The following is a 57,671-nucleotide window of genomic DNA, read 5'->3' on the forward strand; positions in this document are numbered from 1 at the left end:
TATGGCCGTGGCTATCTGCAAGCATGTGGGTGCCCGTAACGTGGTTATCACCGACGTCAACGACTACCGACTGGATCTGGCTCGTAAGATGGGCGCTACCCGTGCCGTTAACGTAGCCAACGAAAACCTGAAAGAGGTGATGGAAGAGCTGGGCATGGTTGAAGGCTTTGATGTGGGCCTTGAAATGTCCGGTAATGGTCGTGCATTCCAGCAAATGCTCGAATGCATGAACTACGGTGGCAAGGTATCCCTGCTGGGTATTCCTTCCAGCGACACCACCATCGACTGGAACCAGGTTATCTTCAAAGGTCTGGTTATCAAGGGTATCTACGGCCGTGAAATGTATGAAACCTGGTACAAGATGACCAGCATGTTGCAGTCTGGCCTGGATATCTCTCCAGTCATTACCCACCGCATGTCAGTGGATGAGTTCCAGCAAGGTTTTGAAATCATGGGATCCGGTCAGTCCGGTAAAGTGATTCTCGACTGGAATTAATGGCGTTTCTGCCGGTGAGAAGAGTCTTTTGATTCTTTTCATCGGCCTGTCAATTCAATATACGACTTTGCTTCCTGCGACTATATTTAGTCGTGAAGCCGTTAATCTTTAAAAGTACCACCCAACCAATTCCCAACTGATAAATGTTGCCTACCTTTTTATGCCAGGGAGTGAGGAGCCGATGCCTGCGACTTTGAAAGCTGTATTGTTCGACATGGACGGAGTGATTGTGGATAACAATGATTACCATCGCAAAGCCTGGCAACTGTTCCTTAAGCGTCACGGCATGGATATTTCCGATGAAGAATACAATCGACGCATATCCGGCAGGGTTAACTCGGAACTGGTTGCCATGCTGTTTGGCAGCCACCTGAATGGGGCAGAGGTCAAAAGACTGGGTGAAGAAAAAGAGCAGATATTTCGAGACCTTTACGAGCACCATCTCAGACCCATCAGTGGTCTGCACAACTTTCTGAAACTGTTGAGAAAGGCCGGAATACGGTTAGCAGTAGGCACTTCAGCTCCGGTATCCAACCTGGATTTTATCGTGGATGGTCTGGGGATAAGAGACAGTTTTGATGTGCTGGTGCACCAGGGCATGATCGAAAGAGGGAAGCCTGACCCGCAAATTTATCAAACCTGTATGGAGTATCTGGGTGTTCAACCCAGCGAAAGCCTGGTCTTTGAAGATTCATTAGCTGGAATTCAGTCAGGTCTGGCAGCCGGTGCCAGAGTCGTTGGTGTAACCACAACACACTCTGCTGGTGAACTGAAAGGTACTCTCTGCAATATTGAGCATTATCGGGACAGTCAGCTCGAAAGCGTTTTTCCAGAAATTTCATCGGATAGCCAGCGATACTAATCGACACATTGAAGCTCAGCCCAGTTTTAAAGAAAGCTGGGCTAAGACTTATTTCTTGTCCCGAATATTTACACACGGATGCCGTTCACCCTGAGCTTGTCGAAGGGTAGTGGTGTTGGGCTTCGACGGGCTCAGCCCGAACGGGCTTTGAGAGGGTTTCAACAAGGAAGTTAATTTCAGACAATGCCCTTTTTACTTTGTCCTCATCCAACAACCCCTCATAAAAAATTCCAGTTGAACGACAAAATATATGTATTTGTACCTATCTCTGTCTCCTGAACACTGGCACAATAGCTGCAAATTGACAACGATGCAGCAGGGTGCTGTTGCAGCATAGGGAATATGGCTTGCTCGATGGACTTGTTTGGGCAGATCTCTGGGCGGTAGCGTGGGGGGATAGTTTACATTTTCTTTTCTTTCTATAGTTTCGAGTGTTTTTGTTGTCTCTTTTATACAAGTGCTTTAAGCCTGCTTGGTTATGAGAAAATCATATGCATTAAGAAATATGGAAGGGCTGATAAAGGATTAGTGGATAATAAAAATAAATTTAAGTTTCTATTGTTTGGGGTAGGGGTATTTCTAGTTAGTTCTTTTCTTGTTCTAGTTTCAAATTATATGTTGTTAATTTCATTTGCATTAGGGGTTTTTTTTCTACTTATATTGAGTTTGGAAAAAATAAAGAAAAAAACAACAAGAAGGCATCAGATTTTCAAAGTACTAGGAATTGCATTACTAATGTCACCTGCATTTGTTGTTTTAGTGCTTTTTTTTAGCTTGTTTATATCCATAGTAAATAAGTAAGTCTTCATATTTGTTATAAGTTTAAAAGGGATTTAAGTTGGTGTATGACATAGAGGTTAGTAAATTGGTGGTTTTATCAGTCATTATGGATACCCTATATGAAAAAATATGGTAATAATTAATTAAAAGGGTTAGGCTTCTTGCGTTTGTCTAATTCTTAGTCTTAATAGAGGGTTGACTACAGGTGGCAATACTAAATTTCGCATTCACTGAAGTTGAGAATAGTGAAAAAATGCAGCAGTATATAGACTCTGCAGCACCATTGATGGAGAAGTTTGGTGTTGAGGTGATTGTGCGTGGGAAGTACTTGAAGAGCCCATTGGGTGAGTCAAAAAATACTCATATTTCTGGTGTTTTTCGATTTCCTGATATAGAAACAGCAGAAAGGTTTTACAATTGTGAGGAATATACTTCGTTGATTCCTCTAAGAGATCAAGTAGGAAAGATGATCTTCGATTTCTATGAGGAATCGTAATTTGAAAAAATCTGATAATTGAGTAATGAAAAAGGATAGCCTGTGAATGAATTACTTTTGGCTATCCAGAGAGTGTTTGTAAAAAATAAAATGTCATCGAGTGTATTTTAAAATATAACCTTTAAAATCCTGATCAAGATAGTCAATGCTCTCAGGCTTTTGATGCGAAGAAGTAAAACCGTATTCTATCATTCGAGAGGTTAATTTATTCTTTCTACCCCTTCCCGGATCAACAATGATGACTTCACAATGTGGCTTTGAATGAGCTTGTAAAAAGTCAGCTAAAAGATCTATGTGAGCATCCTCGTAGAGTAAGTCACTGCCAATAATCAGGTCAAAAAGCCCAAGGTTATCGTTGTTGTTTGCCCAGTTAGTTTGTTCAAAAGCTATGGCTTTATCCTTGTTTAGAGAGACATTTCTCTGCAAAAAGCTTTTTACTTCCGGGTGGTAATCAGTTGCGGTGATATCAGCATTTTGTTTGTTCAGGAGTAAGCTGGAAAGCGCCATGCCGCAGCCCACTTCGAGTATTCTTTTTGAGTCGGTTTCGTAGTCTTTTATGAAGTGGGCCAGTACCAAACTGGAGGGCCAGACCACGCCAAAAATAGGCCAGGAGGCTGAGCAGATTCCCAGTTTTTCAGCTACGCCTTCCGGGTCGTGATATTCCTGCCTGTTGCGCAAAGTGCAAAGGTGAATATCCGTTTTTCCGAACTCGATGGTTTGGTAGCACAGTCTGGGAGTTGTCATTCTTTAGCCTTTTTTATTTTAATGCTAAGCCAGCTATCGAAAAGCAGATAAATGACAGAACGAGAGTATTCCATTAGGGTAAAGGATTTAAATATTAAGGCAAGGTATTTAACAGTAACACTCAGTATGACTAATTTTATATAAGCTTATAATCATGCTTGTTTTCAAGCATTAAAAGAGAAGAGGAGCTTTTAGTTTGATGACTAAAATTTCAAATAAAAATATGTGGCTTCTGATTAATTTTGCTCTTTTTACAATAGGTGCACTATTTAGTTCATATAGGGCATGTAGTGTTGATTTAATGTGTGTATTTAAAGGTGGTATAAGTCTTATGGAAATGCCGCTTTTTCTATTAACTCTTTTGATTATATGGATTTTTTCATGGGGTTTACTCTGCAAGATATTTTATCTGGAACCAAAAGAGAGTGATCGGATTAACAGTAAGAAAGCCTTTGTTTCTTATGCCCTATCCTTAATCACCAGCTTTGTTTACCCCTATATTATGTTTGGCGGATAGCTGCAAATAGCCTGTGAAATATCCCCTGACCTGAATGAATTGGAAGCTGAGCAGACGACTTGTCTTATTGGCCTGATATAACCATCAAAAAGAGGCAGCATGAAAAAATCTGAATTAGGTAAAGCCATTTATGAAACGTCGAATATCAAAGGAGAGTTCGCTCTTCGATCAGGTCAGGTAGCCACCGAATATTTCGATAAATATTTGTTTGAAGCAGACCCGAAGCTGCTTGCTGCTGTAGCAGAGCATATGGTTGGAAGCCTCCCTGAGCAGTATGACCAGCTGGCTGGTCTGGAAATGGGAGGGATTCCCATAGCCACAGCACTTTCACTAAAAACCGGCAGCAAGTCTCTTTTCGTCCGTAAAGAAGCTAAAGAGTACGGAACCTGCAAGATTGCTGAGGGTGGAGATATAGAAGGTTCCAGATTGGTGATCATAGAAGATGTAGTGACATCGGGTGGAGCCATTCTGGATGCTGTAAAAGAGTTACGTGCACGAGGAGCTTTGGTCAACCACGTTTACTGCGTGATCGACCGGGAAGGGAGTGGTAGAGCCAATCTTGAAGCTGCAGGATTAACATTTACTCCTCTGTTTACCAAGTCGGAGTTGGAATCCTACTGTGCTCCCTGACAGCTTTAAGATATATATTAAAGGTACCCAAATGATCGACCACTTCGAGATAAAAACAATCAATTTTGAACAGTGTAAAAAGTTCTATGAAATATCACTGCTGCCACTGGGTATTGAGCTGAAGTGGGCTGATGAAGCTGCTGCTGGCTTTGGTATGCTGGGCGCAGACAAGGTTATGTTTTTGATAGAAAAACACGGTACTTCTACACCTTCTCATATTGCTTTTTCTGCTTCTGATCAGGCTGCTGTTGAGGCTTTTCATCAAGCAGGTATCAGCTGTGGGTTTCAGTGTAATGGTGCACCGGGTATTCGGGAGCATTATTCACCCGATTATTTTGCTGCATTCTTGCTGGACCCGGATGGCAATAACATTGAGGCAGTCGTATATATCTAAACCTGATCTGAGTCGACTGCGTTTGCAGTGCGCCTGAGCATAGGCACTGATATAAGAATAAATCCTCTGGAGATGAATTTGCAGTTTATCCACGAAATTGATGTTGATAAAAAAACACACCACCAAATTAAAGAGCTGAGAAACAGTAGCTTTCCTGACCATACTTCTGAACATTCCTTTTTTAAACAATTACCCCATATTCGTTGCCTTGAGTATCGTGACTCCATTCTGGTGGGTTATATGGGGTTGGATTATCGTGTGATGGGTGTGGGTGACCATCACTTTAAAATCCTGGGGGTTATAGATTTCTGTGTTGCGGAGTCAGAGCGAGGTAAGGGGCTGGGAAGTTCTATGCTGGATAGCCTGGCTTCTTTCGCTGAGGTGAAAGATGTCGATTTTATCATTCTGGTTTCAGAGAACCGTTCCTTTTATAAGCGCAATGGTTTCAGGCCGCTCACAGTGCCATCATCCTGGCTTCGGTTGCATGAGTATAAAAATTACGGTGTAGCGTTTGAATATATAGATGACCTGTGGGTAAAGCCTGTGAGTGACAAGCACTGGCCAGAAGGACATGTGGACTGGCTTGGTTATATGTTTTAGATGTTAAGTCAAATGCAGTATAACTACGCAATTTGAATTCAGGGCACCATGATAAAATAGCCGTTTTCAGGTGCTCTTCTGCATGATTAAAACCTATCGCAAGTACCGGCTGACCGTTGATGTTTTGACCAGTCTGTTCCTTATTGGCGTTGCCATTGCCGTTGTCAGTATGAAGTACAGCCCGGAGAGCACTATTGAGTTTATCTCCATCGATTTCCTTGAGCCTGCGCTCCGTTTTTTTGCCACTGCGCCCACGATTGTAAACTGGGTGATTGCGGGTATTTTACTGATTCTGGGTTGTCTGAAATTTGTGCTTGCCTTCGCTAACTACAAAACGGCAACGATTCAGAATACAGCAGTACCGGTATCCGGCACTTAAGCCCTCAAAAAGCAGGCTGAATTTTCAGTCAGACTTTCATTTCATGACGCATGAGCTTTTCAATCTGTTTGAAAAGCTCATGTCTTTTCTCTCTCATCCTTCCTGTGGTTGCTCGGTCATTCTGGCAACGATCTGTCTCACCAAAGGTGCAACAATAGCTACGGTTGGGAAGGCTACTGGCCAGGTAGTCAGGCAGCTTTTCAGCCATTGAGCGGGTAATCCTGCATGAATACCCTGTGAAATGACCAGAACAAACCCTGAAACAATACAGACCATAATGGCTGACAGCAGGGCACTGAATAAAATGGGCGCAAAGCGAGCTGGGATACGCATAATCGTCTCCTGATGATTTTTATTTGAGTGTCGCCAGGTATTGGGTTTAAAGCTCAATAAGTTGTTTGGTTGCCAAGCCTGAAACATAGAGTCCCAGCCCAAATACCCCGTGATTGATCATGCTGTGCAGTCGGGCTGATCCCGGATTCGGTGTTTTGGAGGAAGCTATGCCTGCTCCCATGCCGGGTTGCATGATGAAGAAAGGAGCAGCAACTGTCACAAGTCCCACTAACATGGCTGGGCCCACAGTTGGATTCTGAAGCCATTGATCTCCCCACAGGCCTATCAAAACTGCTGCGAAAATGATTCCTGTCAAGTAATGGAAGAGCCAGCCAACAGTTTGTTCCCCCTTGATTACAGGGCTGTTTTTAATGGACTGGTGGTAGAATTGCCCGTGTTTCATATGAGCAATCCAGCGGCCAACCATTGTGTAATTGGGAGGGCTAAGACCCAGTAAATACTTTCGTTTCACTCCCCACACATCCATCACAATGGTAGCTCCGATACCTACGCAGACTATGGCAATTAAAGTGTCCATAAGCGTCTCCTCTTTTGTTTTCAACAAGGTCTAGGAGCCTGACCGAGAATAGCGTCCGAGCATAAAATTCAGTAGAACGAGGCTATTTTTTCGATGGGTTTGTGCGAATAGTTGACCTATTTAAGCAAATTCATCGGAAAAATAGACCGTTCTTTCTGGATTTTAGGCCGGACTGTCTATTCTCGGTCAGGCTCCTAGTGTTAGCCTACAACTTCAAGTCGACTTGAGGTCAAGGGCGCTATGGATATTTCTGAAGTGGTTAAACGTTCCGGGGTTCCGGCTTCCACATTGAGGTATTACGAAGAGAAGGGCCTGATACGCTCAGTAGGCCGACGAGGTTTGCATCGGGTTTTCAATGGTTCAGTACTTGAACGACTGGCGTTGATCGCTCTGGGTCGAACAGCGGGCTTCTCATTAGACGAGATTGCGCCGATGCTGGGGAAAGAAGGACAGCCAGAGATAGACCGCAAAATGTTGTCTGAGAAGGCGGATGAACTGGATAAATCCATTAAACAGTTGACGGCTATGCGGGATGGGCTTAGACACGCTGCAGAGTGTTCTGCCCCCAGTCATATGGAGTGCCCGAAGTTCCGTCGCTTAATGGGGCTTGCAGCCGTTGGGGCTATTGGTGAACCGTCCAGGAAGAAACCCGGGAAAAAGACTCAGGCTTTGAAAAAGAAATCCAGCCTGGAGTAATTTCCCCAAAATAACTTTCAGGGTTTACTCTGAATCATCGGATTTTATGATTTGTTGTCGGCTCATTGCTTTCAAAGTGTCTAACACCTTCAAATTGAAACCACCGCCAGGTGCCTTTTTAAGTACGACAAAGGAGTTGTAATTCATGTCATTGCTCCAGGTGCCGTTCATTTGATGCACGCTTACGCCTTTGTGATCATTGCCTTGAATACCAAACACTTCAATATCCGCATCTTTAAGGCTGTTGCGGATGGATCTTGCCATGGCAAAAGCTCTTATACGGTGAAGGCCCAGGTTGAGAATTTCCCGGTGCTGGTACTGATCCTGAATAAATTCCCTGAAGCTGATACAGCCTCCTGTAGCCAGAAGCTCATGGTAAAAGTCATGCAATACTTGAAAGTGTCGGTATCGGGTATAATCTTCCAGCGTGCGGATCGCATCAATCCCTTGAGATAAACTCTGATCGTCTCGTAATCCCAAGGTGGCTTTTAGTTCAGACTCGGATCTGGAGCCTTTAGCCAGAGCCTGTTCAATAGCTCTTGAGAATCCCCCGGTTAAAAGTGGGATATGGATACTATGGGGGCTACGCATCGTAAGGTGAAAATAACTTGTAGGGAACAGGTTCACCTTTTTGGAATACCATGGGTATTTATTCCATAGCCACAAGAGTTGGTCTCTCATGTCGGTATAGAGATCCTGATCAAACAGTTCACTCCACACATCAGCTTTTATCATTGCCAGTAACTGATCTTTGTCCATTACTCCGGCATTGAGAGTGGAAAGAACCTGAAGCTGATGGGTGTTCTTGCCATGAATCATATCCACTATCTGATCGCTGTCTAGAAATAACGAGTGTTGTACAACGGGGTCAGCAACGGTGTGAGGAACAAAACCCAAAAAAATCGGGCTGGGCACAGCAAAGCCGTATTTTGAAAGCTGATTATCCAACTCAGAGGTCAACAAATCCGGTAAATAGCTCTCGGGCATCCAACCTTCCTTCGGCAGTGGATAGGCGATATAGCCCGGTCTTTCTGTTCCGGTTCTGTCTTCATGTGCGTTGAAATTAAAATAGACAGACTCTGTAGTGTAGTCTGTTGCATATAAAGTGGCGTGCCATTGGGGATGTTTAGTCAGGTACTGCCCTGATTGCACCAGAGCGGGAAGGATATGGTTGAGCTTGGAAGCGTGCTGAATGACAGGGGCAGGAATTCTTTCTTCGGCAAAATCTCTCCAAAGATCGGCAAGGCGATTTATGAGAATTTCGAGGTGTTTGTTATCCGGGAAAAGGATTTGATCCAATGGCAGGTCATCCAGCAGGAGTTGATAGGTTTCACCAATATCCTTCCTATCCTCCAGGAACATGATTCTTTCTCTTGGAAGTCCCAGCTCAGTGGACAATTTCTTTTGGATGCAGCTTAGGGAGCGAAAGTGGCCAATCAAGCATTCAGGCTCTGCTGAAGCATCATTTCCAGAAGTGCTGAAAGCTGTTTCCAGAACTATTAAGGTGAAACAGAATAAAAGGGAGTTAAATATGAGTTTATTTTTAAACATTGAGACCTGCAGTATCTTGCTTTAGTTGAGTTCCCCCCTTGTGTTCCATTGTTATGAAATTATTGCTATCTATGGCACGGATAAATTTCAGCTTAAAAGCCTTTGACCTTCGGGCATTATAGAAGTTCCCTCTAGACCTGTGCTCGCCCTCTCTTTTAATCCACAGTTTACAAAATAAACTGACTCTGAGAGATTAGGATCTACAAATAAGGCGCCTATCTTAAAATAAGAATAATTGAGGTCATCCCATGGAATTTCATCTGGCGGATCTGTTTGAGCAGGTGGTGGACAGTGTACCTGGAAATGAGGCTCTGGTCGCTGGCAGTGAGCGTCGTACCTACGCTGAACTGGATGTGAGAGCGAATCGTCTGGCTCATCATTTGGTCAGCAGCGGTGTGGAAGCCGGTCAGCATGTAGCTATTTATGCCTATAACCGGGTGGAATGGATTGAAGCCCTGATTGCCTGTTTCAAAATCCGGGCTGTGCCGATTAATATCAACTTCCGCTACGTTGAAGATGAACTGATATATATTTTTGACGACGCTGACATTGTCGCTACCGTTTATGAGCGCAGTTTTACTCCTTTACTGGAAGCCATTCAATCCAGACTGCCACTGTTAAAAAGTTTTACCGTGATTGAAGATGGCAGTGATCATGATAGCTCAGCATTGAATGCTTTTGAGTATGAAAAGGCACTTGCTGAATCCAGTCCTGAGCGAGACTTTACCGGTCGTTCAAGCGACGATGTCTATATGATTTATACCGGTGGTACGACCGGTATGCCCAAAGGCACCATGTGGCGTCATGAAGATATCTTCTTTGCCGCTATGCAGGGCGGTAACCCCTCCGGTGATCCCATCAAGCAGCCTGAAGAGTTAGGTGAGGTCGTTAAGAACAGCTTTCCACTGACGACAGTCTGTCCTCCTCCCATGATGCACGGAGGCGGCACCTGGACCTGCATGATTACCTTTTTCACCGGTGGTAAATTCATTCTGTATACCGGCAAACATTTTGATGCCGATGAAGTCGTTAAACTCACCCAGGATGAGAAAGGTCTATCCCTGATGCTGGTAGGTGATGCCATGGCAAGACCCATTGCTGATGTCATCGAAACCGGAAAATACAAACTGGATGGACTTATGGTGGTCTCTTCTGGAGGCGCTATTCTCAGTCAGCCGGTGAAAAATAAACTGAAAGCACTGTTACCCAACCGTATGATTCTGGATAGTTTCGGCGCTTCAGAAACAGGCCACAACGGTGCCGTGATGGATATGGGAGACGAAGAAGCTGCGGGTCCTCGATTCACTCTGTCTGAACACACTCAGATTCTGGATGAAAATCTGGTACCTCTGAAGCCCGGAAGTCCCGAGATTGGCCGACTGGCTCGAAGCGGTCATATCCCTTTGGGCTACTACAAAGATCAGAAGAAAACCGATGCTACGTTTAAAACCGACAGTAACGGCGTGCGTTGGGTCATTCCCGGTGATTTTGCCCAAGTGTTGGAAGATGGCTCGGTTCAATTGATGGGAAGAGGTTCCGGCTGTATTAATACCGGCGGTGAGAAAGTCTTCCCTGAAGAAGTCGAAGCTGCCCTGAAAGCACACGACGATGTTTTTGATGCCGTTGTTGTGGGTGTTCCGGATGAACGGTTTGGTCAACGGGTAGCGGCTATTGTGCATCCCCGTCAGGGTAAACAGCCCTCCATGGAGGATCTGGCTGCCTTCTGCTCCAGTAAAATTGCCCGCTACAAAGCGCCCAGAGAGCTGATTCTGGTGGACGAAATTAAACGGACACCGGCGGCTAAGCCTGATTATCGGGCAGCCAAGGCATTGGCTCTCAAAACATTAGGTCTGGAAGAAAAGTCTGCGTGATAGTCTGTTCTTCGTAATTCTATTTATTAATGTGAGTGCTGCGGGGTTTCCCACAGCACTGCCTTCTGTACTCAATGTAATTTCTTATAGTCGTACAGTGCTTCCTGCATCAGTAATCTTAAATGTTGGCTGCTTATACGCTGTATTTCATTGCTCAGTGGTTCAAGATCTGGTGAGTGCTGGTCCTCAGTTTCAGGCTTTGCAGACTTATCTTTCAATCGAGAGAGTAACCACTTCATTCTGACAATGTCTGCTTGATGTTCATCTGCTTCGTAGTCGAGAAAACAGGGTGACTGATTCTCTGAATCTTTGGCACTGCTCACGGTGTATCTAGCTTTATTCAGGAAGTCCCGAACCTCTGCTGAGGGGGTTACGGCCGATTGCACAATGGCTTGTAGCAGCGGTTCAGCATTGTATTGCTCGACTACACTTGCTGCGAACTGACGGATGGTTTCTGGCTTTTCTTCCAGTTTTTTCCAGGCAGCTCCCACATCTTCTGGTGAAATCGTATCGTAGAAAGTTTTCAGATCTCCATTCGACGACAACAGGCCCAGCTGAGTACGGGTAAAAAGGTTATGGGGTATGGTTTCAGGGTAGGGAAGCTTGCCCAGCGCAAGAGCCTCACTCAATGTGTTATCACCAGAAACACCTACCACGGGCTTTGACAGAAGCATCAGAGCCATCATGGCTTGGTGCGGCAGGTGACCAGGGTCAACAAGCGTTAGAGTAATGCCATTCTCTAATTCCTGTAGGGTAAGGGTTCTGGGAGTAGCCTCTGTTGACCATAGATGAACAGTGTTGACTTGAGCATGTTTCAACGCACTTTTTGCATAGGTAAAACTGGTATTCAGCTCTTCTTCGGAAAGCGACATTATGATTGTCTGGTCTTGTTCAGGGTAGGCTTGAGCCAATGAAGCGATAAATCCCAACTTGCCATTGAGATGATGGAAGTAGGTAAAGTAATAACCTGCTCCTGCCTGAAAGGCTTTTAATTGCTTCTCTTTTCTCTCGTGGCCGGTTAGAACTTGTCGGGTTACCTGGGGAAGCGCTTCAAGAGCCTGAATAAATGGACTGCTTTCTGGCTCGTTGTTAAATGCTTTGAATTGTTCGGTTAGCTCTGTGTCTATCAGGATTCCGGCACTGTGGGGTTCCAGACCAAACCGTGGAACTCGATAGCAGGACATGAGTTTTGATACCGGTGTGCAATAACTGGTTGGATCTTCTGCAAAGGTTCTTCGTTCTCGATAGGCAGGCTCTTCCAGATAGCCTTGATACTTAAATCGATATTCCCTTATGTGCTTGCTGAAGGCATCGAAGGAGGATTCAGGATCGTTGAATCGAACATCCTGAATGTCCTGATACTCAATTTTGAAGTAGTCCTTATTTAAAATCTCCTCAACGTAATCATAGGCAGCCCCATTTATCGTGCGTTGCACCCATCCCAGTTGTTTTCGGCGACAGTCGCTGGTTTCACAATTATGAAGGCTCTCCAGCTCACTGACTGATGCACCGATAAATAAGCCATTTTGGGTTCTGAGAGGGTCAACCGCTTTCCCTGTAATGGCTCCCAGCATAAGAATAAATTGAGAGGCTTCCAGATTCGCAGCGGCATCTTCCGGATTTCCTCCTTCTCTGAGCCAATACCAGTCAAATGGATGATCAGGGAAGAGCCCGGGAAGTCGCAGTGCTTTTTCAGAAGTCGTATCAACAGCCAGCCCTAAATTTAGGAGGGGCATTGATTTAAGCAGGTTTCTGGCTGCTTTGGCTACATAAACGGCATCACCTATCGATTGATGAGACTGGGTGGTTAGCATCAGTTGATGTTGAAATAGCTCACTTTCAATCTCTTCAGTATCCAGTTGAGCAAGGAACAACTTGTAGATATCCAGCTGTCCCTGATTAAGAAAGTGGTGGCCAAACAGTTCTGTTGGGGCTGCTTGCTGGTATGACTCTTTTAGTCGCTTTAGATCTGGGTTGTCCTCTTCTGCAATTGCAAGATGGACATGAAAGAGCAACAGCGTATATGACAAAAGTAGGACAATTGTTCTAAGGATCATATTATTCTCTGATCGACTGATTGAGCTTGCCTCTGATCCCTGAGCGTTTTTCTGAACACTTAAATCTAACAGAGATTGATCGTTTTGCTCTTCAGTCTTTGTGAGTAGCCACTCACCGATCAGTAATGGCCCACTTTTTCTCCCATTCTGACCTTTTCACCCGCTTTTAGCTCAAGAGTTCCCTGATCTTCAGGAAACAGCAAAATAACCGTAGAGCCCAGGTTAAATAACCCCATCTCTTCTCCTTTTTCCTTCCTGACCGGTGGTTGATCCTTTTGGTAGTCAATGGTGACAGGCTTGTTACTCATACCCGGTTTTATGCACATCCAGCTGGTTTCTATTCGACCCACATTTTCAGCACCGACCAGCACCATGATGAATGGGCCGTGATCACCGTCGAACACTGCGATCATTCGCTCATTGACTGCATAGAGATTATTGATCGATTCCGCGTGTCGTGGATCAACTCTGTGCAAGGTTCCAGGAATGCTGGTAAGGGTTCTCAATGTGCCTGAAAAAGGCATATGCACTCTGTGGTAGTTGCTGGGTGATAGATAGAAAGTGACGTATGAGCCCTTGAAGAACGCTTCAGCCAATTGATCATTGCCGTGTAAAAGATCAACCAAAGAGTATAACTTTCCTTTTGCCTGAATCATTTGCAGGCCATCTATTCTTCCTGTTTCTGAAACCAGACCATCAACAGGGCTGGTTAGAGTGTTGATGTCAGGATCTATAGTTCGTGCACCTGGTTTCAAGGACCGGGTGAAAAAAGCATTGAAGTTTTTGTACCAGCCTATGTCGGGATGCAGTAATTCTGTGACATCAATGTCAAAGAGTTTGATAAAGACATCAATCATGGGGTCTTTGATCAATGGGCTGTCTGCGTAGGCAAGATCAGTAAGAATATTCAGGTTCAGCCGCTTCAGAGTGTCCTGACTGGTCTGATTCATTTCGGTGCCCAGCAGAAGATTACCCAGCAGCAGCTCATAGGGAATCTGTTCATCTTTTTGTAATGAACAGTCAACATCTGCCAGAGTGTTGCCACTGAGGAGGAATGAGAGCAAGGCAATAAGAGCAGATGCTCTGGCAGCAGAGAGCCCTTGATTATTCATGGGAAGAGACCTGAAGCTGAAGAAAGGTTAGATTCAGAAGAAGAGTAGAACAGGATGAGAGAATTACTCATCCTGCTTTGGTCTAGGAGCCTGTCCGAGAATAGCGCTCGAGAATAAAGTTCAGTAGATCGAGCCAGGTTTTTCGTTGGATTTGTGTGAATAGTTGACCTATTTAATCAAATTCAACGGAAAATATGGCCGATCTTTCTGGACTTTAGGCCGGGCTGTCTATTCTTGGTCAGGCTCCTAGCAGCCTGTCGGACTTGAACCCATAAACGCAGTTCAAGTAATTTCAGACTCTGACTATTCCGGAGAGAACTTATAAAACCCTCTCCGGCGCATTACATTTTCAACTTGTCCTTATGATTTTTCTCACTCTTGGCCTCAGATCAGCCCAATAGTGCCACAGATAAGTCGCCAACAAGACCAGTTCCAACCACTGCTCTTCATTCACTTGTTTCAGGCTGAACATCCGCCTCAAGTTATACGCAAGACAAMCCAGCGMCCACTCTTTTGTCACATTGTCCAACCCTCGCACCATGAAMCGCCGATMCCCCATGKCTTCTTTCTGTATCCCAAAGGKCGGTTCTATCKTATGTTTTCGCTGKCTKTAAATCGCCCGTCCTTCTCGTGTTTGCAGACGCCACTGCATCCACTCCACCGTACTGGCMCTMCCATCTGGTTCTGGATCATCCGGTTGAAAMCGCTTCAGCAATGGCAAGTTATGAGCTTCTCTGCTAATCGCAATGTAAGGCGTCAGKCCTGCTTTATCCACAGCATGAACMTTGGMTTTGCTGAAATAGCCTGAATCTCCCAGAAGMCCCGCCGCCTTACCCAGTACCGGCTCCAATATTTTCAGCTGAGCCAGTGTAGGAMCCACTTCTTTTTTGTCGTTAGCTGACTGAGTGACATGGCGGGDGAKGATCAAGCCGCTTTCGTTATCGACAGTGCCCTGWGCATTGKAAGCTTGTTCGAAGGCKCCGCCCGGTGCTGGCATGAKTCGGGAATCCGGATCAGTCAAACTCMCCTGATCTTTATCCCGTGCTCCCGGTTCTCGCGGGCGTGGTGCCTTGCCTGCATTGTTACGGGCTTTACGGCGCTCAACCTTTTCTTCGTACTCGGCCTTTTCCTGCTGGTATCGCTCTTCAGCCCGWCGTTCTATTTCTTCTTTTGCTTTACTGATAMCGGCCAGTCGGTCTTCTCTCCGCTTGAGTTCATCAGGTATCGACAGCCCTTCGGGCAGCTCATTTTTATCCGCTTGCTCTGACATGMCCAGAAGTTCTGCAACTTCCTGTTTCAACTGTTTCTCCAGCTTGCAAGCGTGTTTATAACTCAAAGCCTTACTCTTGTTGGCATTAGCTTTGATTTTGGTACCGTCCAGGCTCACATTGCCMAGCTTCAACCAACCCGCCTCTTGAGCAATCATTAAGATCTGGACAAACAACGCCTCAATGTGCTGACGGAAGCGCTGGCGAAACGCGTTGATACTGTCGTGATCCGGATGCTGGTTGGCACAGATATAACGGAAAGCAATGGAGTCATGAGTCGCCATCTCCAACTTGCGGCTGGAAAAGACACCGGTTGCATAGCCATAAAACAGTAGTGAAACCATCATGGCAGGATGCCAGCCTTTTGATCCTGKGCCTCGATAAGAATTGATCAGKGGAGACAGGKCGAGCTGGTCAACAACATCCACCACAAAGCGAGCCATATGACCTTCTGGAAGATAATCCTGGATGCTGGCMGGGAAAAGGTCGGGAGTGTTTCGGTCGACCGGTTTGAACTTCCACTTATTCATAGTGCTTTGAGTGTTACTGGTACTGGAATTAGGATTTTACCTGTTTTGCTGGTTAAGTCCGACAGGCTCCTAGGGAATGACTGGAAAAGAAGGGAAAAAGGACAAGAAAAAGGGAGTACGCAGGGCAGTTTTTCATGCTTTGCTCGCTTTATTTTTCTTATTATGTACCTCCATCCTACGGTCAGACGTTTTTGCCTGCTGAAGTATTTCGATTTCATTCAGCATTTATTCATCTATTGCCGTCTAAGTAGTCAGACGGCAATAGATGCTATTAACGATCACTTAGTCTTTATACAGTTCATCAACCGCAACCATCACTCTGGCCAACTTGTCAGAGTCCAGAGGTGGGCGAATAAAGCCATGGTAATCGCCTCTTGGGTTGATGATGGCCAGGTTTGCTCCGTGATCCACCAGGTAATACTCATCTTCCGGATCAGTCACCGGCGTGTAGGGAATATTCAGCTGCACCGTGAGATTGTGAATATCCTTCTGGCCACCCGTCACTCCCACAAAATCAGGGTTGAAGTGAGGAACATAACCATTGAGCTTTTCAACGGTATCCCGGCGTGGATCAACCGTTACCATGAAATAGTGCATCTTATTGGCCATTTCAGGGTTATCTTTTTTCAACAACTTGTCCATCTGATTCAACTGACCCAGAGTTGTTGGGCAGATATCCGGGCAGAAGGTGTAGCCAAAGTACACCAGAGACCATTTCCCTTCGAGGTTAGCCTTGGTAAAAGGCTGCCCTTTGTTGTCCACCATCCCTTTCATTTCAAAAGAACGTGGCTTGTCGAAAACCACCGTCCCCATTTGCTGCAACTGCTCGAGAGTCAGCGACGGTTTATTCATGTGCTTATAAAATGTCAGTCCAATGATGACCGCGACTATAGCCACCAGAACCAATACTGTTTTATTCACGCTGCCTTTCATCCTGGATGTCATGAAAAATCCTCTAGAGCCCTCAGCCTCAATACTAAATGCCTTCAGCTCCCTGAAATACCACTGAGTCATTCAGTCCATAAATAGAACGCGTAATGATCCACCAGCAACACCACAAAGAGCAACATCAAATAGGTGATGGAATACCTGAATGTCTTGATGGCGGCATGAGGTCTGCTTTCGCGAAGCAGGGCAATCGCCCAGTACAGGAAACGTCCACCCAGAGCCAGTGCTCCGGCCAGATAGATAATGCCACTCATACCTGTCAGGAAAGGCAGAACACTGGCAATAATCATGATCACTGTATAAAGAAGAATATGCAGCTTGGTATAAGCTTCGCCGTGAGTAACGGGCAGCATGGGAATATCAGCCTTGGCATATTCATCCTTGCGATGGATCGCCAGGGCCCAGAAATGGGGCGGCGTCCAGGCAAAAATAATCAGTACTAACAGCAGGGCGTGTCCTTCAAACTGTCCTGTCACTGCCGTCCATCCCAGCAGGGGAGGAGCAGCACCGGCAATACCACCAATGACAATGTTCTGAGGTGTGGCTCTCTTCAGAATCAGTGTATAGATCACCGCATAACCAATCAGGGAAGCCAGTGTCAGCCAGGCAGTCAGGGCATTGACCAGAAAGACCAGAATCCCCATGCCCAGTACACCGAGCGTGAAGGCAAACAGAAGAGCCTGAAGAGGTTCAACACGTCCTGTGGCTACGGGCCTTTTGTGAGTTCTGGCCATAACGGTATCAATTTGCCGATCAACGACATGATTGATGACAGCGGCGGAAGCTGCGGACAGGGCAATCCCCAGATTACCGAAGATCAGAATATCCAGTGGCACCAGCCCGGGTGTAGAAAGACACATGCCGATGACAACGGTTAACACCATCAGGGCAACAACCCTTGGCTTGGTCAACTCAAGATAGTCGCGCCAGTGAGCGGATTCCTGCAGAGATGCACTGCCGTTTTTTTGAATGACCTTACTCATGATTGAACCTCACCGAATCCTTCAGATACGTTCAGACGGAAGTTAAGAGCGACCAGAGTCAATAGCAAAACAGCTCCTCCCAGGTTATGGGCTACGGCTACTGAAAGTGGAAGACTGCCCAGGATATTGCTGATCCCTAACGCAACCTGCACTAGCAGCGCCAGCAACATCAAGGTTGCCAGTGTTCTCAAACTGCTTTGGCCGTTATTAGACGACTGAGCATTGCCATATCGGAACACTTGAAAAAACAGAATCAGCAGCAGTACTGTGGTCACCAGAGCGCCCAATCTGTGTAAAAGATGTATAGCAGTCCGGGCTTCAGAGTCCATTTTTCCCCCCAGATAATTCGGCCCGATGGACTGACTGAAATTCAGGCCATCGGCAAAATCAGCGTTCGGAAGCCACTGTCCCTGACACATGGGAAAATCAGGACAGGCCAGGGCAGCATAGTTAGAACTGGTCCAGCCTCCTAGTGAGATCTGTAAGATCACCACCAGAAGCCCGGCACCGGCCAACCCTCGTATTCGCTCTTTCTGTTCAGAGGAGGGGAGTTTCGTCCAATTCAAACCCGACAGACGAAGAGTCAGTAGAAACAACAAACTGAAAGTAGCGAAGCCTCCCAATAGGTGCGCCGTCACTACCTGGGGCCATAACTTCAATGTCACAGTCCACATCCCGAAAGCAGCCTGCAGAATAATCAGCGCCAGAATAAACATGGGCAGTTTCACAGGCAGCCCAGGCTCTGACCGGTTTTTGAATGCCTGAATGGCAATCATCAGAACCAGCAACAACAAAGAACCAGCAACATAACGATGAACCATTTCTGCCCAGCCTTTATCCACTTCGACGGGCGCATTGGGAAATAATGTTTCAGCGTGGGCAATTTCCTGAGCCGTTTCAGGTACCGTCAGAAAGCCATAACACCCGGGCCAGTCCGGACAACCCAGTCCAGCATGCACCAGTCGTGTATAAGCTCCCAATCCGACAACGACAGCAGCCAGCAAAGTCGCAAAGAGAGAGAGATAAAATCCTTTTCTTTGGGGTTTTGTACGGCTTATTGTTTTTGTAATCGATGCTGTTGTCATAGAACACCTTTCAACCGATGTTTGAAGCTTTTAATAACTTCCTTAAGTCCTTCAACAAGTCTCCACCGTACTGCCCAGGCTGGTACTTCATCATGATGTTGCCCAGAGGGTCGACGATGTAAAATCCATTAGAGGGCCACTTTTTTTCCTCTGAGTTTTCCCCTGAGTTTTTCCCTAAAGCGTTAAAGACCGACTCTTTTGTGCTGCCTAGCCGAATCAAGTCAGGATGCTCGTTCAACACGCTCTGGTTCACATCAGGGTTTGATATCGGTGTGATAAAAAGCCTGATAACCCGGTCACTGTCTCTTCCCAGAGCAAGATGTGCCTGCCGGGTTTGATAGAGGGCATCCTGACATGCCTGATCGGAGCAGGCGCCATCACCGAATACCAGAATGCCCCAGCGTCCCTCCAGTCCTTGCAGATCAAAAGCTTCCTGATTTTTCTTGAGCATCATGCTTTCAAAGCTGACGGGTGGTAAAAGCAGTTCCCCCTTATTGGTGCGACCTTCTGGCACAAACTGAGTACCAAAAAAATAAAAGTACCAGGCCAGTCCCATAGCCAGAGCAGGCATAAGAATCACCAGAGCCAGCTGCCAGCGACCTCTGGAACTTTTGCCATTGTGGGCATGTCTATCCGCCGTCTTTGCGGCAACGTCCTGTCCCATTATTTATCTCCTCTGCCGGTCGCTGATACCGGTTCATGTTGTTTTTGTTGGCTCAGGTCTGGTTTCTGACCCAAAACGGGTTGTTCTTTCAAACCCGCCGATCGCATCTGCCAGAGATACAGGCCAAGCAGTACCAGAGCCATTAAAAACCATTGAATAGCGTAGCCGAGATGTTTCTGAGAGGTAGTTTTCATCGTCAGCGGACGAATCAGATAAGCACCAGGCTGATTCCCTCCCAACCTGAGGATGTAGTGAGGCACAATACTTCCCAGCGCTTCGGACATGCGATCAAAGTTGATTGCCTGAATGCGCTTTGGCCACTCATCTCTCCAAATGTCTTCCCCGAGGGTAAAGGGTGTCCCCAGTAACCGGTATAACTTACCTGTTAACTGCAAATCTTCTGCTGGCGTTTGTATTTCTGGCAGTAATTCTCGGCCCTGGGCAGGCATCCAGCCCCTGTTGATCAGCAGCTGCTGACCCTCATCAGTCATAAATGGCATGATCAGGTCATAGCCTGCACGCCCTTCGTGAATCTGGTTATCAAGGAAAAAGGCCTGATCAGAAAGAAAACGACCACGGACACTGACTGGCAGATACATGGAATCAGCATACTGGCTGACATCAGACAGACTGATGGCAGGCATGGTTTGTCGCGCTGTCAGGGTTTGCTCAAGCTCGAGCTTTTCCTGATATCGGGACAACTGCCAGAACCCCAGCTTGACCAGAAGGGGCAAAAGCAGCACCACCAACAGCGACAACTTAGTGCGATAACTAAACTGGCTATACTTCAACATCTGGTGCTCTACCAAACTCCACTGTTATTCTGGTCTAAAAAGATCAGCAGGGAGCTTTATATGTGGTTAAAAATTATTATTGTTCTTCTTTTTCTTGCAGTGCTTTTCTGCCTGGGCAGAGGTCTGTATTTTCTACTTAAAGGGGGTGGCAACTCCGCCAAACTGGTGAATTCGCTCACCGCCCGGGTCGGCCTGACCGCCCTGATCATGTTGATCATTGTGGTAGCCTGGCTTTTCGGAGATGTTCACAGTAACGCTCCCTGGCTGTACCGCTAAACAACAGGAGTCGGTTACCGCCACTTCCCCCAGGAAGTGACGGACTCTCCTCATATCAGATAGACAAAAATAAACAAACCGATCCAGACCACATCCACAAAGTGCCAGTACCAGCTGGATGCCTCAAAGGCAAAATGGTTATCCGGCTCAAAATGCCCCTTATAGATGCGAATCAGCATGATCAGGAGCATAGTGGCTCCAAGGGTTACGTGCGCCCCGTGGAATCCGGTCAGAATAAAGAATGTTGATCCGTAGATACCTGCACTCAGTGTGAGCCCAAGCTCATTGTAGGCTTCAGCATATTCTTCAGCCTGGAAGTACAGAAAGGCAAAGCCCAGGATCAGAGTGAGAATCATCCAGACTTTAACTTTGGTTCTTTCTGCTTTTCTGAGCGCATGGTGAGCAATGGTCAGAGTGATACTGGAAGCCACCAGCAGCAGAGTATTTATCAAAGGCAGATGGAACGGATCAATTAAACCCTGAGCTCCCGGAAAGGTTTCATTATCCGGGTTGGTCAGAAGTGGCCAGTCCGCTTCGAATTCGGGCCACAGGTGTTCATGGGTAGAAACACCATCGCCTTCACCAGCCAGCCAGGGCACAGCAAAGTAACGAATATAAAAGAGCGTTCCGAAAAAGGCGGCAAAGAACATCACTTCGGAAAAAATAAACCAGCCCATACCCCAGCGAAAGCTGCGGTCCATCTGGTCACTGTAGAGCCCTTTTTGAGACTCTTCGATGACAGTACTGAACCAGCCAAACATCATGTAGGCCATGATCAGGGAGCCACCAAAAAACACATAATGTGCAAACGAATCTTTTACCCCGGCAGACATGTCATTCATCATCATGCCTGCACCTAACAGCATGGTAAAAAGACCTATCGAGGCAATGATCGGCCACTTGCTCTGGGCCGGAACATAATAGGTACCTTCACCTTCTTGAGCCATCAGAATCTCCTCAGGACGGCAGTGTCCTCTCTCCCATTGTCGTCACGTCAAACAGGGTGTACGACAGCGTTAGTTTGGTGATATGCCGGGGTAATGCCTGATCCACAATAATTCTCAGCGGCATGATTTTTTCTTCGCCTGCTTCCAAAGTCTGGGTGGTGAAGCAGAAACATTCTACTTTGTGCAAATAGTTGGTGGCCTGAAACGGTGAAACGCTGGGAATGGCCTGACCAATCATGCGCTCACCGGTTGGGTTGCGGGCAAAAAACTCCAGCTCTCCAACCTGTCCGGGATGAACTTCCACTTCGGTAATACTGGGCTTAAAGTCCCAGCTCATCTCAGCATTTTTTGTGGCCACAAACTGCACTTTAATTTTTCGGCTGGTATCCACCTCAGCCGTTTCAGCACTGTACTGATAAGGGTTAGGATCGGTCTTGCCATTGAGCCCCGTGACTTTGCAGAACACGTTGTAAATAGGCACCATGGCAAACCCGAATCCAAACATCCCCCCAGCCACCAGACCTGTCTTGATAACAGTTCTTCGCGACAGATCGACCGGGGCTTCGTCCTTCTCACTCATTACTTCACGTCCGGTGGTGTGGTGAAGGTGTGATAAGGCGTGGGTGAAGGCAGGCTCCACTCCAGACCTTCTGCACCTTCCCAGCTTTCCGCTTTGGCTTTTTCGCCGCCTCTGATGCACTTGATCACAATGAACAGGAACAACAGCTGTGTGGTACCAAACATGAAGCCACCAATACTGGCCATCATGTTGAAGTCCGCAAACTGCAGGGCGTAATCAGGAATACGACGAGGCATTCCCGCCAGTCCGATAAAGTGCATGGGGAAGAAAGTCAGGTTCATGCCAATAAAGGACATCCAGAAATGCGTCTTGCCCAGCGTCTCGTCATACATGTGACCCGTCCACTTGGGTAACCAGTAGTAGACTGCAGCAAAGATTGCGAAGATGGCTCCAGGAACCAGCACGTAGTGGAAGTGAGCCACTACAAAGTAGGTGTCATGGTACTGGAAGTCAGCAGGCGCAATAGCCAGCATCAGCCCTGAGAAACCGCCAATGGTGAACAGCACCACAAAGGCGATACTGAACAGCATAGGTGTTTCAAAGGTCATGGCGCCCCTGAACATGGTGGTTACCCAGTTAAAAACTTTCACTCCGGTAGGCACAGCAATCAGCAGAGTGGCGTACATAAAGAACAGTTCACCCACCAGCGGAATGCCCACTGTGAACATGTGGTGCGCCCAGACAATAAACGACAGGAAAGCGATACTGGCTGTGGCATAGACCATTGAGGTGTAACCAAACAGAGGCTTTCTGGCGAACGTGGGCAGAATCGCTGACACGATCCCGAAGGAAGGCAGGATCATGATGTACACTTCCGGATGCCCGAAGAACCAGAAAATATGCTGGAACAATACCGGGTCACCGCCACCACCGGCATTAAAGAAACTGGTGCCGAAGTGGATGTCCATCAGCATCATGGTCACGGCACCGGCCAGTACAGGCATGACTGCTATCAACAGATAAGCGGTAATCAGCCAGGTCCAGACGAACAGCGGCATCTTCATCATGGTCATGCCAGGTGCCCGCAGATTCAGAATGGTGGCGATAATATTGATCGCCCCCATGATCGACGAGATTCCCAACATGTGAATGGCAAAGATAAAGAACGTAGTAGACGGCGGCGCGTATGTGGTTGATAGCGGCGCATAGAACGTCCAGCCAAAGTTTGGACCACCCCCCTCCATAAACAATGTGCTCACCAGCATCACTGCAGCAAAGGGCAAAATCCAGAAACTCCAGTTGTTCATCCTGGGCAGAGCCATGTCTGGCGCACCAATCATCAATGGAATCATCCAGTTGGCCAGCCCGACAAAAGCCGGCATAACCGCACCGAATACCATTATGAGACCATGCATGGTGGTCATCTGGTTAAAGAAACCGGGATCGACAATCTGCATACCCGGCTGGAACAGTTCTGCCCGGATGACCATCGCCATCGCACCACCGGTCAGGAACATAATAAAACTGAACCAGAGATACATGGTGCCTATATCTTTATGGTTCGTGGTCAGCACCCAGCGCATCAGTCCCTTGGCAGGACCGTGATGATCATGATGCTCGTTTGGCTTTTCATTAGAACTTGTATCTGTCACAGCAGTCATGGTTGCATTCCTCACAGTCCAGCCTGATGTGTATTGATTGCCGGCTCATTAACCGTCGGCTTACTGACAACAGGGGACTTGTCTGAGCTTTCAGTGTCTGCTGCCTTGTATTCCCCGGTTTTCTTGTATTCCAGAATCTGCTTGGGCGTGATGAGATCACCGGTATTATTACCCCAGGCGTTTCTTTCGTAGGTAATAACAGCCGCCAGATCGACTTCGCTCAACTGGGCAGCAAAGGCCTGCATGGCTGTGCCTTTCTTGCCGTTCACTACGATATCGATATGAGCCTTGATCTGATCTTTCTCGATAGCCATCTTCGATCCCTTGAGAGCAGGGAAGATCGGAGGCATACCTTCACCATTCACCTGGTGGCAAGCAGCACAAACTCTTTCATAGGTCTTCTTGCCGCGTTCCATCAGTTCAGCCATGGTCCAGTCTTTAGTGGTCAGCTCCCGCTCTTTGGCTGCAGCTTCTTTCTTCTCGTCCAGCCACTTGGCATAGTCTTCCGGTGTTCTGGCATCGACCACAATAGGCATGAAGCCATGATCCTTTCCGCAGAGCTCCGCACACTGGCCACGGTAAATACCCGGGCGTTCTATCTTGGTCCAGGCTTCGTTAATAAAGCCCGGGATAGCATCCCGTTTTACGGCAAAAGCAGGCACCCACCAGGAATGAATAACGTCAGCAGCTGTCACCAGGAACCGAATTTTTTTGCCTGTAGGTAATACCAAAGGCTCATCCACTTCCAGCAGGTAATTGGGATCTTTACTGCGAACGTTGTAGATCTGTTCAGGTGCTGTTTGAAGATTACTGAAAAAGGAAACTTCTTCTCCCAGATATTCATACTGCCACTTCCATTGATAACCGGTAATCTTGATATCAATTTCAGCTTCGCTGGTATCATAAATATCAATCAGCGTTTTAGTGGCTGGAATGGCCATGCCCACCAGAATTAAAAATGGAATGGTCGTCCACAGTATTTCAACCAGCGTGCTTTCATGAAATGGGTGGGGTTTTGCTCCTCTTGATTTCCGGTGCATCAAGATGGAATAAAACATGACGCCGAATACAAGAACACCAATGACCACACAAATAATAAATATGGTCATATGGAGATCGTAAATCGAACGGCTGACTGCGGTAACGCCTTCAGTCATATTGACTTCCCAGTCTGCTAATACGCGAGCTGGAATCAAAAAAGCTGACAGACTGGCCAGGAACCATAAGAAAGTCTTACCGATTCCTTTAGGCGTCATGAAAGAAAGTCGTTTGCTGAAATTTAAACGAGCGAAAGAAACCAAGCCTCTGCTTGACTCCGGCCAAGATAATAATGACCGATTTGTTCGACAACCGCTGCCGTAACGGAATCTCGCCACTTGTAACATCCGGGGTGGGCGATCTTTACCGCTCATGGCTGCTTTTATCAAAAGAAAGAGAGCTAGTGCGTGCTGCATCATTCCCTTACATCCCCTGACTGTCCGCCCAGACCAGGCGGAGACTTCTTATTATTATTGAGCAGACCCAAAGCCTTGCTTTCAGAGGTGTTGGAGCAGTAACCGAAAGGATCCGGACAGGCATACCTGTATCCAGAACAGCGCTTACTGACTTGATTTATTGTCGTTAGCCCCTATCGTCCAAACTTATCCCTACTGGACAGAGCCATCACAGCATCTTGCCTGAAAAACCTCAGAGCACTTTAACCAACAGACCTTCCAAGCAGTCTTTACCTCGATATTTCTTTATTCCATCAGGACAAAGAAATACCACGTTAGACTGTATGCGGAAGTTCAAAGTGCCAATATTCAACCGCAAGCGACCGTTAAGTAACTGACAACGTCATACTACTTCGGACCCAACCTGCAAAACCCACAACACAGGAACACCCTGCAAATACCAATACCCGTGAGACGCATTGCGTGACAAATTCAGTCTGACAATAATCGCTCACTGAGTATAGTCCCAGAACCTCATTAAACAACATGATTGCAGGAAATGAAAAGAGTCTTGTTAAAAAATATCTTGATTTAAATTGTCACTTGTCGTTTAAATAACAATAGAATTATTTTAAACAGAAGTTTTATAGAGGAGTAATTCGAGGATCGGACTTTAGATCGCTCGTCTTTATTGAACAAAAGAACAGCTGTTTGTTTTCCATTTAAATGAAGGCTGGTTTTTGCCCCTTGCTTTGTGATCCCTATCACGTATTCATATTTAACTTTTACCTCTTCACAAAAATTTAATTATACCTTCAACATCCACCGCCAGACTTAACTTCAGAGCATATATAGTGCGTCATTTTTTTGACTGCACAAGCAGTTGCACTTTTTCATTTTCATCGTTTTTTTCAGTGTTTTTTTATTCCAACTTTAATGAATAAAAGATCTTCACATTATGAAAAAGAGGTATTTAAAAAAGCTTGTGTTCTTATTAGCACTATGGTCTTTTATCAGCTTCAAGAAGACGTTGCAGTACCCACTCTAATCTCAACCGCAACGGAGACAATCATGGACGTGCAGGCAATAAGCAATCTGATTGATTGCGCCCGAAAGCACGAAGAAGGCTCCAGCCATCTTCAGTCGCTTGTCTGTCAGCAACTGGAACAGTTGCACCACACTATCGAACTTCCTGAAGACATGGCCTGTGAAACCCTGCTGAAGTTTGCAGATGAATACATAGATCATGTCCCCAACTTTCTTGAAGCGCTTGACCAGGCCTCAAGAGAACTGGAGATCGAGAACTTCATTTCCCCCTTCCTGAGCATTGCTGAAGAAAACTTTCTGGCTCCCGTACTTCAATCCCATACTGAAGTAGGTTTATTCGACCTGTTGGATAAAGCCTACTTTGCTCATCGCCTGATTGAAGAGGTAAACGACAGTTATTTGTCCAAAACTGGCTGCACACTCATCCCTATGAATATGACCTGGGCCAACCTGATCATTCACGCCATTCTCGGAGAAGAGTTTGGAAATGAGCTGGACCGGATTGTAGAGCAGACGGTAAGACAGATGATGCGCTCGCAGGAAATTTATAACGATCGTATGTTCAAGGACTTCGTCAATAACCGTAATCCGGAGCAGTGGGTTTCGACCTGGTCCAAGTGGAACTGTCTGTCGAGCCGTATGGGTATTGAACTGAAGTTTACGTCAGCAGCCTGAACCCGACCGCTGGCGATTGAAGTAGACGTTAATGCAGAGGACTGTATTTGAAAATATCCAGCCACCTGCGAGCTATGAATGAATAGCTTCTCAGAGTCTGGCAACCGTTGTTTTCGAACTCAAGGCTGTTGATCCAGTATTCGTACGATCTGAACACCGTTGTCCTTATCAGCATCATCTTTCGACTTCATATCTTCTGGGGAGACCCTCGTGACTGGAGGTTTCCCCGCAAGAGAAGGGTCTTTTTCCATTACATCTGAAAATCCGCAATCCACGCATTCGCGAAAATTCTCACCGTTCTCACTGAACATTCTTACCGAATCCTGATGACCACAGGATGGGCAGACTGCTCCCGCGATAAACCTTTTCGTTGTCATAGCTTCAACACACTGAAGCCTTGGGATCATATGGCCCCAAGGCTTGATTACTTCAACAAGTTTTGAGCTTCTGGCTCAAAACATTCTAATTAGCAGTGATGCCTGAGTGACGCAGCAGGGCGTCCACTTCAGGTTCACGGCCACGGAAATTCACAAACAGTTCCATAGGTTCGGAGGAGCCACCTTTCTCCAGAATTTCATGAAGGAAGGACTCACCGGTTTTACTGTTGAAAATACCTTCTTCCTCAAAGCGGGAGAAAGCATCGGCAGACAGCACTTCAGCCCATTTGTAGCTGTAGTAGCCTGCAGCATATCCACCAGCAAAGATATGGCTGAAACCATGCTGGAAGCGATTGAACGAAGGTGGAATCACTACAGAAACCTGACTGCGAACTTCGCCCAGAACTTCCTGAACACTTTCTCCATCACTGAAGTTCTTGTGCAGTTTGAAATCAAAGAGTGAAAACTCCAGCTGACGCACCATCATCATGGCCGACTGAAAGTTTTTAGCCGCCAGTAACTTATCCAGCTTGTCTTTTGGCAGAGGCTCTCCGGTTTCAAAATGACCAGAGATCAGGGCCAGTCCTTCTTCTTCCCAGCACCAGTTTTCCAGGAACTGACTGGGCAGCTCAACGGCATCCCAGGCTACACCATTAATACCGGATACCGCTGAATAATCCACCTGGGTCAGCATGTGATGCAGGCCGTGACCAAATTCATGGAACAAAGTAACCACTTCGTCATGAGTCAGAAGCGCAGGCTGATCACCCACAGGCGGAGTGAAGTTACAAGTCAGATAAGCAACGGGTAGTTGAACTTTGTCTTGTACTTTGCGGCGTACCCGGCATTCATCCATCCAGGCCCCACCGCGCTTGTGTTCACGAGCATAGAGATCGAGATAGAAGCGACCGATCACCTCGCCATCGCGAATGACATTATAGAAACCCACATCTTTGTGCCAGGTTTCAACATCTGTCACCTTCTCAAAAGTAATGCCAAACAGACGCTCAACAACAGAGAACATGCCGTTGACTGCTTTCTCTGAAGGGAACCAGGGACGCAATTCCTCCTGGGAGATCGCATAGCGCTGCTGTCTCAGCTGCTCGCCATAGTAACCGATGTCCCAGGCTTGCAGGTCTTCAGCACCGTGTTCTTCTTTGGCAAAGGCTCTCAGCTCATTCAGTTCTTTCTCTGCCTGAGGTTTGCTGCGACGAGCCAGATCTTCCAGAAACTCCATGACTTTATCAGTAGAGTCGGCCATTTTTGTGGCCAGTGAGTATTCTGAATAGTTGTTAAAATCGAGCAGCTCCGCCAGTTCCTGACGCAGTTTGAGAATCTCATTTATATTTTCTGAGTTATCAAACTCGCCAGCATTCGGCCCCTGATCAGAAGCTCTGGTGCTGAACGCAGTGTAAACCTCTTCACGAAGAGATCGGTTGTCTGCATAGGTAATCACAGGGAAGTAGCTGGGAAAGTCGAGATTAAGCATCCAGCCTTCGCTATGGCCTTTGGACTCGGCGAGTTGCTTTGCTCCTGCCAGAGCGGACTCCGGAAGCCCAACCAGTTCTGATTCATCGGTGATCAGCTTGGACCAGGCCATAGTGGCATCCAGAACATTGTCAGAGAACTTGCTGGTCAACTCAGAAAGGCGCTTCTGGATTTCTCCGTAACGGGCTTTCTTCTCTTCAGGAAGCGCTACACCGGCCAGTTTGAAATCACGCAGATTGTCAGTGATAACTTTCTTCTGAGCCTTGTCCAGAGTTTCAAACTCGGGAGACTCAGACAACTTCAGATAAGCCTGATAAAGATCCTGATTCTGACCCATGCGAGTAGAGTATTCAGAAAGCAGAGGAAGACATGCATTGTAGGCATCCCTTAACTCATCGGTATTAACAACCGCATTCATGTGACCAACAGGTGACCAAGCCTGGCTGAGTTTGTCACCCAGATTATCCATCGGTTCCTGCAGAGTCTTCCAGTTGAATGCCTGAGCTTTATCAGCCAGAAGTGCGTCAACCGCCTGCTCACTCTCGGAAATAATCGCTTCAACAGCCGGCTGAACATGCTCCGGTTTGATCTTGGTGAAAGGAGGCAGTTCGCAGGTTTCCAGCAGTGGATTACTCATATTTCAGGTGCTCTTCTGTACGTTCTTGTTATGTCTATGGGTGCAGGATTATCGGTTTTCAAGGACAATGCAACACTTGAAAAACAAAGTGACCCGAGCCGGGTGACAGAAAAAGAGTAAAATTAATTTCAAAGTGGCCAACCCCAAGGCCCGATCAGCAAAGAACAGAGCGATAAACAATATGAACAGCCGTTCCATCAGAACATTCAGGGGCCATACCCCAAAACTGGGTGATCGAGTCTTTGTCGATGAGACCGCTCTGGTACTGGGTGATGTAGAGATTGGCGAGGACAGTTCTGTCTGGCCCATGGCTGTTGTGCGAGGAGACATGCACCGCATCCGCATTGGTTCTCGCACCAGCATCCAGGACGGCTCTGTCCTGCATATTACTCATGCCAGCACCTTTAATCCTGATGGTTACCCCCTGATTATTGGTGACGAAGTCACCGTGGGCCATAAAGTGACCTTGCATGGCTGCACTATCCACAATCGCTGCCTGATTGGTATCGGTGCTGTTGTTATGGATGGAGCTGTAGTTGAGGACGAAGTCATTGTTGCGGCTGGGTGCCTGGTGCCTCCCGGCAAAAGACTGGAAAGCGGTTATGTCTACAAAGGCAACCCGGCACAGAAAGTCCGCCCGGTCAGCGAAAAAGAGAAAGCCTTCTTTTCTTATGGGGCGGGTAACTACGTAAAACTGAAAGATGAATATCTGGAATCGTAATTAGTTATTAAGAATATATTTTATATAACTAATATTCACTTTCGCCCATAGTAGTACAGACGCGAGTACTATCCAGACCTAATCTTCCCTGATCAGAACATGATTTGGGGAGATTAATCATGAGTGAAGCGATCAAGCCAGTAGACACTTCTGCCACCCACCAGACCCAGACCAATTGGGTTGCTGACAGTCAGCTGGATAATCAGGAAATTTACAACGCTGAAAAGCAAGCTGAGAAGTTTCATGAAAACCTCAGTGCCCAGTCCGCTGAGCAGAGATCAGGATATGTCAAAGATAAACAGGCCAGACTGGCTCTGTTAGTTGCACAAAAAAACTTCGTTATATAAACCCTCTTCTGAGTACAAGTGTCTCCCCACCTGATGAGATCTGGATTTGTAGATTTCATCATGCGCTCAGATCTTCTCTCCGTAAGTGCTGCCTCGTACACACTGGAATAAGTCAGGATTGGTTTTTTTCAGGCCAGATGATATAAGCCCGCTCAATCTTTTTAATTCTAATTTTTCGAGTCTGAGCTGCACTGATGGAAATCTACTCCACAGCCATATTGCTGTTCCTGATTATGGATCCGCTCGGCAATATGCCTATCTTTATCTCTGTTCTTAAAACTGTGCCACCACGGCGCAGAGCCAAAATTCTAATGCGTGAAATGCTGATCGCATTATTTATTCTGGTAGTCTTCCTGTTTGTGGGTGATTCCATGCTGAAAACCCTGCATTTGAGACAGGAAGCTGTGAGCATTGCAGGGGCGATAATTCTGTTTATTATCGCAATCAAAATGATTTTCCCTCCCAGCAGGGGTGGCGGCATTATGGGTGATACTCCGGATGGCGAACCTTTCATTGTGCCACTTGCGACACCTCTTATTGCTGGTCCTTCGATTCTCGCGACACTGATTCTTCTGGGGAACCAGCATCCGGGAGAACAGGGTAAACTGGTCACTGCACTGCTGATTGCCTGGGGTATTTCTGCTGCAATCCTGCTTTGCTCCGGGCAATTTATGAGAGTGCTGGGCAATCGTGGTGTCTTCGCCATTGAACGTTTGATGGGCATGATCCTGGTTATGCTGTCAGTACAGATGTTCATGGACGGTATCGCCAACTACCTGGGATAAGCCTTGCTAAACAAAGGCTGTCGTATAAGGCAGCCTTTAACTTTGTTTTTGTGAAACCAATCACTCTTGGGAAAACACTTATCGCTAAATGACACTGAAAACACTATAAGTCACACAGCGTAATTGTACTGCTCAGACAACCTCTTCAGAACCAATCACTACCACTCAATAATAAATCAGTTGATTTACCTTATTTTTCAATAGTTTCAAAGGGTTACCCTGTTTGGACGATGCGGTCTTTACGTACTTTCGTTCAAAAACCTGCTTGATCCTAATCCCAACTTTTAGTTATATTCAGTTACCCGCTCATAGCGGTTCGGTTTTTCCGTATTCGAGATACTGAAGCCGAACCTCCATGAACAGGTGAAGATTTCCGTAATCAGAATTTTTCGGGATCAGTGTAGTACCCGGCGGAATTGACGACATTAGTCCAATAATTAAAACAGTCCCTGACTCAGGGTTCTTTACTCAGGTGAGATCATTGAACAGGGTATATAAAGCGGCAATGCACAGGATCGTGTATTACTCGTCTAGCTCTGGCGAACCCGTCAGACGTAGCAGCTCCCGCCCATGACCATAACTCCAATCAGAATTATGCGTTGACCGATAACAGGCCGGTCATCGAATGAAGGGGATAACAATATGAAGAAGCCATTCAAGGCTCTGAAACTGGCCGGTATTCCGGCTTTGACTCTGGCAGCCAGCATCATGGCCGTCACCAGCGCCAACGCCGCTATTGTTCCAGCAGGCACGCAACTGGCACAAGTCCAAGAACTGGTTCGCGGTAACGGTGCAGAGCCCGCTTCCATCGATCCCCAGAAAGTAGAAGGCGTTCCAGGCTCCAGTGTTACCAAGGATCTGTTTGAGGGTCTGGTAACTCAGGATGCAGCAGGCAACACCATTCCAGGTCAGGCTGAAAGCTGGACCGTCTCAGAAGATAATAAAACCTTTACATTTAAAATTCGTGACACAGCCAAATGGTCTAATGGTGATCCGGTAACCGCTGGTGACTTTGTTTTTGCTTTCCAACGTGCCGTTGATCCAGAAACAGCTTCCCGTTACGCCTGGTTCATGGAAATTCCAACCATCGTAAACGCTTCTGCCATTGTTAAGGGTGAAAAGCCTGCAGATAGCCTGGGCGTTAAGGCCGTTGACGATAAAACTTTTCAGGTAACTCTGGAAAAGCCTGTCCCTTACTTCATCAAGATGCTGGCTCACCAGACCACTTTCCCGGTCCCACAGAAAGTGGTTGAGAAGCTCGGTGATAACTGGACCCGTCCAGGCAACATGGTATCCAACGGCGCGTACAAACTCGCTGACTGGCGCGTAAACGAAAAAATCGTTCTGGAGCGTAACAGCAACTACTGGAATGATAAGGCAACCGTCATCAATAAAGTGACCTATCTGCCTATCGTCAGCACCACTTCTGAACTGAACCGCTACAAGGCTGACGAGCTGGATATGACTAACCTCATTCCAGTTGAGCACTTCAAGTCCCTGAAAAAGCAGATTCCAAACGAAGTAAGAGTGACTCCATACCTGGGCACTTACTACTACACATTCAACACCAAACGTAAGCCATTTGATGACGTGCGTATTCGTAAGGCCTTGTCCTACGCCATCAATCGTGACGCCATCAGCAAGTACGTTAAAGGTCAGGGTGAAAAGCCTGCTTACACCTTCACACCTGAAACCGTGAGTGGTTTTGTTCCACCTTCCACTGACTACAGCAAAATGTCTCAGGCAGAGCGTAATGCCGAAGCAAAACGTCTGCTGACAGAAGCAGGTTATGGCCCTAACAAACCACTGGAATTCGACCTGCTGTACAACACCGACGAAGCTCACAAGAAAGTGGCTATCGCTATCGCACAGATGTGGAAACCTCTGGGCGTGAAGGTGACGCTGGTGAATCAGGAATGGAAAACATTCCTCGACTCCCGTAACGACGGCAAGTTTGACGTAGCCCGTGCCGGCTGGATTGGCGACTACAATGAAGCTTCCACCATGCTGGACCTGAACACTTCAACCCACGGTCAGAATGACTCCCAGTTTGTGAACGAGATGTACGACAAGCTGATGTCCGAGTCCAGAGTTGTAACCAGCGACGAAGAGCGCTCCCACCTCTACACTGAAGCCGAGAAAATTCTGGCTGATGAGATGCCTGTTGCACCTATCTACCAATACGTAACCAGCCGACTGGTTAAGCCATATGTAGGCGGTTACCCAATGAGCAATGTTGAGGACAACGTTTACACCCGGGATCTGTTTATCAAGAAGCATTAATCCCTCTGGTGTAGAGATCAGCCATACTGGTTATCCCAGGATGGCTGATCAACATACAGTCAGGGACACATACAAGGTGTACCTATGTTTACATTTATTCTCAAACGCATTGGCGTTGCCATCCCGACACTGTTCATTCTCGTTCTGTTGTCGTTCTTTTTAATGCAGATGGCACCAGGCAGCCCCTTTACCGGTGATTTCAACATGCCACCGGAAATTCTGGCCAACCTGGAAGCCAAATATCATCTCGACAAGCCACTCTGGCAACAATTTGCCTATTACCTGAAAGACCTTCTGCACGGCGATTTGGGACCGTCTTTCAAGTACAAGGATTACACAGTTAATGAACTGGTTGCCCAAAGCTTTCCGGTTTCCATAACCATTGGCGCCCTGGCGTTTCTATTTACAGTTATCATGGGTGTTGGACTGGGCACATTGGCTGCCTTGAGACAGAATTCCTGGATCGACTACACCGTTATGACCTTCTCTATGGTAGGAGTAGTTCTTCCTTCCTTTGTTATTGCTCCTCTGATGGTGCTGATTTTTTCCATCAGCCTTAAGTGGTTACCTGCCGGAGGCTGGAACGATGGCAGCTGGCAAAACATGGTGCTTCCTGTTGCTGCCATGGCCATCCTCTATGTGGCAGCAGTCGCCCGTATCATGCGCTCCAGCATGATCGAGACCCTGAACAGTAACTTTATCCGTACTGCTCGAGCCAAGGGTCTGCCAAGACGTCACATTATTTTTAAACATGCCCTGAAGCCTGCTCTGTTGCCTGTTGTTTCTTATCTCGGCCCAGCCTTCGTCGGTATTATCACCGGTTCTGTTGTTATTGAGACCGTGTTTGGCCTGCCCGGTATTGGCCAGCATTTTGTTAACGGCGCACTGAACCGAGACTACTCCCTGGTACTGGGACTGACTATCATCATTGGATCACTGACCATCCTGTTCACCGCTGTCGTCGATATCCTCTATGGGCTGATCGATCCAAAAATCAGGGTGGGGGGTTAAACCATGGCGACAATCACTGTGAATAAAATGGTGAAAGAAGAGAGCCACAAGGCTGTGGAAAATTTCTCCGAAAAACTGGAGATTGAAGGGCGCAGCCTCTGGGCGGATGCCCGCCGACGCTTCCTGAGTAATAAGGCAGCTGTCGCCAGTATGATTGTACTGGTAGCTGTTACCCTGCTGATTATCTTTGGTCCGATGGCCAGTCAGTTCACCTATGACGAAATTGACTGGGCCAACATGGCGGCACCGCCTTCCATGGAAACCGGACATTTCTTCGGGACTGATCACTTGGGTCGTGACTTGTTTGTGCGCACCCTTGAAGGAGGTCGGATCTCTTTCATGGTAGGTGCCATGGGTGCCCTGGTTGCTGTCATCATTGGCACCATCTATGGCTCCATGGCGGGCTTCCTGGGTGGCCGTATTGATAACCTGATGATGAGAGCACTGGAAATCCTTCAGTCCTTCCCATTCATGTTCCTGGTTATCCTGATGATCACCTTCTTCGGACGCTCCATACTGTTGATCTTTATCGCAATAGGGGCAGTCTCCTGGCTTGATATGGCACGTATCGTAAGAGGCCAGACCTTGAGTCTGAAGAGCAAGGAATTTGTCGAGGCAGCCATTATCAGTGGTGCCAGCTCTACCCAGATTATTTTCCGCCACCTGATCCCTAACCTTCTGGGTATCGTTGTGGTGTACGCATCCCTTCTGGTGCCGGGCATGATTCTTTTTGAATCTTTCCTGAGCTTCCTGGGTCTGGGCGTACAGGAACCTATGACCAGCTGGGGAGCACTGGTAAACGAAGGGGCAACCTCCATGGAAGTGGCGATCTGGCAACTGGCCTTCCCGACTTCCTTCCTGGTAATCACCCTGTTCTGTTTCAACTTTATTGGCGACGGGCTCCGTGATGCCCTGGATCCAAAAGACAGATAACCCGGAGGCTGGAATGAATCTGTTAGATGTAGATAACCTGCGGGTTAGATTCACGACACCCGACGGGGATGTCACCGCAGTAAACAATATGACCTTCTCCCTGAAGGCCGGTGAAACACTGGGTCTTGTTGGTGAGTCCGGGTCTGGCAAAAGCCAGACTGCTTTTGCCCTGATGGGCCTGCTGGCCAAAAACGGCATTATTGAAGGTTCAGCAAAGTTTCAGGGTCAGGATATTCTGGGTCTGAACGAGGCTGAACTGAACCGGATACGGGCAGAACAGATCTCCATGATCTTTCAGGACCCGATGACTTCTCTGAACCCCTACATGAAAGTTGGGCCTCAGTTGATGGAAGTCCTTCAATTGCACAAAGGCATGAGCAAGAAAGAAGCCTTTGAAGAATCTGTGAAGATGCTGGATGCGGTCAAGATGCCCGAAGCCCGTAAACGCATGAACATGTACCCCCATGAATTCTCTGGTGGTATGCGTCAGCGAGTAATGATTGCCATGGCTCTGCTGTGCCGTCCAAAACTGCTGATTGCAGACGAACCCACAACCGCATTGGACGTAACCGTTCAGGCTCAGATCATGGAACTGTTGAATGAACTGAAGAGTGAGTTCAACACTGCCATCATTATGATCACCCACGACCTGGGTGTGGTCGCCGGTATCTGCGACAAAGTACTGGTCATGTATGCTGGTCGTACCATGGAATACGGCACTACCAACGAGGTCTTTTACGATCCTCGTCACCCTTATTCCCGTGGCTTGCTCGAAGCGATTCCACGTCTGGATACAGAAGGTGAAATTCTGCCGACTATTCCGGGCAATCCCCCCAACCTGCTGAGCCTGCCAAAAGGCTGCCCATTCCAGGAACGTTGCCCTCACGTTATGCAACGTTGCCAACAGGAAGCACCGCCACTGGAGAGTTTTGGTGACGGTCGTCAAAAAGCCTGCTTCTGGACACCGGACAGCTTGAAGGAGGATGCAGCATGAGCCCTCAGCCCAATACAGAAAGCCTTCAACCACTGTTAAAAGTAAGGGGTATAAAGGTTCACTTCCCGATTCATAAAGCCAAAAACTGGCCCTGGGAAAAATCTCCGGTACTGAAAGCGGTCGACGGTGTCAGCTTTGATCTGTACGAAGGAGAAACTCTGGGTGTAGTGGGTGAATCCGGTTGCGGAAAGTCTACTCTGGCTCGTTCTATCATTGGTCTGGTAAAAGCCACTGAAGGTGAAATCCTCTGGCAAGACGGCAATATTGCCGGCTTGCCTGAAAAAGCCATGAAAGATATCCGCAAGGATATCCAGATGATTTTTCAGGATCCCTTGGCTTCTCTGAACCCGCGTATGACTGTTGGCGATATCATTGCCGAGCCTCTGCGTAACTATTACCCGAAGCTGTCGAAAGATGAAGTTCTTTCACAAGTTCGTGACATGATGGCCAAGGTAGGTTTGCTGCCTAACGTGATCAACCGTTACCCACACGAGTTCTCCGGTGGTCAGTGTCAGCGTATCGGTATTGCCCGAGCCTTGATTCTCAAACCCAAGCTGATTATCTGTGACGAGCCCGTGAGTGCACTTGACGTATCCATTCAGGCTCAGGTGGTTAATCTGCTGAAAGAACTGCAGAAAGAAATGGGTCTGTCCCTGATCTTTATTGCTCACGATCTCAGTGTTGTAAAACACATCAGCGACCGTGTTCTGGTGATGTATCTGGGCAACGAAGTGGAAACCGCCAAAGCAGAACCTATGTATGATGACCCACGTCATCCCTACACCAAAGCTTTGCTGTCAGCTGTGCCCATTCCTGATCCGGAGCTGGAAAAAGCCAAGGAAATCGAACTGCTGGAAGGCGACCTGCCATCCCCCATCAGCCCACCCAGCGGCTGTGTGTTCAGAACCCGCTGCCCAATAGCTGATGCCAGCTGTGCTGAAAATCGTCCAAGTTTGATGGACGTGGGTCACCAGCACTTTGCGGCTTGTCCAAAAGCCTGATGAATCAAGCCATCCAGACAACCCGATTGTCTGGATGGCTCGTCTTTACCATTAAATGCAGCCTTGCATACCTCTGAATTATTTTAATAACCCTCACCAGGAGTTCAATTTTACCGAGTCAGGGAACTCTGAAGGCTCATCCCGGTCTATTCCAACAGAAGTTTACTTAGGATGAGTAAAGAGTATGAGTATGGATGGAACCGGCAATAACAGTGATTTTTTTCCCACGGGGTCTGGCAACCAGCCGAATCAGGGTGGTGATCGCTGGAGTCTGACTTCTGCCACCACGGCATCTCAGAGTGTACCGATGGCCGGGCTGCAATCAGTTAGCCATACAGACACCCTTGCCAGTCTGTTAGATGAAGGTTCAAGCACTAGTCCAGCTATGTTCACCTCACTTGGTGATCGGTCTACTGCTCATCCCGGCTACCCCACAAGACCTTTTCTCACTCCACAACAGCAGCAGGGAGGGGCAAGCCTGTCAACGGGATTGAGCACCATGACATCAGGCAGTTCCCAGCTTTCCATGATGCCTGGATCAAGTACGGCTTCTGACCCTTCCGATCCTTTATTTGGTCTAGATTTGAGCTCAGTGCTGGCTGACCTTCCGGCTGTTAATCCTTCCGCCAGTGCATTCCCTGCAATGACGGGCCCTTTGCCTCCCTTTTCAATGATTAGCCCCAGTTTTTCCATGGCAATGCCCACAATGACAACAACAGTGGCAAGCTCCTTGCCTCTTTTATCAACACGTCCAGCATCTGGCTTTCCAGTAGCAAGCAGCTCTGCGTTAGTACCTTTTAATAGACACTTACCGGCAGCACAAATGGGTCGTCGTGGTTACAGCCACCCTGGAGCCCCCTTTCAACAGAGTTTAATGGGAAGACCATCGTCAACTACAGGGAGAACTCAGAGGGGTAACCTTGAGCAGTATCTGGCAGGCTTAAATCATCAGTTAAGGGTTCAAAAAAACAGAGTTGAGCAATTAAATACTCAGTGTGGATTACTCCAATCACAGCTGGACCAAGCCAATATGGACTTAAGCCAAGCTCAGCTTAATTACCAGAGCCTGTATAGCGAAAATGCTCAATTGCAAGGTCAGAATGCTGAATACTTCCGCTGTTATAACGAAGCTCATCAAGAGAATAGTGAGCTGAAGAGGATAACAGACGCAGAAAAACAGGATCTTCAACATCAAATAGATGAAACCAAAAGAAACCTTAATTCAGCAAAGGCCCAAATAGATTCAAAGACCCATTTTATTGAAGAACAGGACACTGAATTGGAGACATTGAGAACAAAGATCAAGGAAAAGGAGACATCACTCTCTCAGCTTCGTATGAGTCAGAAAGAACTTCAGGACAAATATATGAAACTGCAGGCGGGACAGTTGGCTAAATTATTAGAGGTGCGTAAAGAAGTTACTGAAAAAGAAAACGAGTTAGCAAAAGCCACTGCAGACAATGAAGTACTGAAACAACAAGTGGAAGACACAAGATCTGAACTTAACACTGAAATTGATCGTCTTAAAAAAGCCGTTTCTGAGGCTGAAGAAAAGCATGTAAGTATTGTCTCAGAGTCAGAAAAATTCAGAAAAGAAATGTCTCAGAAAACCGATGATCTTCAACGCGAAATTCAGCAGTTACAGAGTACCGTTGCTGAAGTTGAAAGTGATCGTGATTCAGCCAGAGCCGAAGCAGAAGAGGTATTACGTCAGAAGCAGGAGCTAAATGCTGAGTTTGAACGAAAATTTGAGTCACAAAAATCTGCTCTCGACCAGAAAACAGGTGAATATGATCAGGTTGCTCAGGAGACAAGTCTTCGATATCAGGGGCAAATTTCTGAATTGCAGAGCAAAGTTGGTGAGTTGAGAGGACAACTGGAAGACAGTGAACTTAAGCTCCTTGAGGCCAATAATCACCTGAGGGGATTAAATGACCTGGCTCAAAAAGCACTTGAAGATACAAAAAACATATCGGAGCAATGGGAACAAAAGGTTGAGGATTTAGCAAGTAGGCTGAGCGCCGCAGAACGTCATTTTGAGCAATTGCAACGTCAGTATAATAAGCAAGGTGAAGATCACTCATCAGAAATCAGGAGACTCGAAAGCCAGAATAGTGCTTCTCATGAATCACTTTCCTCAAAAGTTTCAGAGCTGGAAGAATCTCTGCGGTTAGAACATGAAGAAAAAACCAGAATTCTAGAAAAAAATACCCAACTGGAGCAGCAGGCTTCAGATCAGAGTGCCGACCTGAAATCACTGCAAGAGCAGCTCGATAATGCAAAAAAACAGACAGAATTAGCAAACGAAGCAATGCGGCAGGAAATGACAGGCCACCAACAGTTAGTCTCTAATTTACAATCTCAACTGGAACAGGAAGAAGACCTGAGAGGACTGTTGGAGGCTGCCGAGAGCAAACTGGTCAAGCAGAAGGCCAGCTATGAAGCTGAACTTGAAAAACAGTTAAAAGAAAGGCTGGAAGAGGAAGAGAAACAGAAAGAAGCTTTAAGTGATGCCGTGCGCCAGTCTATCGCTGTTTCTGCTGATTTAGATCTTCAAAAAGATAAAATGCAAACTCTGTATAAAGAGAATGCCAAATTACGGGAGAAACTCAGTAGAGTTCCGTTGCCCGTAAAGAAAGCCGTGAAACGTCCACCTCCCTCTATTGAATCAGTTGAATCACCTGTCAGCAAAAAACCTGCGCTTCAGAAAGCCACTGCGGCAGTTAGCACGACTTCATTTGAACAAAAGTCTAAAGCGGTGCCAGCTGTTAAGAAGAAACAGATCAAATTTGCTCAGGTTCAACACCCAGAAGCATCCGTCAGTAGTGCAGAGGTTAGGCCCCCTGCTACGTCTCTTGTAGAGGTACCACGCAGTCTGAAGGATGTCTTTGCTAATGCAAAGAAGTTGGGTATTCCCCAGTATTTTGTTTCATTGGGGTACCCGGTCAAAAAGCGAAGAGATGGTAGTCCCGTTGAAATTACCCGAATGGAAGACCTGGGCGATCCAGCTGGTTTTTTACCCACCGAAGAAGCGCGCGTACTGGCTGAAATCAAAAAAAAGTACCGTGCACGCAGTGGAAAGCTGCCCACAGAGCTTCAGAGTCAGGGCGTAGACAAAGTTTGGGCTCAGGCAGCGTATCTGGAAAGTTTTCTTGATGTTGAGAGCTTGAAGCACTGGATTGTGAAACCGCACTCTGAAGTCTGTCAAAAGTTGCAGGCCCTTCAACAAGTCTCTGGGCCAACAGGCTCTACACAAGCTAAACACACACCTTTTAATTCAGCTGAAAGAACAGGAATCTATGACTGGAGAGCAGAACAGAACCAATGTGAAAAGAGTCAACATTTCAGAGAAAAGTTCTGGCCCTTACAGTGGCTGGAAACTCTGGCAGAAGCGATCAGGGAGAACCCTGAAGATAAACTCAGCCAACTGGCAGGCTGTTGGGCAGACTTTTCAATTCATTACGCTATAGCTTCCAGAAGTGGGGCTCTTCAAAAAGAGTACGCTCGAAATCAAGAGCCTTTCAACTGGCGAAAGCTGGGCCAGCCAGAAGCCATGGAAGACAGCTCCGCTCCTGGACCTTCAGGCCTATCAGGCAGCTCTTTGTTGTCATCCTCTGACGTCACTTCGGATACCTCATCCGAGGATTCCGAACGGTCCAGGAAACGCAAATCGTCAAGCCTGAAAGAAAAAGTGGTTAAGAAAAAAAAGAGCTGAATTTTTAATAGAGAGTAGGGAAATCTACTCACATAACCTGTGACAGAATCAAACTAATCAGTTAAGAGCCTGTCAAAGAATTATCCCCAGTTAAACATTGGAATGCAGTTATGGAAGGAATCTCAAAAAACCCGATGGAATGGGAATCCAGCTTAGCCTCACCGCAGGGCTTAAAGCGTTCACTTTCTGAAGCACAAGTTCAGGAGGACTCCTCTGCGAGCAAACGGGTTAAAAAAGCGGAGGCTACCCCATTTTTGACGCACAATCTGGTCGAAAGAAACGGTCTGTACTTTCTCCCTTCAGACTTAAAGCAGAAGGGAGGTGTACTTGCCTTGCCTTCAGCGGATGTGCGCAGATCAATCAACAGCCATCAGGTTGAGCGGCTCGAAGTGCGTCAAAGTAAAATTGATAATCAGGGCGTTCACCTAAGGGAGGAAGCCGCTGACTCTCAGGTGGTGGCTATTTATGAAGGTCGTCCAATCCATTGTCGATATATGACCGATGAAGAAATGGAATGCTCCGGGTATGGAGACACAGAGTCTGAGCCAACAGAATCACCCCGCCATAAAGAACAGCCGAAAAAACAACTGGTCTGGTATAGCTGTACTGACAGTCCAGCCATGCTCAGTCGTCCACCGTCTTTTCATGCATACAGTACCCATGTTACTTATCAGGATGATCAGGACCTGCCTGTCTGGTTAGGTGTTGACGCGATTGACAGCCCTTTGCCTATCAGCAGTATTAATTCATCCAATACGGTTCCCAACACCATTATGCTGCCCTGCCTGACCCCTGATTTGATCGAATCAGTTACAGAGGATGGCGTTGTAACACTTCGTGAGCCACCCAAAGAAGGTGATTATTGTGTTGTGGCTGTCGCCAATAAAAAAATCCCTCAAGGAAAGGAGTTGTTACTCCGTTATGGCGGAGCAATTAAATACCCGGGAAAAAAACAGATTTTCTGGGGGCCTCACGAATACTTCCTGCCGGTGATCAGCCCTGTCCCTGTTGATGCTTACTTTTCAAATGATGCATCAACAGTTGAAGTCAGACCCAGTAAATTGCCAGCACGAGAAGAACTTGATGGGATATGGGCAACCATGTCGTCAAAGATGGGCTTGAAATTCAGCGCATCGCAGATGGTCAATGCCCTGAATATGAAATTCACAAACCCATTTACAGGCACAAAAATATGGACACCGGGCTGTATTCAGCGGCTTTGCGAATTCTGGAATGTTGAGCGTTTCCGACAACGTTTGTATCTAACGTACCTTTGTCACTGTCTGGGTGAGAATGGCAAACTGGATAATAACGGAGTGAATTATCTTGCCGGTTTTATTCGCGCACGTACGCCTTCTGTTACACCGCCTGCAACTAAGCCAGAGAGTATTGATGATGTCATTAGCTGGCTGGATGCATCGATTACTCAATTCCAGACACAGATTGATTCAGAGCCGTCGGTTTCTGATAAAAGACAAGAAGCGAAAAAAAGAAAAGAACTGAACTTTCTGATTGAAGAGCGTCAACAATTGGAAGCATGGAGATGCAGAAACGAAACAGACGATGCCAGAAGAGAGGAACTGATTGCTCGTGAGAAAGAAAAAGTTATTGCTTATACAAAAGTTTATCTGGATAAAGCACAAGAGGAAAAAAAAACGGATCCCTTTAAATACATTCCCTGGGAAAAACTCAATACCCTTTTCCTGCTACCCCATGAATTATGGCCTGAATTCAACCCCTCACCATGGCGAGTGGCTTATATTCGTTGCCTCCCTGATTTCAAGACTGGGAACACAGAGCCGGACTGCCTTGATGCCCTGGATTGCTATACTCCCCAGAGCTCGCAATATATCCATGCGAGAGAGATAGCGCTGATAACCACGCTTGAGAACCTTTTTCGTAAAGGTGGTTTTGAGAGTATCAGAAGGAACCTTTGTGATGGTCTGGCCAGAGTTTGGGAACATGATCCTTGTATCAAACCTCAGTTGAAAGAGAAGCACCCTGCCATCATTGCCCTGGCTAACCACTTGATTAAACTCTCTGGAACAAACGAAGCGGAGCTAACTGCAAGATGGACGCCTCTGGATACTCTGATGGTATGCACTGCAGACACTAAAGATTATGACAGTGCCATGGAGCAGTTTTTATCAGAGCAAATAAAAAACGGCAAAAGTCCCTATGAAATAGCTGATGAGCTCAACCTGAAAAACATTGGTAAGTGGTCTGCAGCTAATGAAGTTAAAGCGGCCTGTAGAGTGGAGCTTCCAAAAGCTGTCACTAAGGAGACAGAGGTTGAGGATCAAGACAACCAGCCAATGGACCTCGAAGAGGTAGAAGATGCATGCAGTGAGGGGGAATCATTTGAAAGTGATGCATCTATAGAATGGACCAGTGAGGACGTAGTCACTTTGATTAAGGACAAAGGTCTGAAGCTACCTCCCGGCTATCGATTGGAACAAGATGTATTAGCCTTTTGTAAAGATGAAGTTGTAAGGCTCATCACTCAGTCCAAAGCAGGCGCTAAATCAAAGTCAAAAACCGCAGAAGTGGATGCCGTTACAATATCAATCCAGCGATTCATGAGAACTCATCCGGAGGTTACGGCATCATTGGCGGACACTTATCAACTTAACCCGGACCGGCTGGCTGCTCCAAAGGAAGCCACCGTCAGATGTTTTGTCTCACTTATCGGTATTGATATGCCTGACAAACCTGAATTAATGGAAGCTCTCAAGCTGAGGCCTCTGGATAAAGTCAGTCTCTTTGTCACCATGCACGATGAATGGTGCACAGAAGTTATTAAACTGATTAATTGCCTTGCAAATAAAGGGATTGACCATCACACCATTGCCGAACTGCTCAATTCCGGCAATAGCAATTTCAACAAGCACAGAGCGGTTTTTGAGTCTATACCTGTGCCTCCGGATTACGATGAAACCGAATGGTCTGACCGTACTATAGTCCGTTTTTTATTAGAGAATGACCCCGGCAAGTAGACAGATATTAACTAACGTCTTTGTGCTCGCTCAGTTAACAAAGGCTTCGGAACAGCAACGATGCCAGCGTGCTGAAAACCGTCCAAGGTTAATGGACGTGGATCACCAGCATTTTGCGGCCTGCCCGAAAGCCTAACTCTCTTACCTCCAGCCATATCTGCAGACCATGGCAGATATGGCTTTATTCTTGTAAGAATGTAATTCTATCTTCAGAGAAAATCAGTTACCTGAAGGACAAAATAGACACCCGACGGGCACAGCGATTAATTTATCCGAGAAGGGCAAAACCTTGTCCCCGTTATAAACAATGACCCCCCTCTGAATACTCCCTGCTTTAATCAACATTTCCAGAGCAGCAAACATTTCCTTCTTAATCGTCATACCCGCTTTCACTTCAATGCCCGTTGCCTGTCCATTATATCCGGACAAAATAAAATCCACTTCCCGCTTATCTTTGTCACGGTAATGGTACAACTGACAATCCTCCTCACTGACAGCAATAGCTTTCATTAATTCTGAGCAAACCCAGGTTTCCATCATTGGCCCCAGCAGATTTCTATCTGCCTGAATCGAAGCTTCGTTGATTCCTCGCAGGACACATAGCAGCCCTGTGTCGACAAAATGAACTTTGGCCTGCTTGATCGCTCGTTTCAGCTCATTGCGATGCCAGCCCGGAATCCGCTTTACCAGATATAAATTTTCCAATGCCGAAACATACTTCTGAACTGATTTACTATCCATCTGCACGGCCTTTCCAAGGTTGGAGTAATTCAGAGCATCTGACGAAATGGCTGCTAACAGCTTCAACAACTGAGCCATTTCATCCAGTTTTTGCAATTGAAATACTTCATTTATGTCCCGCCGGATAATGGCATCCGTATAGGAACGGTACCAGCGAGCTCTTCGTCCAGCTGAGCGTTGTTGAACTTCTGGATAGCCGCCACAGACAATCGCCGAGATCACCTCATCATAATCAAGAGAGCTTGAGGTCTTCGGAACAAAATTCGGAGATAGTAGCTGTTGAATAATATCGCTTTGGCCTTTGTTAAAAGACAGCTGTTTCAGTTCTGGCTGACTGAACGGATACAGGGTCACAAACTCGGCACGACCGGCGAGAGAGTCCGCCAGTGTGGGCAGCGTCATAAGGTCGGCTGAGCCGGTCAGGATAAAAGAACCAGGTTGGCGATCTTCATCCACTAACAGTTTGATAGTACGAATCAGTTCAGGAGCCCGCTGTACTTCATCAATAATGATCGGGCGGGATTGCTGACGCAGTAAACCAATAGGATCATTACGAGCAATAGAGAGAATATTCTCGTCATCCAATGTGAGATATGAGCCCGTCTCTTTTAGTCCAGGCAGCTCCAGAAGATGTCGGGTAATAGTAGTTTTTCCGGACTGCCTGGGGCCGGTAATGACCACTACCGGTGTATCGGCTAGGCATTCCTGAAGATACCTCTCGATAGCTCTGGTTATATAGGGCATATATTCGACCAAAATAGATTTTAATTACGACTATTTTGGATTCTAGTAAAGACTAAACTGAATTTCCAATTCGACTATTATGGATTTTACATACGCAAAAAGGCTAGCTGCCAGCATGCCCATAAGCTGAATACGGAGCTAGAAGGCTKACCGAAAATAGACTGCCTCCTAGGAGCCTGTCGGACTTAACCAGCAAAACAGGTAAAATCCTGATTCCAGTACCAGTAACACTCAAAGCACTATGAATAAGTGGAAGTTCAAACCGGTCGACCGAAACACTCCCGACCTTTTCCCTGCCAGCATCCAGGATTATCTTCCAGAAGGTCATATGGCTCGCTTTGTGGTGGATGTTGTTGACCAGCTCGACCTGTCTCCACTGATCAATTCTTATCGAGGCACAGGATCAAAAGGCTGGCATCCTGCCATGATGGTTTCACTACTGTTTTATGGCTATGCARCCGGTGTCTTTTCCAGCCGCAAGTTGGAGATGGCGACTCATGACTCCATTGCTTTCCGTTATATCTGTGCCAACCAGCATCCGGATCACGACAGTATCAACGCGTTTCGCCAGCGCTTCCGTCAGCACATTGAGGCGTTGTTTGTCCAGATCTTAATGATTGCTCAAGAGGCGGGTTGGTTGAAGCTGGGCAATGTGAGCCTGGACGGTMCCAAAATCAAGGCTAAKGCCAACAAGAGTAAGGCKTTGAGTTATAAACMCGCTTGCAAGCTGGAGAAACAGTTGAAACAGGAAGTTGCAGAACKTCTGGTCATGTCAGAGCAAGCGGATAAAAATGAGCTGCCCGAAGGGCTGKCGATACCTGATGAACTCAAGCGGAGAGAAGACCGACTGGCCGTTATCAGTAAAGCAAAAGAAGAAATAGAACGKCGGGCTGAAGAGCGATACCAGCMGGAAAAGGCCGAGTACGAAGAAAAGGTTGAGCGCCGTAAAGCCCGTAACAATGCAGGCAAGGCACCACGCCCGCGAGAACCGGGAGCACGGGATAAAGATCAGGTGAGTTTGACTGATCCGGATTCCCGAATCATGCCAGCACCGGGCGGAGCCTTCGAACAAGCTTACAATGCTCAGGGCACTGTCGATAACGAAAGCGGCTTGATCATCMCCCGCCATGTCTCTCAGTCAGCTAACGACAAAAAAGAAGTGGTTCCTACACTGGCTCAGCTGAAAATATTGGAGCCGGTACTGGGTAAGGCGGCGGGTCTTCTGGGAGATTCAGGCTATTTCAGCAAAGCCAATGTTCATGCTGTGGATAAAGCAGGACTGACGCCTTACATTGCGATTAGCAGAGAAGCTCATAACTTGCCATTGCTGAAGCGTTTTCAACCGGATGATCCAGAACCAGATGGTAGTGCCAGTACGGTGGAGTGGATGCAGTGGCGTCTGCAAACACGAGAAGGACGGGCGATTTACAGCCAGCGAAAACATACGATAGAACCGACCTTTGGGATACAGAAAGAAGCCATGGGGTATCGGCGTTTCATGGTGCGAGGGTTGGACAATGTGACAAAAGAGTGGTCGCTGGTTTGTCTTGCGTATAACTTGAGGTGGATGTTCAGCCTGAAACAAGTGAATGAAGAGCAGTGGTTGGAACTGGTCTTGTTGGCGACTTATCTGTGGCACTATTGGGCTGATCTGAGGCCAAGAGTGAGAAAAATCATAAGGACAAGTTGAAAATGTAATGCGCCGGAGAGGGTTTTATAAGTTCTCTCCGGAATAGTCAGAGTCTGAAATTACTTGAACTGCGTTTATGGGTTCAAGTCCGACAGGCTGCTAGAGCAGCCTCACAGCATCATCTGCGCACTGGAAAAATGAAATCTAATATGGAAGAAGTTCGGGCCAGAGATGATCAGATGTTTGTTTTTGCCGATCGCCAGGCAAGTCTGGTATCAGACGACGCTATTAAGGTATTGTGGGTAGAAGCTGCTCCGGAAGTTGTTGTTCCTATCCTCTACACCGTGCCTCTGCAGTTACTGTCCTATTTCATAGCGATCATCGAGGGGACTGTCGTCGATCAGCCTCGTAATTTGGCTAAGTCGGTGACTGTAGAGTAATCGCATCTAGCAAAAATCGGATAGCATGAAAGGATGAAGCAACTTTTTGGTTGCAGAGGCCTTCAGCTTCAAAGCTACAAACAATAGGACTATCCGACTCACCTTCCAGCAAGTAATATTCATTCCTGTCTGCCCTTCTTGCAGTAAAGGATTGCCCATGAAAGCAACAGAAACCCTGCTATTTAAATTTCTACAAAAATCAGCTCAATTTATTATTCCCATCTATCAACGTCAGTACAGTTGGACTCACAATCAGTGTGAACAGTTGTGGAAAGATATTGAACGAGCGGGTAGCCAGGATATGGAAGGGCATTTTATTGGCTCTGTCGTCTATGTAGAGAGTGGGCTATACAGCCATAGCGATGTGCCCCAGTTGCTGGTGATCGATGGGCAGCAGCGCCTGACAACCACCACACTACTGATCGCCGCACTTTCACAGGAAATTCACCAGCGTATGGCAGAGTCCGGTGGGATTGTTGTAGAAGGCACCAACGCCAAGAAACTGAAAAATTACTATCTTTGCAACGATAACGAAGAAGGCACTGACCTGTACTATAAGCTAGTGCTGACCAAGAGTGATAACGATGCTTTGCGCTATATTGTGAATGGCAAAGGTGAGGCAGAAACTGAATCCACTCTGCGGGTTGATCAGAACTACGCTTATTTTGCCAATCAACTGAGAAATGCCGACAACGCACTGCTAACAACCCTCTACAAAGGTCTGCAAAAGCTGCTGATTGTGGATATCTCATTGGATCGAGAGCGGGACAACCCCCAACTAATCTTTGAGAGCCTGAACTCGACAGGTCTGGCGCTGAGCCAGGCCGACCTTATTCGCAACTATGTACTGATGGGGCTGGAGCCCAAGCAGCAGGGTGAGCTCTACAACGAGTATTGGTATCCCATGGAGCGGGACTTTGGTCATGGGGAATATGGCCGGCTGTTTAATCAGTTTATGCGGGACTTTCTTACGGTTAAGACTGGTAATCCTCCCCGAATTGGTGATGTATATGAAGCCTTTAAGGTATATATGACCAGCTCTGGTGATGACATTGAAGAGCTGGTGGCCGATGTTCGCCGCCATGCTAGCTACTACGTAGCGTTTGTGCGCGAACTGGAAACAGAGCCCAAATTGCTGGGTGCTTTCAAGGATCTGAACAGTTACAAGGTAGATGTTGCGTATCCTCTGGTGCTAGAGCTGTACAACGATTACGCTCACAACATTCTGGAGCAGAATGAATTTGTGGAATGTGTGCGAATTATGGAGAGTTATGCGTTTCGCCGGTTTGTCTGTGGTATACCCACCAACTCCATGAACAAAACCTTTGCCCGTTTCAGTAAGGGTTTGGATAAGAGTAGATATCTGGAGAGTTTTAAGGCCGCTTTTCTTAATCTCAGTAGCTACCGGCGAATGCCCAAGGATGAGGAGTTCAAACGCTGTCTGCTGACTAAAGATATGTACAACATGCGCAACAAATCCTACTGGCTGCGTAGGCTGGAAAATCACGGGCGAAAAGAGCGGGTGTTGGTTGAAGACTACGCCATCGAGCACGTCATGCCCCAGAACCCTAATCTTCCTGAAGAGTGGCAGGCGGAACTGGGCGAGAGCTGGAAACAGGTGCAGGAAACCTATCTACACACCCTCGGTAACCTCACCCTAACGGGCTACAACCCAGAGCTGAGTGACCGACCTTTTGCTGAAAAGCGGGATATGGAAGGAGGCTTTGCCCAAAGCCCTCTGAAACTAAACCGTAGCTTGGCGCAGAAAGATCACTGGAACGAGCAAGAAATTCTCGAACGCAGCGAACAGTTAAGTGATCTGATGGTAGAAGTGTGGACCTTGCCTGAAGTACCTATAGATGTATTACTCGGGTATATCCTGCCTGAACTCAAAAAGTCTGAATATACTCTGACTGATCATCCACATATCGCCAAAGGTTCAATGAAAGAACTGTTCCAGAAGTTCCGTACGCAGGTATTAGCACTGGATGAGAGCATTCGGGTAGATTACTTGAAGCTTTACGTTGCTTTTAAGTTTGATACTAATTTCGTGGACGTTGTGCCCCAGGCATCAGCATTGCGCCTCTCATTGAATATGAAATTTGAAGATATTCATGATCCACTAGGGCTGTGCAAAGATATCAGTAATCTTGGCCGTTGGGGGAATGGTGATGTTGAAGTGAAACTGTCGGAGGCATCTGAGTTGCCCTATGTGATGGAGCTAGTGCAGCAGGCTTTGGATTTGCAGGTTGTGGAAGGCTAAAATGACCAGATTGCTTTTGGTTCAAATAGTAAATTTTCCATGGGGTCAAACTATGAGAGCATGTAGTAATAGCTCTCACCAAGGATATTCAGGAGACAGAAATGTCAGTCACTCAGGATGATGAAAATGTTATTGAGCTGGAGGAGGAACAGTTTGAATCTGAGGGCGAGGAGAGTGATTCTAACCCCGATGATCAGATGCAGCCATTCAATCCCAGCAAGATTGATATTGCAGTCTCCCCTGTATCTATGGATAGCTTGATTGAGCGTATGGAGCATGGTGAGATTGAGTTAAATACAGACTTTCAGCGCCGGGCTGATCTTTGGTCTCCTAACAAAATGAGCCGTCTGATTGAATCAATATTAATCAGGCTGCCTCTACCTGCGTTTTATTTTGATGCCAGCGATGAAGATAAATGGTTGGTTGTTGATGGGCTACAGCGTCTTTCAGCTATACGCAGATTTGTTATAGATAAGGAGAGGCCGCTAAGGCTGCATGGGCTTGAGTTCCTTTCAAAGGAACTCAAAGGTAAAACCTATGATGAATTGCCTCGGGTTTATAAGAGGCGCTTGAAAGAGTGTCAGGTTACGACCTACCAAATCAGACCAACTACCCCTACAGAAGTGAAGTACAGTATCTTTCAACGTATTAATACAGGTGGGCTGACTCTGAATAATCAGGAAATACGTCACGCAATGGCTAAGCCAAGAGAGCGGGATTTTCTGAAAAAATGTGCAGAAAACCAGTATCTCATTATGACCATGGGTGACCAGTCCCGCCGCATGAGTGACCAGGAGCATGTGCTAAGATTCTTTGCTTTTTTTCAACACGATTTCCAAACCAGTAAAAAGAACATCACAGCCTTTCTGGATGACATGCTGGAAGAGATCAAACAGAAAGCTGATGCAGAGTTGGCCGCCATGAAGTGCTTGTTTGACACTGCAATTGAGCGCTGTAACCGGTTGCTGGATGATGATGCTTTTTTGAAAATTCTTGATGGTTCTCAAAGACAGAAGCGAAAAAGCAGCACTCTGTTTGAGGTGTGGTCTGTTTGTCTCGGACGATATGAGCCTGAGGAGTTTGCCATTCTGGAGTCCAGCAAGGATGTGGTTAAAGCCCGTAATCGCGAATTGCTTAAAAATGATACAGAGTTCTTCAATGCTATAACTTACAGCACCCAGAAAGTTGAGAATGTGAGGGTACGGCATGATCGAGTAAAAAACTTGCTTGATCGGGTTTTGAGGGAGACCATTGATGCTTGAATATTTGCATGTCAAAAACTTTAAAACACTGTTGACCGGTGGATTTCCGTTATCTCATCTGAACATCTTTTCTGGTCTAAACGGTATGGGAAAATCCTCTCTCATACAAACACTGCTGCTATTGCGGCAGTCCTATGAAAGGAATGTTCTCTTTTCTAAAGGATTATTGCTTAAGGGCGATTATGCGTCTCTCGGAACAGGGCGGGATGTTCTCTCCCAAGAGAGTGAAGAAGAAGCCATATATTTCACAGTGAAATGGTCGGAACGGGAAGATGCAGCAGCTTTTGTGTTTGATTATGCAGCGAAGTCTGACTTGCTACCCGTACAAAGTCAGGTGTCAGTATCTAAGCCTGAAGAGTTAAGCCTTTTCAATCAAAATTTCCAATACCTTAGTGCTGACAGGATTTCTCCAAAAAGTCACCATGAACTCTCTGAATTCCACATCAATGAGTTGAACTCACTGGGCAACCAGGGGGAGTATACAGTTCATTACATCGCTGATCATGCTGACCAGCCTCTTGAAAATAAAGCCTTGATTCACCCCTCTGCCGGTTCTAATGATTTGCTGGCCAACATTGATGCCTGGATGTCTGAAATTGCACCTGGTCTCAAGGTAAAGACTGAAGCTTTACCACAATACAACTCCGCTACTCTGAGCTTTGCATTTGTACAGGGAAATGAGACAACCAATGAGTTTAAACCCCAGAACGTAGGCTTTGGTTTGAGCTACGTACTTCCGGTGGTTACCAGTATTTTACGAGCCAGGCTTGGTGATTTGCTGATTATTGAAAACCCAGAGTCTCATTTGCATCCTGCAGGTCAGGCAGTCATGGGGCGATTATGTACGCTGGCTGCACAATCAGGTATTCAGCTAATAGTAGAATCTCATTCAGACCACTTCCTGAACGGTGTCCGTGTTGCCATCAAAGAAGGCCTTGCCCCAAAAGAAACGGTGAGCCTATTTTTCCTTGAACGAGAAAATGAGGGGAGTGAGCACGCATCGCACATTCGAAAGCCAAAGATTGATGATCAGGGCCGTATTGATGAGTGGCCAATTGGCTTCTTTGATGAGTGGGATAAGCAGTTGGAAAAGCTTCTATAAATAAGGTGCTGTATGAGCCAGGTGTTGGTTTTTAACCACCATTCTTTACCGTTTGACAGTCAATCTAGTGCCAGGGCAGCAATACCAGAGTTTATCCAGGTGGCGCTACGTTGCAGGGGTTATGGCTATAACCTGATGCTACTTGATGAAAGCATGGATCCAAACTGGTTTCAGGTGCAGTTGGCCCCAGATTATGCCTGGAGAAACTGGTATGAGGAAGCTCGGAATGACAGTAGCCTGAAAGAGGTTGTACGCGCTTTTCGAAGTCTGCAAACAAGGCAGCCTTTGCTTACGGAAGCCGATTTAAGCGAGATTGGTTATAGTCGTGAAGTTGGTCTGGAAGGTGAACTGAAGGGGGGATCAGCATTACTTGCCTGTTTTTTCTACAACTCGTTTTTGGTCAGCCTTCCAAGCTCTGACGAATGGAGAAAAAACAAGATCAGCGTTTGGGTTCTTGATCTGGATGACAATGGTGAAGATTTTTCTGAGTCTATTGCAGAACTTGATAACATTTTTTCAACAGCATCCCTTGATTACCATAAAGAAACTCTTGATAGCTGTAGGGCGGCCCAGTTAACGACAGGCAAGGAGCTTTGGAGTAAGCGAAAAGAATATTTTAGTGAACTTGTTTTTCTTGATGAGCTGGGTTCTCAACTGAAAAACTGGCGACATCGTGCAGACATTCTTCAGAAGGCCAGAGATTTATTGATATGTTTCAACGATTTTGCTTGTCTCTGGAAATCTGGTGAATTTACTGATTACCAGCATGAGCACCTCATATCATGTGGTCTTTCTGTTGAGGTTAGCGGAGAGTCTTCTTCAGTAAATGACGATCCATCAAAGAGGAAAGAGCGTGAGTTCTGGTTACCAACAGGGGAAAAGGTAAACTGCCAAAATCATGCCAAACTTGCAGATGGATATCGCCTGCATTTTTACCCTGATTCAAAAGAAAAAATCATTTATGTAGCCTATCTCGGTCCTCATTTAAAGACTTGAAAGAACTGTGCTTACATAGGCTGTGTCGTACAATTTAGCCAATATTCAGTCTAATTGAATTGTAAAAAGGATGATCTACACCGAAGACTTCTTGGTAGAACAGCCTGCTATAAGCCTGTTCGAGAATATGAACCGGAAGACGATCATCTGTTGGGAAGAGTTTGGTGTGGAGAAACGTAAACATGCCGCCCTGATCTACAAGGTTTTGTGAATGGCCTGCAGTTAATATCTATCTTTATAGGGGTGTTGGCCTGTCTACAAGTGAAGCGCTTATCATTCCTGCTTTCACCGGGTAAATAGACCGTATCAGGCACTATCAGGGTAAAAGAAAACCGGTATTGTCAGCCAATGCAGGGATTTCGGATAATTCTTCTTCTGATAAAAATGTTGACCGATACCTCGTTAACTCACGTTCTCTGTTGTAAATCCGTCTGCAAAAACGGTACTGAATTTCTTGCTTAACACTCTTCGTTGCGAGGCTACATGGATCTAGGTTTTGACTACGGCGCAGCTAACATTGCAGTTCACGCCATAGCCCAGATGTATATGTAATGCTTTGAAAATCACAGATGATTCCTGCTTAAGAGTCCGGTGTATGTATAAGCTCATACACCGGTTTTTTTTAATAAGGCTGCAACCGTTTTTCAGCACTGTAATGCTCAAAATGCAGATAAGACAATCCGTTTAGGATAATAGTGCCATATTTCTTTGCCAGTAGAGGAAGGCCCACGCTCAGTGATGGACAACCTACGAGAAGTTCATTTTCGGGCTGATGAATTACAGAGATATTTTCCGCCAATACAGTCACCTTATCTTTCTGCATCCATTTAAAAGGAGGACTGTTCGGATAGGGCATCTTCTGGCAGAGAGGGTAAATCTGTTGCAATGACTTATCATTTATTCCACAAGCGGATTGAAGAGAACTTATAGAAAGAGAGGGGGGCTCTGCAGCAAACCTTTCTTCAAGCAACTTGTCATTAATACCAATAACGGATGACCATTGATTTCTGAGAGAGAAGGATGGATAGACTCGCAGCGGATCACCTATCCCCAATAAACAAGCAGAAATGATGACTCTTGTGAGCTCTACATTATGTCCTTCCTCTACGCGATAGTGTGCAGTCTCTTGGAATAGGGGCACAAAGGAGCCAGAGTCTCTCGAATCACTGTACTTCTTTTCATAAACAGCAACGCTATTGGCTGTAAAACGCCAGATAAAATCTCCAATGAAGCGTCTGCCCAGAACACCATCAAACTGATCCACAGGATACTGCTTCAACAATGCATTGGACATACTGTAGATTTTATAGTCGTTCGCCAGTTGATGACTCCCAAACCTTAGGTCAGGGACATAGTGTGTTGCTGAGCTGTCGGGAGAATACCTGAGCAGGCCTGTCTGATCTTTGATTTCATCATCAATCACTATCCGGCCCACATAGATATCTGAGTAATCCATATCCAGTGCAAACCTGTAGGTCTTATCTCCCATAGTAATGGGCAGGCTTAAAACCGATTTTTTGGGATCAATCTTGATTTCTTTAATAGGGGGGTAGTCAGTCATATCAGACTGGGAAACGGCTGTAAAAAAAGTAAGGATCAACACAACTGTCCAACGCATTGGTCAGTCTCCATATTGTTGTTCAGAAATTGGCATGCTGCCTTTCCAAGGCTTTAATCTGGGAGGGAAGATTCTGATCCAATGTATAACAGGAGCGAAACCGAATTGCATGGCTATGCCTTTTCGGGAGGGGTTAAAGGAATGAAGAGAATGATGAAAAAATAGACGGCAGAGAACTAAGCGTCAAAGCTGGAATTTGAATCCCGGAATTAAAAATATTTTTTGTCTCCGTGTTGACCTGTCTATAGGTAAAACGTTTAACATTGCTTCTTCGATGACAGTTACCTGATAAAAAGGATCATCGAAAACCTGTCAGCTCATTTTGCACCTTGTAAATTACCCTAAAAAATATTTCTTTCGCTTTCTACTCGTATTGTTTCATTGAGAGGCTACATGGCTTTAGGTTTTGACTACGGCACAGCAAACTGCTCCGTTGCACACATGGTTGAGGGTAATGTTCAGCCGATATCGCTGGTGGGCGATGATCGTTATATCCCATCTACCTTGAGTGCACCTAACCGGGAGTCTGTTTCTGAGTTTCTATACCGCTTTATGGGGATTTCGCCAGCAGGTAAAGAGGGAGAAGCTTTATTACGTAGTTCAATCAATACCAACCGAAGTGAAGGTATTCAGCTGCATGCAGATGATGTTCGATTTGGGCATCAGGCCACTGACTTGTATCTGGAAGATCCTACTGAGGTCTATTATGTGAAATCGCCCAAATCCTTTTTGGGGTTGTTGGGGTTGCGTGAAATTCAGTTGGCCATCTTTGAAGATCTGGTGTGCGCCATGATGGTCAATGTGAAGCGCCAGACTGAGCAGGTTCTACAAAAAGACTTGAGCCAGGTTGTGATAGGCAGACCCGTAAACTTCCATAATCGGGGTGGCGAGAAGTCGAATCGGCAGGCTCAGGGCATTCTTCACCGTGCTGCCAGCAGGGCTGGCTTCAAAGACATTGAGTTTCAATATGAGCCGGTAGCGGCAGGGTTGGAGTATGAATCTACGCTGACCCGTGACCAGACCGTGCTGGTGGTGGATATTGGTGGCGGTACAACCGATTGCTCCATGCTGAAAATGGGGCCGAGCTGGTTTGAAAAGGAAGACCGAACAGACTCCATGATCGCTCATTCAGGGCGATTCATCGGGGGGAATGATCTGGATATGGCGATTGCTTTCAAGCGCTTTATGTCGGAATTTGGTAAGGATACGAACAGTCAGACGGGTCGTCCGATTCCTACCGAAAACTTCTGGGATCCCATTGCAATCAAAGATGTAGAAGCACAAAGACGTTTTTATGCTTTCAATAATTTAAGTGACTTGAAGCAAACCGTTGCCAGAGCTGAATCGCCTGAAAAAGTCGGCAGACTGCTTCGTGTCTATCAGGATACTCTGGGCTATCGCATCATCCAGGAAGCTGAAAACACTAAAATAGCTTTGGGTGAGCAGCCTGCTTACAACGCTCAAATTGATTTAAAAACTGAGCTGCTGGATATTCCCGTTGATGCAGCCCAGATGGAAGAGGCTATTGCTACGCCGTTAAGAGGTATTACCTCTCTGATTCAGGATTCTATTGTTCAAGCAGGCGTTAAACCTGACTCTGTCTATATCACCGGTGGCGCAGCTCGTTCTCCTATTCTGAGAGCCGCTGTAGCGGAGGTGTTGCCCGATATTCCTATTGCCAATGGCGATTTTGATGGTTCGGTCACTTCGGGGCTGGCCAGATATGCTGAGCATTGTTTTAAATAAACATTATGTTCAATATTTTGATACAACACATTTTGGAGTATGTCCCAAAACATCTGCTATCTATTGGGAAAGAGCTTTGATTTCTCAGAGCAGCGCTTGAGGGACAAATTATGGCAAGAGGTACAGTCATTCTTGATCAAGGTCAGTTGGTTCTGCTACCTGAGGACGCAAACTTTCCTGATGAAGTTAAGGAAGTTAACGTCTTAGTCAGAGGACAGGATCGCATTCTGTCTCCTGTAAAACCCTCATGGAACGCCTTCTTCCTGGAAGAAATTGAAGAGAGAGTCACAGATGATTTTATGGCAGAAAGGGTATTACAAGATCAGGAGTACAAAGTCATGCTAAATCACTGGCAGGAGCACAAAGCCCGGTTGATGGGGTTCATCAACAAAGAGGTGGGTGATCCTTCAACGGCTGAAGATATTCTTCAGGATGTTTACATCAAGGCCCATACCCAGGGACATACGTTGAAAGATGAAAGCAGTATGGGGGCGTGGCTGTACCGAATTGCTCACAATGCGATCATGGATCATTATCGTAAGCTGAAGCCCGTCGCAGAATTAACAGAATTTCTCGAAGAACCGGATATGAATCAGCCCAATCAGGCGCATCAGGATCTGGCTCGCTGTCTTGACCCATTAATCAAGGAGCTTCCAGAAAAATACCGTTTGCCACTGCAAATGGCGGAATTGGAAGGTATGAGTCAGCAGCAGGTGGCCGATAAGTTGGGGCTGTCATTGTCAGGAGCCAAGAGCCGTATACAGCGTGGCCGAGTTCAATTGAAACAGAGTTTTACTGACTGCTGCGACATTGAAGTCAGCCGTGGTGGCGTTACGGACTTCCAACCTAAAAAGCCCGGCTGTGGTGGTTGCGAAAAAAAATAAACATTTTTTGCGTCTTTTTTTCATAACTCGCGTCTTTATAAGCAACGAAACATTAAAGCCGGACTGACCG

Annotated in this window: 49 protein-coding genes and 1 pseudogene (1 of these 50 cut by a window edge); 30 read left to right on the plus strand and 20 right to left on the minus strand. The window is 46.6% G+C overall.

Annotated elements, in window-relative coordinates:
* The 3 genes from tdh to WG89_RS07465 all read left to right on the plus strand — a co-directional run.
* A protein-coding gene (gene tdh, locus WG89_RS07450) for an L-threonine 3-dehydrogenase (protein ID WP_062263571.1) crosses the window boundary here: on the plus strand, nt 1–496 show its end. 530 nt of this gene lie to the left of the window's left edge; 496 of the gene's 1,026 nt are visible here — the last part of the coding sequence; its start codon lies off the left edge, out of view; its stop codon occupies nt 494–496.
* A 181-nt stretch (nt 497–677) separates the two neighbouring features.
* Nucleotides 678–1,358, plus strand: coding sequence for an HAD family hydrolase (locus WG89_RS07455; RefSeq protein WP_172806737.1), 681 nt, complete (start codon nt 678–680; stop codon nt 1,356–1,358).
* 985 nt (nt 1,359–2,343) lie between these two features.
* Nucleotides 2,344–2,634, plus strand: a complete 291-nt coding sequence (locus WG89_RS07465; RefSeq protein ID WP_153301472.1) for a DUF1330 domain-containing protein — start codon at nt 2,344–2,346, stop codon at nt 2,632–2,634.
* 93 nt (nt 2,635–2,727) lie between these two features.
* On the opposite strand, the gene WG89_RS07470 is transcribed toward WG89_RS07465, so the two are convergent.
* Entirely contained in the window at nt 2,728–3,378 is a 651-nt protein-coding gene (locus WG89_RS07470; RefSeq protein WP_062263581.1) for a class I SAM-dependent methyltransferase, read from the minus strand.
* A 199-nt stretch (nt 3,379–3,577) separates the two neighbouring features.
* Between WG89_RS07470 and WG89_RS07475 the strand changes: the two genes are divergently transcribed.
* From WG89_RS07475 to WG89_RS07495, 5 genes are all read left to right on the plus strand, one after another.
* Complete coding sequence (locus tag WG89_RS07475) at nt 3,578–3,895, plus strand: hypothetical protein (RefSeq protein ID WP_062263584.1); 318 nt, start codon at nt 3,578–3,580, stop codon at nt 3,893–3,895.
* A gap of 99 nt (nt 3,896–3,994) precedes the next feature.
* Entirely contained in the window at nt 3,995–4,525 is a 531-nt protein-coding gene (gene pyrE, locus WG89_RS07480) for an orotate phosphoribosyltransferase (protein ID WP_062263587.1), read from the plus strand.
* 31 nt (nt 4,526–4,556) lie between these two features.
* Nucleotides 4,557–4,919, plus strand: a complete 363-nt coding sequence (locus WG89_RS07485; protein ID WP_062263589.1) for a VOC family protein — start codon at nt 4,557–4,559, stop codon at nt 4,917–4,919.
* A gap of 78 nt (nt 4,920–4,997) precedes the next feature.
* On the plus strand, nt 4,998–5,519 hold the full coding sequence (locus tag WG89_RS07490; RefSeq protein ID WP_062263771.1) for a GNAT family N-acetyltransferase: 522 nt from the start codon (nt 4,998–5,000) through the stop codon (nt 5,517–5,519).
* Between the two features lie 82 nt (nt 5,520–5,601).
* Nucleotides 5,602–5,898 (plus strand): hypothetical protein, encoded by a 297-nt coding sequence (locus tag WG89_RS07495; RefSeq protein WP_062263591.1) that lies wholly within the window; start codon nt 5,602–5,604, stop codon nt 5,896–5,898.
* A 93-nt stretch (nt 5,899–5,991) separates the two neighbouring features.
* Here the strand turns inward: WG89_RS07495 and WG89_RS07500 are convergent, their stop codons facing one another.
* Together WG89_RS07500 and WG89_RS07505 are read right to left on the minus strand one after the other, a co-directional pair.
* Nucleotides 5,992–6,231: a DUF2798 domain-containing protein gene (locus WG89_RS07500; protein WP_062263594.1), complete on the minus strand. Its 240-nt coding sequence runs from the start codon at nt 6,229–6,231 to the stop codon at nt 5,992–5,994.
* A 46-nt stretch (nt 6,232–6,277) separates the two neighbouring features.
* Nucleotides 6,278–6,769, minus strand: a complete 492-nt coding sequence (locus WG89_RS07505) for a DUF2938 domain-containing protein (RefSeq protein ID WP_062263597.1) — start codon at nt 6,767–6,769, stop codon at nt 6,278–6,280.
* 240 nt (nt 6,770–7,009) lie between these two features.
* On the opposite strand from WG89_RS07505, the gene WG89_RS07510 reads away from it, so the two are divergent.
* The gene (locus tag WG89_RS07510; RefSeq protein ID WP_062263600.1) at nt 7,010–7,465 is read left to right on the plus strand and encodes a helix-turn-helix domain-containing protein; all 456 of its coding nucleotides are present in this window, start codon (nt 7,010–7,012) and stop codon (nt 7,463–7,465) included.
* A 24-nt stretch (nt 7,466–7,489) separates the two neighbouring features.
* Here the strand turns inward: WG89_RS07510 and WG89_RS07515 are convergent, their stop codons facing one another.
* Nucleotides 7,490–8,827 carry a hypothetical protein gene (locus WG89_RS07515; protein ID WP_062263603.1) on the minus strand — a complete coding sequence of 446 codons (1,338 nt, stop codon included), beginning with the start codon at nt 8,825–8,827 and terminating at the stop codon, nt 7,490–7,492.
* A gap of 437 nt (nt 8,828–9,264) precedes the next feature.
* Between WG89_RS07515 and WG89_RS07525 the strand changes: the two genes are divergently transcribed.
* Nucleotides 9,265–10,887, plus strand: a complete 1,623-nt coding sequence (locus WG89_RS07525; RefSeq protein WP_062263608.1) for an acyl-CoA synthetase — start codon at nt 9,265–9,267, stop codon at nt 10,885–10,887.
* A gap of 71 nt (nt 10,888–10,958) precedes the next feature.
* Here the strand turns inward: WG89_RS07525 and WG89_RS07530 are convergent, their stop codons facing one another.
* From WG89_RS07530 to WG89_RS07565, 8 genes are all read right to left on the minus strand, one after another.
* Nucleotides 10,959–12,944 carry an SGNH/GDSL hydrolase family protein gene (locus tag WG89_RS07530; protein WP_153301473.1) on the minus strand — a complete coding sequence of 662 codons (1,986 nt, stop codon included), beginning with the start codon at nt 12,942–12,944 and terminating at the stop codon, nt 10,959–10,961.
* A gap of 119 nt (nt 12,945–13,063) precedes the next feature.
* Nucleotides 13,064–14,056: an archaetidylserine decarboxylase gene (gene asd, locus WG89_RS07535; protein WP_062263614.1), complete on the minus strand. Its 993-nt coding sequence runs from the start codon at nt 14,054–14,056 to the stop codon at nt 13,064–13,066.
* A 349-nt stretch (nt 14,057–14,405) separates the two neighbouring features.
* Entirely contained in the window at nt 14,406–15,854 is a 1,449-nt protein-coding gene (locus WG89_RS07540; protein WP_414630389.1) for an IS1182 family transposase, read from the minus strand.
* Between the two features lie 282 nt (nt 15,855–16,136).
* A complete protein-coding gene (locus WG89_RS07545) occupies nt 16,137–16,799 on the minus strand; it encodes an SCO family protein (protein ID WP_172806738.1) in 663 nt (220 codons plus the stop codon).
* A gap of 65 nt (nt 16,800–16,864) precedes the next feature.
* Nucleotides 16,865–17,785: a heme o synthase gene (gene cyoE, locus WG89_RS07550; RefSeq protein WP_062263620.1), complete on the minus strand. Its 921-nt coding sequence runs from the start codon at nt 17,783–17,785 to the stop codon at nt 16,865–16,867.
* Entirely contained in the window at nt 17,782–18,870 is a 1,089-nt protein-coding gene (locus WG89_RS07555; RefSeq protein WP_062263622.1) for a COX15/CtaA family protein, read from the minus strand. The genes cyoE and WG89_RS07555 overlap by 4 nt, the downstream gene beginning before the upstream one ends.
* 10 nt (nt 18,871–18,880) lie before the next feature.
* Entirely contained in the window at nt 18,881–19,534 is a 654-nt protein-coding gene (locus WG89_RS07560; protein WP_062263625.1) for a hypothetical protein, read from the minus strand.
* On the minus strand, nt 19,534–20,328 hold the full coding sequence (locus tag WG89_RS07565) for an SURF1 family protein (protein ID WP_062263627.1): 795 nt from the start codon (nt 20,326–20,328) through the stop codon (nt 19,534–19,536). Before WG89_RS07565 ends, WG89_RS07560 begins: the two co-directional genes overlap by 1 nt.
* Nucleotides 20,329–20,388: 60 nt before the next feature.
* Between WG89_RS07565 and WG89_RS07570 the strand changes: the two genes are divergently transcribed.
* Nucleotides 20,389–20,604 carry a twin transmembrane helix small protein gene (locus tag WG89_RS07570; RefSeq protein ID WP_062263630.1) on the plus strand — a complete coding sequence of 72 codons (216 nt, stop codon included), beginning with the start codon at nt 20,389–20,391 and terminating at the stop codon, nt 20,602–20,604.
* A 50-nt stretch (nt 20,605–20,654) separates the two neighbouring features.
* On the opposite strand, the gene WG89_RS07575 is transcribed toward WG89_RS07570, so the two are convergent.
* The 4 genes from WG89_RS07575 to coxB are packed head-to-tail and all read right to left on the minus strand — an operon-like array spanning nt 20,655 to nt 24,988.
* A complete protein-coding gene (locus tag WG89_RS07575; protein WP_062263633.1) occupies nt 20,655–21,551 on the minus strand; it encodes a cytochrome c oxidase subunit 3 in 897 nt (298 codons plus the stop codon).
* Between the two features lie 10 nt (nt 21,552–21,561).
* The gene (locus tag WG89_RS07580) at nt 21,562–22,131 is read right to left on the minus strand and encodes a cytochrome c oxidase assembly protein (protein WP_062263636.1); all 570 of its coding nucleotides are present in this window, start codon (nt 22,129–22,131) and stop codon (nt 21,562–21,564) included.
* Complete coding sequence (gene ctaD / locus WG89_RS07585) at nt 22,131–23,732, minus strand: cytochrome c oxidase subunit I (RefSeq protein ID WP_062263639.1); 1,602 nt, start codon at nt 23,730–23,732, stop codon at nt 22,131–22,133. Before ctaD ends, WG89_RS07580 begins: the two co-directional genes overlap by 1 nt.
* 11 nt (nt 23,733–23,743) lie before the next feature.
* Nucleotides 23,744–24,988: a cytochrome c oxidase subunit II gene (gene coxB, locus WG89_RS07590; protein WP_079253709.1), complete on the minus strand. Its 1,245-nt coding sequence runs from the start codon at nt 24,986–24,988 to the stop codon at nt 23,744–23,746.
* Between the two features lie 1,248 nt (nt 24,989–26,236).
* Here coxB and WG89_RS07595 point away from each other — a divergent pair.
* Nucleotides 26,237–26,887 carry a hypothetical protein gene (locus tag WG89_RS07595; RefSeq protein WP_153301474.1) on the plus strand — a complete coding sequence of 217 codons (651 nt, stop codon included), beginning with the start codon at nt 26,237–26,239 and terminating at the stop codon, nt 26,885–26,887.
* Between the two features lie 119 nt (nt 26,888–27,006).
* Here WG89_RS07595 and WG89_RS07600 read toward each other — a convergent pair whose 3' ends face one another.
* Both WG89_RS07600 and prlC read right to left on the minus strand, forming a co-directional pair.
* The gene (locus tag WG89_RS07600; RefSeq protein ID WP_342669252.1) at nt 27,007–27,294 is read right to left on the minus strand and encodes a YheV family putative zinc ribbon protein; all 288 of its coding nucleotides are present in this window, start codon (nt 27,292–27,294) and stop codon (nt 27,007–27,009) included.
* A 55-nt stretch (nt 27,295–27,349) separates the two neighbouring features.
* Entirely contained in the window at nt 27,350–29,389 is a 2,040-nt protein-coding gene (gene prlC / locus WG89_RS07605) for an oligopeptidase A (protein ID WP_062263648.1), read from the minus strand.
* A gap of 181 nt (nt 29,390–29,570) precedes the next feature.
* On the opposite strand from prlC, the gene WG89_RS07610 reads away from it, so the two are divergent.
* From WG89_RS07610 to WG89_RS07655, 10 genes are all read left to right on the plus strand, one after another.
* Nucleotides 29,571–30,110: a gamma carbonic anhydrase family protein gene (locus WG89_RS07610; RefSeq protein ID WP_062263774.1), complete on the plus strand. Its 540-nt coding sequence runs from the start codon at nt 29,571–29,573 to the stop codon at nt 30,108–30,110.
* A 119-nt stretch (nt 30,111–30,229) separates the two neighbouring features.
* Nucleotides 30,230–30,457, plus strand: coding sequence for a hypothetical protein (locus tag WG89_RS07615; RefSeq protein ID WP_062263652.1), 228 nt, complete (start codon nt 30,230–30,232; stop codon nt 30,455–30,457).
* A 194-nt stretch (nt 30,458–30,651) separates the two neighbouring features.
* A complete protein-coding gene (locus tag WG89_RS07620; RefSeq protein ID WP_342669253.1) occupies nt 30,652–31,242 on the plus strand; it encodes a YhgN family NAAT transporter in 591 nt (196 codons plus the stop codon).
* Nucleotides 31,243–31,884: 642 nt separating this feature from the next.
* Complete coding sequence (locus WG89_RS07625) at nt 31,885–33,525, plus strand: ABC transporter substrate-binding protein (RefSeq protein ID WP_062263658.1); 1,641 nt, start codon at nt 31,885–31,887, stop codon at nt 33,523–33,525.
* A gap of 84 nt (nt 33,526–33,609) precedes the next feature.
* Nucleotides 33,610–34,536 (plus strand): oligopeptide ABC transporter permease OppB, encoded by a 927-nt coding sequence (oppB, locus tag WG89_RS07630; RefSeq protein ID WP_062263661.1) that lies wholly within the window; start codon nt 33,610–33,612, stop codon nt 34,534–34,536.
* Between the two features lie 27 nt (nt 34,537–34,563).
* Nucleotides 34,564–35,469: an oligopeptide ABC transporter permease OppC gene (gene oppC / locus WG89_RS07635; protein ID WP_062263777.1), complete on the plus strand. Its 906-nt coding sequence runs from the start codon at nt 34,564–34,566 to the stop codon at nt 35,467–35,469.
* 13 nt (nt 35,470–35,482) lie between these two features.
* Nucleotides 35,483–36,463, plus strand: a complete 981-nt coding sequence (gene oppD, locus WG89_RS07640; protein ID WP_062263663.1) for an ABC transporter ATP-binding protein — start codon at nt 35,483–35,485, stop codon at nt 36,461–36,463.
* Nucleotides 36,460–37,464 carry a murein tripeptide/oligopeptide ABC transporter ATP binding protein OppF gene (gene oppF / locus WG89_RS07645; RefSeq protein ID WP_062263665.1) on the plus strand — a complete coding sequence of 335 codons (1,005 nt, stop codon included), beginning with the start codon at nt 36,460–36,462 and terminating at the stop codon, nt 37,462–37,464. Before oppD ends, oppF begins: the two co-directional genes overlap by 4 nt.
* A gap of 184 nt (nt 37,465–37,648) precedes the next feature.
* Entirely contained in the window at nt 37,649–41,179 is a 3,531-nt protein-coding gene (locus tag WG89_RS07650; protein ID WP_062263669.1) for a hypothetical protein, read from the plus strand.
* Nucleotides 41,180–41,289: 110 nt separating this feature from the next.
* Nucleotides 41,290–44,175, plus strand: coding sequence for a hypothetical protein (locus tag WG89_RS07655; RefSeq protein WP_062263672.1), 2,886 nt, complete (start codon nt 41,290–41,292; stop codon nt 44,173–44,175).
* Between the two features lie 219 nt (nt 44,176–44,394).
* Here the strand turns inward: WG89_RS07655 and WG89_RS07660 are convergent, their stop codons facing one another.
* On the minus strand, nt 44,395–45,660 hold the full coding sequence (locus tag WG89_RS07660; RefSeq protein WP_079253710.1) for an ATP-binding protein: 1,266 nt from the start codon (nt 45,658–45,660) through the stop codon (nt 44,395–44,397).
* Between the two features lie 241 nt (nt 45,661–45,901).
* On the opposite strand from WG89_RS07660, the pseudogene WG89_RS07665 reads away from it, so the two are divergent.
* From WG89_RS07665 to WG89_RS07690, 6 genes and pseudogenes are all read left to right on the plus strand, one after another.
* Nucleotides 45,902–47,242 (plus strand): annotated as a pseudogene (locus tag WG89_RS07665) (IS1182 family transposase); the annotation flags it as partial.
* Nucleotides 47,243–47,487: 245 nt separating this feature from the next.
* Nucleotides 47,488–47,730, plus strand: coding sequence for a hypothetical protein (locus WG89_RS07670; protein WP_062263679.1), 243 nt, complete (start codon nt 47,488–47,490; stop codon nt 47,728–47,730).
* A 157-nt stretch (nt 47,731–47,887) separates the two neighbouring features.
* Nucleotides 47,888–49,993: a DUF262 and DUF1524 domain-containing protein gene (locus tag WG89_RS07675; RefSeq protein WP_062263682.1), complete on the plus strand. Its 2,106-nt coding sequence runs from the start codon at nt 47,888–47,890 to the stop codon at nt 49,991–49,993.
* 101 nt (nt 49,994–50,094) lie between these two features.
* Nucleotides 50,095–51,255, plus strand: a complete 1,161-nt coding sequence (locus tag WG89_RS07680) for a DUF262 domain-containing protein (RefSeq protein WP_062263686.1) — start codon at nt 50,095–50,097, stop codon at nt 51,253–51,255.
* On the plus strand, nt 51,248–52,357 hold the full coding sequence (locus tag WG89_RS07685; RefSeq protein ID WP_062263688.1) for an AAA family ATPase: 1,110 nt from the start codon (nt 51,248–51,250) through the stop codon (nt 52,355–52,357). Before WG89_RS07680 ends, WG89_RS07685 begins: the two co-directional genes overlap by 8 nt.
* Nucleotides 52,358–52,369: 12 nt before the next feature.
* A complete protein-coding gene (locus WG89_RS07690; RefSeq protein ID WP_153301475.1) occupies nt 52,370–53,353 on the plus strand; it encodes a hypothetical protein in 984 nt (327 codons plus the stop codon).
* A 622-nt stretch (nt 53,354–53,975) separates the two neighbouring features.
* Here WG89_RS07690 and WG89_RS07695 read toward each other — a convergent pair.
* Nucleotides 53,976–54,971 (minus strand): hypothetical protein, encoded by a 996-nt coding sequence (locus tag WG89_RS07695; protein WP_062263694.1) that lies wholly within the window; start codon nt 54,969–54,971, stop codon nt 53,976–53,978.
* 393 nt (nt 54,972–55,364) lie between these two features.
* On the opposite strand from WG89_RS07695, the gene yegD reads away from it, so the two are divergent.
* Nucleotides 55,365–56,717, plus strand: coding sequence for a molecular chaperone (gene yegD, locus WG89_RS07700; protein ID WP_062263697.1), 1,353 nt, complete (start codon nt 55,365–55,367; stop codon nt 56,715–56,717).
* Nucleotides 56,718–56,827: 110 nt separating this feature from the next.
* Nucleotides 56,828–57,601, plus strand: a complete 774-nt coding sequence (gene sigZ / locus WG89_RS07705; RefSeq protein WP_245662884.1) for an RNA polymerase sigma factor SigZ — start codon at nt 56,828–56,830, stop codon at nt 57,599–57,601.
* Nucleotides 57,602–57,671 lie beyond the last annotated feature (70 nt).

Source organism: Endozoicomonas arenosclerae, from assembly GCF_001562015.1.
GTDB classification, from domain to species: Bacteria; Pseudomonadota; Gammaproteobacteria; order Pseudomonadales; family Endozoicomonadaceae; genus Endozoicomonas_A; species Endozoicomonas_A arenosclerae.

Bases quoted from the DNA above. Each gene is read 5' to 3' on its own strand.
- asd (WP_062263614.1), bottom strand. From the start codon at position 14,056: ATGAATAATCAAGGGCTCTCTGCTGCCAGAGCATCTGCTCTTATTGCC.
- WG89_RS07595 (WP_153301474.1), top strand. From the start codon at position 26,237: ATGGACGTGCAGGCAATAAGCAATCTGATTGATTGCGCCCGAAAGCAC.
- WG89_RS07500 (WP_062263594.1), bottom strand. From the start codon at position 6,231: ATGCGTATCCCAGCTCGCTTTGCGCCCATTTTATTCAGTGCCCTGCTG.
- WG89_RS07560 (WP_062263625.1), bottom strand. From the start codon at position 19,534: ATGGGACAGGACGTTGCCGCAAAGACGGCGGATAGACATGCCCACAAT.
- oppB (WP_062263661.1), top strand. From the start codon at position 33,610: ATGTTTACATTTATTCTCAAACGCATTGGCGTTGCCATCCCGACACTG.
- oppC (WP_062263777.1), top strand. From the start codon at position 34,564: ATGGTGAAAGAAGAGAGCCACAAGGCTGTGGAAAATTTCTCCGAAAAA.
- WG89_RS07515 (WP_062263603.1), bottom strand. From the start codon at position 8,827: ATGTTCCTGGAGGATAGGAAGGATATTGGTGAAACCTATCAACTCCTG.
- WG89_RS07580 (WP_062263636.1), bottom strand. From the start codon at position 22,131: ATGAGTGAGAAGGACGAAGCCCCGGTCGATCTGTCGCGAAGAACTGTT.
- ctaD (WP_062263639.1), bottom strand. From the start codon at position 23,732: ATGACTGCTGTGACAGATACAAGTTCTAATGAAAAGCCAAACGAGCAT.
- WG89_RS07625 (WP_062263658.1), top strand. From the start codon at position 31,885: ATGAAGAAGCCATTCAAGGCTCTGAAACTGGCCGGTATTCCGGCTTTG.
- prlC (WP_062263648.1), bottom strand. From the start codon at position 29,389: ATGAGTAATCCACTGCTGGAAACCTGCGAACTGCCTCCTTTCACCAAG.
- WG89_RS07455 (WP_172806737.1), top strand. From the start codon at position 678: ATGCCTGCGACTTTGAAAGCTGTATTGTTCGACATGGACGGAGTGATT.
- WG89_RS07675 (WP_062263682.1), top strand. From the start codon at position 47,888: ATGAAAGCAACAGAAACCCTGCTATTTAAATTTCTACAAAAATCAGCT.
- WG89_RS07470 (WP_062263581.1), bottom strand. From the start codon at position 3,378: ATGACAACTCCCAGACTGTGCTACCAAACCATCGAGTTCGGAAAAACG.
- yegD (WP_062263697.1), top strand. From the start codon at position 55,365: ATGGCTTTAGGTTTTGACTACGGCACAGCAAACTGCTCCGTTGCACAC.
- WG89_RS07690 (WP_153301475.1), top strand. From the start codon at position 52,370: ATGAGCCAGGTGTTGGTTTTTAACCACCATTCTTTACCGTTTGACAGT.
- WG89_RS07600 (WP_342669252.1), bottom strand. From the start codon at position 27,294: ATGATCCCAAGGCTTCAGTGTGTTGAAGCTATGACAACGAAAAGGTTT.
- WG89_RS07565 (WP_062263627.1), bottom strand. From the start codon at position 20,328: ATGTTGAAGTATAGCCAGTTTAGTTATCGCACTAAGTTGTCGCTGTTG.
- WG89_RS07485 (WP_062263589.1), top strand. From the start codon at position 4,557: ATGATCGACCACTTCGAGATAAAAACAATCAATTTTGAACAGTGTAAA.
- WG89_RS07615 (WP_062263652.1), top strand. From the start codon at position 30,230: ATGAGTGAAGCGATCAAGCCAGTAGACACTTCTGCCACCCACCAGACC.
- WG89_RS07570 (WP_062263630.1), top strand. From the start codon at position 20,389: ATGTGGTTAAAAATTATTATTGTTCTTCTTTTTCTTGCAGTGCTTTTC.
- WG89_RS07545 (WP_172806738.1), bottom strand. From the start codon at position 16,799: ATGACATCCAGGATGAAAGGCAGCGTGAATAAAACAGTATTGGTTCTG.
- WG89_RS07680 (WP_062263686.1), top strand. From the start codon at position 50,095: ATGTCAGTCACTCAGGATGATGAAAATGTTATTGAGCTGGAGGAGGAA.
- cyoE (WP_062263620.1), bottom strand. From the start codon at position 17,785: ATGAGTAAGGTCATTCAAAAAAACGGCAGTGCATCTCTGCAGGAATCC.
- WG89_RS07670 (WP_062263679.1), top strand. From the start codon at position 47,488: ATGAAATCTAATATGGAAGAAGTTCGGGCCAGAGATGATCAGATGTTT.
- WG89_RS07650 (WP_062263669.1), top strand. From the start codon at position 37,649: ATGAGTATGGATGGAACCGGCAATAACAGTGATTTTTTTCCCACGGGG.
- WG89_RS07610 (WP_062263774.1), top strand. From the start codon at position 29,571: ATGAACAGCCGTTCCATCAGAACATTCAGGGGCCATACCCCAAAACTG.
- WG89_RS07695 (WP_062263694.1), bottom strand. From the start codon at position 54,971: ATGCGTTGGACAGTTGTGTTGATCCTTACTTTTTTTACAGCCGTTTCC.
- WG89_RS07495 (WP_062263591.1), top strand. From the start codon at position 5,602: ATGATTAAAACCTATCGCAAGTACCGGCTGACCGTTGATGTTTTGACC.
- WG89_RS07655 (WP_062263672.1), top strand. From the start codon at position 41,290: ATGGAAGGAATCTCAAAAAACCCGATGGAATGGGAATCCAGCTTAGCC.
- WG89_RS07530 (WP_153301473.1), bottom strand. From the start codon at position 12,944: ATGATCCTTAGAACAATTGTCCTACTTTTGTCATATACGCTGTTGCTC.
- WG89_RS07475 (WP_062263584.1), top strand. From the start codon at position 3,578: ATGACTAAAATTTCAAATAAAAATATGTGGCTTCTGATTAATTTTGCT.
- WG89_RS07525 (WP_062263608.1), top strand. From the start codon at position 9,265: ATGGAATTTCATCTGGCGGATCTGTTTGAGCAGGTGGTGGACAGTGTA.
- WG89_RS07505 (WP_062263597.1), bottom strand. From the start codon at position 6,769: ATGGACACTTTAATTGCCATAGTCTGCGTAGGTATCGGAGCTACCATT.
- sigZ (WP_245662884.1), top strand. From the start codon at position 56,828: ATGGCAAGAGGTACAGTCATTCTTGATCAAGGTCAGTTGGTTCTGCTA.
- WG89_RS07555 (WP_062263622.1), bottom strand. From the start codon at position 18,870: ATGACAACAGCATCGATTACAAAAACAATAAGCCGTACAAAACCCCAA.
- oppD (WP_062263663.1), top strand. From the start codon at position 35,483: ATGAATCTGTTAGATGTAGATAACCTGCGGGTTAGATTCACGACACCC.
- WG89_RS07510 (WP_062263600.1), top strand. From the start codon at position 7,010: ATGGATATTTCTGAAGTGGTTAAACGTTCCGGGGTTCCGGCTTCCACA.
- WG89_RS07660 (WP_079253710.1), bottom strand. From the start codon at position 45,660: ATGCCCTATATAACCAGAGCTATCGAGAGGTATCTTCAGGAATGCCTA.
- coxB (WP_079253709.1), bottom strand. From the start codon at position 24,988: ATGACGCCTAAAGGAATCGGTAAGACTTTCTTATGGTTCCTGGCCAGT.
- oppF (WP_062263665.1), top strand. From the start codon at position 36,460: ATGAGCCCTCAGCCCAATACAGAAAGCCTTCAACCACTGTTAAAAGTA.
- WG89_RS07620 (WP_342669253.1), top strand. From the start codon at position 30,652: ATGGAAATCTACTCCACAGCCATATTGCTGTTCCTGATTATGGATCCG.
- pyrE (WP_062263587.1), top strand. From the start codon at position 3,995: ATGAAAAAATCTGAATTAGGTAAAGCCATTTATGAAACGTCGAATATC.
- WG89_RS07575 (WP_062263633.1), bottom strand. From the start codon at position 21,551: ATGGCTCAAGAAGGTGAAGGTACCTATTATGTTCCGGCCCAGAGCAAG.
- WG89_RS07685 (WP_062263688.1), top strand. From the start codon at position 51,248: ATGCTTGAATATTTGCATGTCAAAAACTTTAAAACACTGTTGACCGGT.